This window comes from Pseudomonas cyclaminis (genome assembly GCF_015163715.1).
In the GTDB taxonomy this organism is placed as follows: Bacteria; Pseudomonadota; Gammaproteobacteria; order Pseudomonadales; family Pseudomonadaceae; genus Aquipseudomonas; species Aquipseudomonas cyclaminis.
The window spans coordinates 1-42,882 of record NZ_JADDUM010000039.1 but is presented as its reverse complement, the minus strand read 5'-3'; the positions used below and the strand labels follow the sequence as shown (position 1 = coordinate 42,882).

Here is a 42,882-nt window from a genome sequence, read left to right as displayed (position 1 = left end):
CTCGCTTGCGCTCGGCAGCTGCTACGGCCCAAAACTTGGGGGTTGCCCGGTGAGCGTCAAGACGGTATCTACGGCCCGGAGCTTGCGGTTGCCCACCAGGCGCTGTTCACCCCTGTCGATACGGCAGCGCTGCCCTTGCCTCTTCGGCGTACGCCAGGATCCCCACCCGTTCACGTTCCAGGAAGTCCTCCACGGCATTCTTCAGTCCCGGATGGCGCAAGTAGTGCCAGGAATGGGTGATCACCGGCTCAAACCCGCGAATCAATTTATGCTCGCCCTGGGCGCCGGCGTCGAAGCGTTGCAGGCCTTGGGCGATGGCGTAGTCCATGCCCTGGTAGAAACAGGTTTCGAAATGCAGGCGGTCGAATTCCGCCAGGCAACCCCAGTAGCGGCCGTAGAAACTGTCACCACCGATCAGGCTGAACGCCATGGCCACCGGCCGCGTGCCTTGCTTGGCCAGCACCACGCGGATCGCCTCAGGCATGCGTTCGGCCAGCAGGCTGAAAAACGCGCGGGTCAGGTAGGGTGATTGGCGGCGTACCGCGTAGGTGTTGGCGTAGCACGCGTAGACGAAATCCCACTGCGCTTCGCTCAGTTCATGGCCTTGCAGCCACTCGAAATCGATGCCCTGCCCCGCCACTTGCTCACGCTCCTTGCGCATCTGCTTGCGCTTGCGTGAACTCAGGGCGTCGAGGAAGTCCTGGAAATCGCGGTAGCCACGGTTCTGCCAATGAAACTGGCAGCCCAGCCGTTGCATCCAGCCCGGTTGCCGGGCCAAGGCCTCATCGGCCAAGGCGTCGGTGAAGTTGATATGCGCACTGGAAAGCCCTTCTATTTCCAGGTAGCCCGGCAGGCTGTTGAGCAATTCAAAACCATCTTCGGCATTGGCCGCCAACAGGCGCGGGCCACTGACCGGGCTGAACGGTACGGCCGTCAGCAACTTGGGGTAATACTCGATACCCGCCCGCTCGCAGGCATCGGCCCAACCATGATCGAACACGTACTCGCCGTAGGAATGCCACTTGCGATAACCGGGCAGTGCCGCCACCAGCCGATCACCTTCCCAGTGCAGCAAATGCTCAGGCTGCCAGCCCGAGTGCGGGCCAACGCTGCCGCTGTCCTCCAGCGCGCTCAGGAACGCGTGCCGCACGAACGGTTGGGCCTGCGGCACCAAGGCGTCCCAGGTCTGCGGGGCTATTTCGGACAAGCTTTGCAGGCGTTGCAGCGGCATCGGCATCCTCACTACGTCAGGGCGTAAAAGCCTCGCGAGTATCGCTTATCGCCGCCCCCAGCACACCCTCAAATCGCCGGACAAGGCTCTAAACCAATAGTTCCGATGCCCACGCATTTGTCACGCAGATGACATCACTTAGCCACTGTTGCGTCATAAACCACCGCGATACTGACGCCTGTTTTTAGAGCGTCTGGTTCTACCAGGCGGCTATTTTTCCGTCCGTCATCGGTCGGTCGTGTCCTGGATGGTTTGCCATCCCTCCTCACTTTCGGAGATTGATATGCGTCTTGCTTCCACTAAAACTGCGGCGGCCCTGTGCGGCGGCCTGTTACTGGCCCTGAGCGTTCCGGCCAGCGCTGCAGTCGACGCTAAATTGCTCGACATGCTCAAGGCCAACGGCCAGATCACCGCTTCGCAGTACACCGAACTGCAGAACGAGTTGGCCAAAGACCAGAAAGAACAGCAGATCGCCCGGCAAGCTCAACAAGAGACCAACGAACAGATCGCGGCCACCGCGAAGAAAACCAACGAGCTGAGCAGCTTCGACCAGAAGCTGGCGTGGGCCGCCAAGACTCAGTTCAAGGGTGATGTACGTTTCCGCCATGAGACCGTCAAGATTGATGGCACCCCTAACAATGGCGGCAAGGACAAGGACCGTGAGCGCATCCGTGCGCGTCTGGGCGCCTACACCGAAATCAACCCACAAGTGGACACCGGTATCCGTATTGCGACCGGCAGCAGCGATGACGCCCGCTCCACCAACCAGGACCTGGATGGCTACTTCAACAAGAAGTCGATCTGGCTGGACCTGGGCTACATCGACTACCACCCGGACCAGATCAAAAACCTGCACGTGATCGGCGGCAAGATGCTGCAACCGTGGGTAAGCATGGGCGACGTGATCTGGGATAGCGATATCAACCCGGAAGGCCTGGCCCTGACCTACAAATACCCACTGGGTAGCAGCGCCGAGCTGTTCGGCAGCCTGGGTAACTACAACCTCAAAGACAACGTCAATGGCGACGGCGTGCAATTTCGCAATGACCTGCGCATGACCGCCGGCCAGTTGGGCTCACGTTTCGCCCTGACCGACAACCTGAAGCTGACCCTGGGCGGCAGTGTGTATGCGTTCCAGAACGACGAAGACAGCCGCTGCCCGACCGCCGGCTCCACCGCTTGCCTGACCCCTGCCGAAACGGTCGCCAACACCACCGCAGGCAATGCCAGCGAGTACCGTCTGTACGAAGGCTTCAGCCAAGTGGATATCGGCGGCCTGGCCGTACCGCTATCGTTCTACGGCCAGTACGTGCAAAACACAAAAGCCACGGATAAAGACCAGGACACCGCCTGGCTGCTGGGTGCCAAGTCCAAGGTATTTGGCCTGAACCTGGACTACAACTACCGCGACGTACAGCGCTACGCAGTGGTTGGCGCCCTTACCGACTCGGACTTCGCCGGCGGCTTCACCGGTGCACGGGGTCACAAGTTCAAGGTCGGTTACGACATCGACAAGAACTTCGCCATCGGCGCGACGTACTTCCTGACCAAGGCGGATTACGCCAGCGTCGCGGGTTACCGCGATGCCAATGCCAATACCCTGCAGTTGGACGCAGAAGCCAAGTTCTAAGAAAGCAGCTGTAAGCGGCAAGTGGTGAGCTTCAAGTAGAAGCGCATCACTTGCCGCTTTTTACTTGAAGCTAGCAGCTCGTGACTCGCAACTGCCTCACTCCCCCTTGAGCCGCTCGGCAGCCAGCCGCTGCGCCAGGGCATCCACATCCTTCACCGGCTCATCCGGCATGATCTTCAGCGTCGCCTGCATCAGGCGCATCTGACGGATAAACCGGCGGCAGTTCGGGCAGAACATCAAGTGATGACGCACCAGCAGGCGCTCGCGAAAGGTCAATTGCCCATCGAGATAGTCACTGGAACGTGCCACTTGTTCTTTACAGGTCAACATTCGCCCGTTTCCTCAAAATGCTCCACCGTGGCGAAGACTTTAAGCCGCGCTCGATGCAACAGCACACGGACATTGGAGAGAGAGAGTGTCAGGAGATTACAAATCTCCTCCAACTCCAGGCCCTGGCGTTCACGCAGCACCAGCACGCTGCTTTGCAACTCCGACAAACTCAGCAACGTATGCTCCAGGCATTTGCGCAGCTCATCCTCGGTCAGCAAGGCTTCCGGGGTGTCCTGATGCCAGGCAAACGGGGCGACCGCCCAGTGGCCGTCGTCGGGGGTAAAGCGGTCATCACCGATGGTGCCGTGGGGCGAAGGCAGATCGTCGAGCAACACCTCGCGACGATTTTGCTTGTAGCGCCCCTTGGCGGCGTTGGCGGTGATGGTCAGCAGCCAGGTCTTGAGGCTGGAGCGCCCTTCAAACCTGGCGACGTTGCGGACCACCGACAGCCAGGCGTCCTGCACCACCTCATCGGCATGGCGCTGGCCGACGATCGCATAGGCCACCGCACGCATGGCGCTCTGGTAGGTGGTGACCAATTCCTTATAGGCCTGCTGCTCGCCCTTGAGCAGCCGTTCAAGCAGGTGCGTGTCGTCCGCTGCTGCCATTTAGACCTCGATTGTCTTAGCGCTTGCGCAGGATCACGCTACCGATCGAATAGCCTGCGCCAAACGAACTGAGTACCGCGACGGAACCCTTGGGCAGATCATCCTGGTACGTGTGGAATGCAATCACCGAACCCGCGGAGCTGGTATTGGCGTAAGTATCGAGGATCACCGGGGCTTCTTCCACCGTGGCTTCGCGGCCGAGCAGTTTCTTCACAATCAGGTGGTTCATGCTCAGGTTGGCCTGGTGCAGCCAGAAGCGTTTCACATCGGCCACGTTCAAGTGGTTTTCTTCCAGGTGCACGCCGATCAGCTCGGCTACCATCGGGCACACGTCGCGAAAGACTTTGCGGCCTTCCTGCACGAACAGTTTGTCGGGGGCGCCAATGCCCTCTTCTGCTGCACGGTTGAGGAAGCCGAAGTTGTTGCGGATGGTGTTGGAGAACTTGGTCAACAGCTTGGTGCTTACCACGTCGAACTGGTGCTCGGACGTTGCCAGGTCGGCACGCTCCAGCACCACAGCAGTAGCGGCATCACCGAAGATGAAGTGACTGTCGCGGTCGCGGAAGTTCAGGTGGCCGGTGCAGACTTCCGGGTTGACCATCAGGATCGCCCGGGCCTGGCCCAGTTGGATGCTGTTGGCGGCGTTCTGGATGCCGAAGGTGGCTGAAGAGCACGCCACGTTCATGTCGAAACCAAACCCGGCGATACCGAGGGCTTCCTGGACTTCGATGGCGATGGCCGGGTAGGCGCGCTGCAGGTTGGAGCACGCGACGATCACGCCGTCGATGTCGGCGGCGGTCCTGCCGGCGCGCTTCAAGGCTTGTTCAGCGGCGCCGACGGCCATCTGGCAGAGCACCGACCATTCGTCGTTGCTGCGCTCAGGCAGGCGTGGGGCCATGCGCTGCGGGTCCAGAATGCCGTCTTTGTCCATCACGAAGCGGCTCTTGATGCCGGAGGCCTTTTCGATAAAGGCCGCGCTGGACTCAGTCAGCGCCTGCACCTCGCCGCGCTCGATGGCAGCGGCGTTGTCAGCATTGAACTGCTGCACGTAGGTATTGAAAGACTGCACCAGCTCTTCGTTGGAGATGCTGTTGGCAGGGGTGTAAAGGCCAGTGCCGCTGATGACGACGTTATGCACGGTCGTTCCTCTAAATCTGTCAGGCAGAAGATATTGGTACCGTCGTACCAAACTTTAAGTAGTTTTATTCCGCCCAGCGGACATCAAACTGGCATCGCTTTATTCCATCGCGCCGCAGTACTTCACGACGATCCCGGCATTTATGGGCGCGAAGTTTGCCACAAAGCCGGGGATTTGGCGTCACTTCCCAGATAAACGCCGTTTAAATGTGAGACCGGGATCAGGCCTCGACCAGCGTCCACTGCTTGCTCAAGCGCTTGTCGGAAATCGGCACCTTGGTGCCCAACTGCTGGGCAAACAACGACACCCGATACTCCTCCAGCCACCAGCGATAGAGCTCCAGTTGAGGATCGCGCTTGCCTTCCTGGGCGTGTTTGTTCAGGCGGTTCTGGTACTGCGCCCACAGCCCACTGAGTTCGCTGCTCCACACCCGGTCTTTTTGCACCTGGCTCGGCAGTTTTTCAAGACGCAACTCGATGGCCTTGAGGTAACGCGGCAGTTCCTTGAACCACTGCGCCGGGGTTTCCCGCACAAAACCCGGATACACCAGGTTACTCAGTTGCTGCTTGATGTCATTCAAGGCCACGGCCTGGGCCAGGTCGATCTTGCCTTTGAAGCGCTTTTGCAAGCCGTGCCAGAGCTTCAGCACGTCCAAGGTCAAGCGCGCCTGGCGCTCGGCGTGCTCGGTCCAACTGCTGCGCTTGCGTTCGGCCAAGGCGGCCAAGCCCGCGCCATCACGCGGCAGGCTGGCTTCACCTTCCAGCACGCAGGTGTCGAGGCTGGCCAGCAGGATGTCTTCCACCAAGGCGTCGATGCGCCCCAATTCGCGGTACATCAGCCCCAACTCGGTAAGACCGGGTAACTTGCCGCGCAGGAATTTTGCCGGTTCCGCCAGTTGCTGCATCAGCAGGCGCTGCAAGGCGCGGCGATGCTGGAACTCAGCCTCGGCGGCGGTGGAGAAACGGCCTTCCTTGACCGTACCGTTTTCTTCCACCAGCGCCGGATACACCGTCATCGACAGCCGGCGATCTTCTGTTGGGTCTTCTCGGCCACGGCGGCGAACACCTTGGCTTCCACCGGCTGCTGGCTTTTCGCTGTTTGCGGCACGGCCAACGCAGCCTGGCTGGCTTCGGCAAAACGTGCGGTCAGCTCGGCCAGGTCGCGACCTTCGCCGAGGAACTTGCCTTGGCCGTCGACCACTTCCAGGTTCATCTTCAGGTGGTTCTCCACCTGTTGCGCGGACTCGGCCCACGCCTCATCGCTGACCCGCGCGCCCGTCATGCGCAACAGTTCGCGCCCCAGCGCCTGGGGCAGCGAGCCCTGGCCAAATTCGATGCGTTGCAGCGCGGCCTTGACGAAGTCCGGCACCGGCACGAAGTTCTTGCGCAGCGCCTTCGGCAGGTTGCGCACCAGGGCGATGCACTTGGCTTCGATCACCCCCGGCACCAGCCACTCCAGGCGCTCCGGCGGCAAGGCCGGCAGCAGCGGCGCGGGTACGCGCAGGGTCACGCCATCACGCGGGTGGTTGGGTTCGAAGTGGTAACTCAGGGCCAGTTCCAGGTCACCCAGGTGCAGGGTGTCCGGGTAATGGGCGGCAGTGACTTCACTGGCCTCGCGGGCGAGCACGTCTTCTTCGCGCATGATCAGCAGCTGCGGGTCTTTCTGGCTGTTGATCTTGTACCAGCTGTCGAAGGTCGCGGTCTGGTGGATCTCCGCTGGCAGGCGTGCGTCGTAAAAAGCGTACAGCGTTTCTTCGTCGGCCAGGATGTCGCGACGGCGCGCCTTGGCCTCCAGTTCGTCGAGTTGTTCCAGCAGTTGCTGGTTGGCCGTGAGGCACTTGGCCCGGGACTGAATCTCACCGCGCACCAGGCCCTCGCGGATAAACAGCTCGCGGGACACCACCGGGTCAATCGGCCCGTAATGCACCGGCCGGCGCCCGACCACAATCAGCCCGAACAGGGTGATCTGCTCAAACGCCACCACTTGGCCGCGCTTTTTCTCCCAGTGCGGTTCGAAGTGGTTTTTCTTGATCAAGTGCCCGGCCAGCGGCTCGATCCAATCAGCGTCGATCTTGGCGACCATGCGCGCATACAGCTTGGTGGTTTCCACCAGCTCGGCCGTCATCAGCCATTGCGGACGCTTCTTGCCGATGCCAGATGACGGATGAATCCAGAAACGCCGCTGGCGCGCACCCAGGTAATCGCCGTCTTCGGTCTTCTGGCCGATCTGGCTGAGCAGGCCGGAAAGCACCGCTTTGTGCAGTTTCGGGAAATCCGCCGGCTCTTTGTTGATGGTCAACTGCATGTCGCGACAGATCAGGCTCAACTGGCGATGGGAATCGCGCCACTCGCGCAGGCGCAGGTAGTTAAGGAAGTTCTTGCGGCACCAGTTGCGCAGCGGGCTGGCGGTCAGTTCCTGGCGCTGCTCTTCAAAGCCACGCCACAGATTGACCAGCCCGGCGAAGTCCGAGTCCGGATCTTTCCACTGGGCATGGGCCTGGTCGGCGGCCTGTTGGCGCTCCGGCGGACGCTCACGCGGGTCTTGGATCGACATGGCGCTGGCGACGATCAGCACTTCCTGCAAGCTGCCAAGTTTGGCGGCCTCCAGCAACATGCGGCCCATGCGCGGGTCCACCGGCAGACGCGCCAACTGGCGGCCCAAGGGCGTCAGTTGACTGTTGCGGTCCACGGCCGACAGCTCTTGCAGCAGATTGAAGCCGTCGCTGATCGCCTTGCCGTCCGGCGGCTCGATAAACGGGAAGTCGGTGATTTCACCCAGGCGCAGGTGCAGCATCTGCAGGATCACGGCGGCGAGGTTGGTGCGCAGGATCTCCGGGTCGGTAAACTCCGGGCGCCCGATAAAGTCCTCTTCGCTGAACAGCCGGATGCAAATGCCCGGCTCAACCCGCCCGCACCGGCCTTTACGCTGGTTGGCACTGGCCTGGGAAATGGCCTCGATCGGCAGGCGCTGCACCTTGGCGCGGTAGCTGTAGCGGCTGATGCGCGCGGTGCCGCTGTCGATCACATAACGAATACCCGGCACGGTCAGCGAGGTTTCCGCGACGTTGGTCGCCAGCACCACGCGCCGGCCCGGGTGGGACTGGAAAATCCGTTGTTGCTCGGCCGGTGACAGGCGGGCGTATAGCGGCAGGATTTCGGTGTGCTTGAGCTGGGCCTTGCGCAGCATCTCGGCGGCGTCGCGAATTTCGCGCTCGCCGGGCAAAAACACCAGCACATCGCCGGGGCTGCGTCGCTCGCTGCGCTCGTAGGCCGCGATTTCATCGAGGGTGGCGAGGATCGCCTGGTCGACGGTCAGGTCGTCCTCGACGCGGTTGCCCTCTTCGTCCTGCTCCAGGGTCAGCGGGCGGTACCAAGTGTCCACCGGGAACGTGCGGCCCGAGACCTCGACAATCGGCGCATCGTCGAAGTGCTTGGAAAAGCGCTCCAGGTCGATGGTCGCCGAGGTGATGATGACTTTGAGGTCGGGGCGACGTGGCAGCAGGGTTTTCAGGTAACCGAGCAGGAAGTCGATGTTCAGGCTGCGTTCGTGGGCTTCGTCGACGATGATCGTGTCGTAGCGTTCCAGGTAACGGTCGTTCTGGGTTTCCGCCAGCAGGATGCCGTCGGTCATCAGCTTGATCAGGGTGTTGGAATCGCTTTGGTCTTCAAACCGCACCTGATAGCCGACCAACGCGCCCAAAGGCGTGGCCAGTTCTTCGGCAACCCGACTGGCCACGCTGCGCGCCGCGATACGGCGTGGCTGGGTGTGGCCGATCAATCCGTACTGGCCGCGCCCGATTTCCAGGCAGATCTTGGGCAACTGGGTGGTTTTGCCCGAGCCGGTTTCGCCGGCAATGATCAGTACCTGATGCTTGTTCAGCGCGTCTTTGATCTCGTCGCGCTTGGCGGCAATCGGCAGGCTGTCGTCGTAGCGAATCACCGGCAGGCTGGCGCGCCGAGCGGTGACCTGGGCGCAGGACGCCTGCATGCGCGTGACCCACTGCGCCAGTTTTTCCTCGTCGGGCTTTTTGCGCAGCTCAAGCAACTGCCGCCGCAAGCGGTGGCGGTCGGCGAGCATGGCGTGATCGAGGTTCTTGAGCAGTTGGTCGATAGCGGGCGCTTGGTCAGTCATCAGGGCGGCAAGGGTCTTTTGGGTGAGGCAGGTGAGGCCTGCGCAGCGTAAGTCATCAGAGAGGACGGGGATTGTCGCAGATTTCCACACGTCTGGAGACGGTCAGTCATTCATGACAGCGCTGACCTACCGCCGAAGACGATATTTACTACAACAATGGGTGGATCATTCTGCCTTTATAGCAGCAGAAGTCCGATGGGAGGGAGAGCGTGTGAACGGTTCAATGAGACGTCCAGACACATCTGGCCAACCTCCATCTTTTAACGTGAACCGGAGCTTCCATGCAGATCAGGCCGTCCACGACGCAGTCGCCCAACCCACCCTCTTACGCTGAAGCAACGAACCCTCGGAACCCGCCGCCCTATGAGCACCCTCCGAGCTACGCACAAGCAACAGGCTCCCAGCCGTCGACCAGTAACAGCCGTACTCCCTCCGAGCGGGCCACCAGCCTGACGGCAAATCGAGTCCAAAACAGCGCGCCAAGCGCGCAGGCAATGCGCGGAATGGGCTTCATGGGCAGTTTGTAAAAGGCTGTCTGCGCAGAGACGTTTGCGACAAGGTCGTGAGGCTTCGCTTCACGGTTTAAAACCCAACGTCCGATTCGCCTGACGCAACGTGCAGGTTTCCACATGTATCCAGGCACACCTGACAATCAATCTACAGTTCCTTGAACGCGGAGATTTTATGCCTATCGATTCCAGCACCTCCACACCTCGCCTGCCGAGCTACGAAGAGTCCATGCGGGCCCAGCCGCGCGCCTCGGAAACACTGCCACCGCCGCGCTATGAGTTCCCGCCATCCTATACGGAACGAGCAGGCACGACGCAAAACAACCAGCCTGACAGCCAATCGAATCGCGAGCTTCCACTCTACGAGCGACGCTAATCGAGGAAGGAGCTTTATGAGCAACCCATAACCGGTTCACTGAGCTTGCTGTTGGTTCCATTCGCCCCTTCCATGGGGACCGCCAGCTTAAATTTGAATCGCTATTTATATATCGATATTACTACTCGGAGTTTTTATGCCTATAGATCGTATGTCTTCTTCTCGCGTGGGTGGTTATGGTCATTCCTTTGCGGAAAAGCACCAACGCACTCCCGAACAAGCACCACAGGGTGCATCGGCTTCTTCTAACTCATGGAAAACAATCGAGACCCTTAAAAAGCTTCCCACAGACTTCCCTACGTCTACCATCAAGCAAAGTTTCCTGGATAGGCCTATAGGCTTGTTACAAAGAAAAATAGAACTGGAAAGCAAGGGCGGCTCGACCAAAAATATCGATCAATCCTATAAAGATTCCATGAATAAATTGTACGACGCAACTTCGAGCGCGCAGAGCAAGGCCCCCAACGAGACAGACAGGAACCGAGCGAGCAATTGGAGTGACGTTATCATAGGAACCAACAAAGACACGCCCTACATGAGTAAGCGGTAAACCAACGTCGACCAGTACTTGCATCAACGTGTAAATGACCGCCCTTTAAACTACTGATTCACGATGAGTTAGCGTTTCAAGAAACTCCGCCCCACCTGCGCCGGTAAGACAATACATCGATGAACTTACCGGCGCGGATCACACCCTGCCGAACTTTCAAGTATGCGCGGTTGTATAACTCACCCTGTATTTCCCGAGCGGCCCGCGCCAACCGATTATTCCCTTGACTCCAAGGTTTTCTTATACCGATTGACTATCCCTACTGAGCAATGCGACAGCTCGGGACCTGCGCGACTCCAACTGCTCGCCCTTTATGAGTCACTGCGCTCCTTGCGCCGATACGGAAACACATCAATCACCTTCCCCTCCCGAATCGCCTCTTGCAGTCCCTTCCAATAGTCGGCGTTGTACAACTCACCGTGCAGTTCATCAAACAACCTGCGCTGGCCGGCATCGGCAAACAGGAACGGCGGGAATTCCTCCGGGAATACGTCCAGCGGACCGATGGAGTACCAGGGCTCGGAGGCCATTTCATCTTCGGGCGTGCGCGGCTCGGGGATGTGGCGAAAATTGGCCTCGGTGAGAAAGCAGATTTCGTCGTAGTCGTAAAACACCACGCGACCATGACGGGTAACACCGAAGTTCTTCAGCAGCATGTCGCCGGGAAAGATATTCGCCGCCGCCAGTTGTTTGATCGCCAGTCCATAGTCTTCCAGGGCTTCGCGCACCTGGGCCGGGTTGGCGTTTTCCAGGTAGAGGTTGAGCGGAGTCATGCGCCGTTCGGTCCAGCAGTGGCGAATGAGCACCGTGTCGCCTTCCACTTCGACCGTGCCGGCGGCCACTTCCAGTAACTCGGCCAGGCACTCGGGCTCGAACTTGCTCAAGGGGAAGCGGAAGTCGGCGAACTCCTGGGTATCGGCCATGCGCCCGACGCGGTCGACGCTTTTAACCAGGCGGTATTTCTCGATCACCGTGGCGCGGTTGACGTTTTTCGACGGCGAGAAGCGGTCCTTGATGATCTTGAACACGGTGTTGAAGCCCGGCAGGGTAAACACGCTCATGACCATGCCGCGCACGCCGGGGGCCATGATGAACTGGTCGTCGGTGGTGGTCAGGTGATTGATCAGCGCACGGTAGAACTCCGACTTACCGTGCTTATAGAAGCCGATGGAGGTGTAGAGCTCGGCGATATGCTTGCCCGGCAGGATGCGCTTGAGAAAACCGATGAATTCCGCCGGCACTGGCACGTCGACCATGAAGTAGGAACGGGTAAACGAAAAGATGATCGACACCTCGGCTTCGTCGGTGATCAGCGCATCGATCTGGATGCCCTGCCCTTCGCGGTGCAGCAATGGGATCACCAGGGGCCATTGTTCGTCACGGGTATAGAGGCGCCCTACCAGATAGGCGCCTTTGTTGCGGTAGAGCACCGAGGAAAACAGCTCGACCTTGAGGTCCGGGTCCTTGCAGACCCAGTCGGGCAGGTTTTCCCGCAGTTGCGCTTCGAGGCGCTGCAGGTCGGCGTTCAGGTCGGCATAGGGCTCGCTGAAACGGTAGTCGGCAAACATCTGCGCGAGCATCTCACCGATGTTGCCGGCGGGCAGGTAGATGCGGGTCTGCGCGGCCCGCGCCTTACGCAGGCTTGGTCGGGTGGTGTGGATAAACATGCAGCCGTCGCTGATCAGGTCGTGGCTGAACAGGCCGCAGAAGATCGAGTTGTACCAGGTCTCGGACAGCTCATCATCGAAACGCAGGTCGATCAGGCTGATGTAGGCGCTTTTCACCAAAGGCCACAGGTCGATATCCAATAAGTCCACGTCATCAAAGCGGGCGTGCAGGCCCGTGATCACCTCAAACACCTTCTCTTCATAGAGGTTGATCCGCGCCGCCGAGGCGGCCTGGCCTTGTTGCCATTGGGCCTTCTCGAACCGCTCGCGGGCGCCATCGGTGATCTGGCGAAAGTGCTCACGGTAATCGTCGAAGCCGTCGAGGATCGTGCGGGCAATCGCGAGGGCGGGCGTGGGTTGCGACATGCGGGAAACCTCGAGCGGGCATCGGGAAGCCTTGAGCTTAGCCAGTGTACGTAAGCAGGAGAAGGGTGATTTTTTGCGCAGCGTTGTACCCCTTCGCTGACTTTGTACATTTGTTTTCAATTTATTTAATTCGACCATACGGTCAATAAAAACACTGTGTTGTCGCCTTGCGTTCGCCCAATAGCCGCTAACGGCGGGGCTTGGCACCCCGGCAGCAAAAATAGCAGGCCCGATTCCATTCCTGATTCCGCCCCAAGGATTGGATCCAACTAAGGGAAACCCCGATTACCACAGTGATAGCACTTTGATATATAGCGCGCCCTCTCCCACCCTAACAAGGTCAAAAGACCGATCCGGGAGCAGGTTCTAATTGCCCAAGGAGCGTTGAGATGTCATTGAGGAACATGAGGATCGGTCTGCGTGCCAGTCTGAGTTTTGGAGTGTTGGCCAGCTTGCTGGTGATTGTCGGGCTGTTCGGCCTGGGGCAGATGGCCAAGCTGCGCGAAAGCGCGCTGGTCATCGAACAGTCGTGGATGCCGAGCATCGAGAATATCCACGACAGCGCCGCGTTAGCGGCCAGCATCCGCCTGGAGGCCCTGCGCCTGGTGACCACCGACGAGTCGCGGGTGCGTGAAAACAGCAGAAACCTGATCACCCGCCAGCGCAGCGACCTGCAAACCCTGCTGGACCATCACGAAACCCTGCTGACCAACGACGAAGAGCGCGAGATGCTCAAGCAGGTGAAAACCGACGTGGCCGGTTACCTGGCGATCGTCGGCCAGATGGTTGATTTGATCGACAAAGATCAGCAGCAAGACGCCATTGACCTGCTCAACAACCGTCTCGCCCCACAAGGCACGCTGCTCACCCAGAGTCTGGAAAAGCTGATCGTCTTCAACCAGAACGGCGTCGAAGCCGCCGCCGATTCCGCTGCACAAATGTATTCGAGCGCGCAGTGGGTGGTCGGCCTGATCATTGTGATTGCACTGATCGCCACCTTGCTGCTGGCCTGGCTGCTGACCCGCAGCATCACCGCGCCGCTCAGCCAGGCGCTGACCGTGGCGCGCACCATCGCCGCCGGCGACTTGAGCCAGTCGATCAAGGTGCAAGGCCATGACGAGCCGGCCCAATTGCTTACCGCCCTGGCCACCATGCAGACACAATTGCAGACCACCATCCGTGGCATCAGCGAGTCGGCGCAGCAATTGGCGTCGGCCGCCGAAGAAATGAGTTCGGTGATGGAACAGAGCACCCGTGGCCTGCAAGCGCAAAACGATGAAATCGAACAAGCCGCCACCGCCGTCACCCAGATGAGCGCGGCCGTGGACGAAGTGGCGGGCAATGCGGTGTCCAGCGCCGAAGCGTCCCAGGCTTCGGATGAAGATAGCAAGCACGGCCACTACCAGATCAGCGAAACCATCAGTTCGATCCAGAACCTGGTGGACGAGGTGCTCGGCGCCTCGAACAAGGCCGAAGGCCTGGCGGTACAGGCCCAGGACATCAGCAAGGTGCTGGAAGTGATCCGTGGCATCGCCGGGCAAACCAACCTGCTGGCTCTCAACGCGGCGATTGAAGCAGCGCGTGCCGGCGAGGCCGGGCGCGGTTTTGCGGTGGTCGCCGATGAGGTGCGTTCCCTCGCGCAGCGTACCCAGGACTCCACCGAAGAAATCGAGCAGATGATCAGCGCAATCCAGCAAGGCACCCAAAACACCGTCGAAGCGCTGAACAGCAGCGCCGATCACGCCGGCCAGACCCTGCAACGGGCCAACAGCGCGGGCAGTGCCCTGGAGAAAATCACCGCAGCCATTTCACAAATCAGCCAGCGCAACCTGGTGATCGCCAGCGCCGCCGAGCAGCAAGCGCTGGTTGCCCGTGAAGTGGACCGCAGCCTGGTGAATATCCGCGACCTGTCCACCCAGACCGCCGCCGGTGCAACCCAAACCTCGGCCGCCAGCCAGGAACTGTCGCGCCTGGCCGTGGACCTGAATGGGCTGGTGACGCGGTTTGTTCTGTAATCAGTGAAAGCGGCGTGCAACACTCGCCGCCTTATTGATGTAGGAATATTCCGTGAGACCTGTCGACACCCTTTACCTGCTGGGACTGGCTGCCATCTGGGGCGCGAGCTTTCTGTTCATGCGCATCATCGCGCCGGAAATCGGCCCCATCCCGACCGCATTTTTTCGCGTATCCATAGCCGCCGCCGGCTTGCTGGTGATGCTGGCGGTGATGCGAGTGCGCTGGGATTTCCAGGGCAAGTTCAAGACGGTGCTGTTGCTGGGTGTGATCAACTCCGGCATCCCGGCGACCATGTATTCCGTGGCCGCCCAAGTGCTGCCGGCCGGTTACTCGGCGATCTTCAACGCCACCACGCCGTTGATGGGCGTGTTGATCGGCGGGCTGTTCTTCAGCGAACGCCTGACCCCGTCGAAAATCGCCGGGGTCAGCCTGGGCCTGCTTGGCGTAGGTGTGCTCACTCGCGCCGGGCCGGTGGCCTTTGACCTTGAGTTGTTGATGGGCGCCGTGGCCTGCCTGCTGGCCACCACCTGTTATGGGTTTGCCGGTTTCCTCGCACGGCGCTGGCTGGACCAGCGGGGTGGGTTGGACAGTCGCCTGTCGGCCTTGGGCAGCATGCTCGGTGCGACGTTTTTCCTGCTGCCGTTGTTTGCCTACAGCGCGATCAGCCATCCGCCTGCAAGCTGGGGCGGCTGGCAGGTGTGGGTGTCGTTGCTGGGGTTGGGATTGGGGTGTACGGCGTTTGCGTACGTGCTGTATTTCCGTTTGCTTACCGCCATTGGGCCGGTGAGATCGATGACGACCACCTTTCTGATCCCGCCGTTTGGGGTGCTATGGGGCGCGTTGCTGCTGAACGAGCCGCTGTCGATGGCGCATGTGTATGGCGGGGTGTTGATCGCGGGGGCACTGTGGCTGGTGCTGCGACCGGGGAAGCTGGCCAAGGCGCTATAGACAGGTTTCATATGGGCACGTTGGGGTGGCCGCTTTAATCGTCGGTCGTTTTTCCAAGCACGGCGATTGCCACGCACTTTGGATTCAACCTACTTCACGTCGGATTATTTAGCTGGCAGAGCCAAGTTAATCAAGGGAGATCAAGTATCACCCCCCCTAACTTGAGTTTCCTTTCAAGGCTCAACTCCGCAAAAATTCTATATAAATCGTATTGTCCACTGGTAAATTCAGAACAACCAATTCGCCGTATTACAAATAAGCCCGAACTTGTAACACGCTGTCAAACTTTAACATCGGAAGCATTTTCCTCCCCCGTAGTCCAGCAAACACCCACACTCAAGGCGTGCCGTAACGCCACGGCGCTGGCCCTGCCCTTTGGCCGGCCCACGCCCTTTGCGCCTCAATATTGTCTGCCGACACATCTTTGTGATTTTTTGTAACAATTTAGTGGCATGACGGGTCGCGCGGTTAGAAAAAACCGCAAGGCCACACCCGAAAAATAAATTTTTCGTTTAAAATCATAGCATTATGAATTAAATCATCAGAAATCCTCGTAATCTGAGACCTTACCGGCATACCGTCCTCGTACGAAAATGTAAACGCCTCTGTCAGGTTTTTTCTTACTGCCTGATCAGATTCAAGGTGCTACCGTTCCCGCTGCTGTACCCCTGAGGAGCGCCTCCCAGAGGGGTTGAGACGAAACGTCTGATCGAAATTTCGGAGTCACAACGGCCACGGATCGCGCTAAATGAAACTGCTATTCCCGTATATATTCTTCGTCACCTAGAACTTTCGCTCCCCGCTTGCGAGGTTCGATCATTCTGTTTTTTAATATTTCGACATAGTTACTTAATTAGCACCTTACCGGAGCATTTAAATGACCAAGCCCAATCGATGCACCGGCAAATGGTAATAAAGTGATCAAAGCCCCAATTAAAACCCTGTCTATTTTCGGAACTCGGCCCGAAGCAATTAAAATGGCGCCGCTGGTCATTCAACTGAAAAATGACGACCGATTCGAGTCCAGGGTTTGTGTCACCGCACAGCATCGGGAGATGCTCGACCAGGTGCTCGACCTGTTCGACCTGCCCCCCGAGTACGACCTGAACATTATGAGGGCCGGCCAAGACCTGACCGGCGTGACGACGGCGATCCTGCAAGGGCTCAAGCCGGTGCTGGAGGCGTTCAAGCCAGACATCATCCTGGTCCACGGCGATACCGCAACGACCTTCTCCGCCAGCCTTGCCGCTTACTATCAGCAAATCCCCATTGCCCACGTCGAAGCGGGTTTGCGCACCAACAATCTCTACTCGCCCTGGCCCGAAGAAGGCAACCGACGCCTGACGGGCAGCCTTGCCACTGTGCATTTCGCCCCGACGCAAACGTCTCGGCAGAACCTGCTTAGAGAAGGGGTGAGCGACGCGGCCATCCACGTCACGGGCAATACCGTGATCGACGCGCTGCTCAGCGTCGTGCAGAAACTCGACGACCCCGCCTCACACCTGCAAGCGCAGTTCGACGCGCAATTTTCCTTCTTGCCCAAGGAGAATCGCATGGTGCTGATCACGGGCCATCGTCGCGAGAACTTCGGTGATGGCTTCGAGCGCATCTGCCAGGCATTGGCCAACGCTGCCCGCGAATTCCCATCGGTGGAATTCGTCTACCCGGTGCACTTGAACCCCAATGTTCGCGAACCGGTGCAACGTCTGCTCGCGGACATCAGCAATGTGCACCTGATCGAGCCGCAGGACTATTTGCCATTCGTCTACCTCATGACCCGCTCCTACCTGATCCTCACTGACTCCGGTGGTATCCAGGAAGAAGCGCCGGCCCTGGGCAAGCCTGTCCTGGTGATGCGCGACACCACCGAACGCCCCGAGGCCGTCGAAGCCGGGACCGTGAAACTGGTCGGCACCGACGTTGAATCAATCCACCGCAACCTGAGCCTTTTGCTCAGCGACAACGCGGCTTATCAAACCATGAGCTTTGCCCACAACCCTTACGGCACAGGCAAGGCCTGCGAGCTGATTCGTGAAGCATTGATCGCATTGCACAGTGAAAAAGACAGGGACGCAGTATGAATTTTCCAAGAGTTTCGGTCATTGGCCTGGGGTACATCGGGCTGCCCACTGCGGCCATCTTTGCCTCCCGTAAAAAGCAAGTCATCGGGGTCGATGTCAACCAGCAAGCCGTCGACATCATCAACCGGGGTGAAATCCATATCGTTGAACCGGAACTGGACATGCTGGTGCACGCGGCCGTCACCGAAGGCTACCTGCGTGCGACCACCGTCCCTGAGCAGGCAGACGCCTTTCTGATTGCCGTACCGACGCCCTTCAAGGAAGACCACCAGCCGGACCTCAGCTACATCCAGTCGGCCAGCCAGGCCATTGCCGGTGTATTGAAGAAGAACGACTTGGTGATCCTTGAGTCAACATCGCCAGTCGGCGCGACAGAGCAGATGGCTGCCTGGCTCGCCGAAGCCCGTCCGGATCTGACGTTCCCCGCCACCCACGGCGAGCAGTCAGACATCCGCATTGCCCACTGCCCTGAACGTGTCCTGCCCGGCCACGTGCTGCGCGAACTAGTTGATAACGACCGGATCATCGGCGGCATGACCCCGGCGTGTTCGGCCGCTGCCGTGCGCCTGTACGGGGCGTTTGTCGAAGGTGAATGCATCATCACCGACACCCGCACGGCCGAGATGTGCAAACTCACCGAAAACAGCTTTCGTGATGTGAATATCGCGTTCGCCAACGAGCTTTCGATGATTTGCGCCGAACTCAAGATCAACCCCTGGGAACTGATCCGTCTCGCCAACCGTCACCCTCGGGTCAACATCCTGCAGCCAGGCCCTGGCGTCGGTGGGCACTGCATCGCCGTCGACCCTTGGTTCATCGTGAGCAAGACACCTTACCTGGCGAACCTGATCCGCTGCGCCCGTGAAGTGAATGATCGCAAGCCGCTGTGGGTCATTCAGCAGGTGAAGGCTGCGCTGACGCAGTTCCTGCTCGACAACCTCGACATGACCGCTCGCCAGGTGCGCATTGCCTGCTACGGGCTCGCGTTCAAGCCCGACATCGATGACCTGCGTGAAAGCCCGTCACTGAGCATCGCTCAGGTGCTGGGCGAGGAACTGGGCGTGGAATTGATGCTGGTCGAACCGAACATCGAATCCCTGCCGGCCTCGCTGGCGTGGCATCAACTGGTGGACACCGCCCACGCCCAGGACAGCGCCAACATCCACGTATTGCTGGTCAAGCATCGTGAGTTCAAGTCGATGGGTGCATTGCGCAACGACGCCGTTGTGATCGATGCCGCCGGCGTGTTTGCGGCCAGATAAGAGTATTGATGATGAATAGCGTCCAACTTCCAACGACAACGCAAGCCCCTGCGCCACTGGCAGATATTCATGACCGTGTAATGGAGGCGTATTACGGGAAGTTGGGCGAACACTTCATGCGTGAAACCCAGTCGCGGATTCACTGGATCTGCGCCCAGGTATCCGGGCGCCGAGTGCTGGATGTAGGTTGCTCCCAAGGCATCGTCCCCCTGTTGCTGGCCCGCGAGGGTTGCGAGGTCACCGGCGTCGACACCAGCCCGCAAGCCATCGAGGAAGCCAAGCGCTACTTGGCGAACGAGCCTGCGCACGTGCAGGAAAAAATCTGCTACGTGAACGCTGACTTCCTGTCGCTGAACACCCAGGACTCCGAGCCTGACACCATTGTGATCAGTGAAGTACTGGAACACCTGGTACGCCCTGAACCGTTCGTTGAGAAAGCCGCGTCCCTGCTCAAGCCGGATGGCTGCCTAATCATCACCGTGCCCTTTGGCGTCAACGACTTCATCGACCACAAGCACACGTTCTATCTGCTCGAACCCCTGCGCCTGCTCAGCAAGCACCTGCATGTCACGCAGGTAAAAGTGCTGGGTAAATGGCTCGGTGTGGTTGCCACCAAACCCCACCCGGCAACAGCGCCAGCCCCGCTCAGCCTGGACCTCGAACTGATCGCCACCCTCGAAAAAGCTTTCGAGGCCATCGAGCGCAACCTGCAGAACAGCCTGACCAGCACCAGTAAAAACCTGACAGACGCCAACACCAAGTACCGCGCCGCCACCGAGCAGATCGCTCAGCTCAAGCCCGAAGCGGCGAAAGTCAAGTCGCTGGAACACACCATCAGTGTTCAGAGCACCGAGTTGGCCAAACAGGTCGAGCTTCAGTCGAGACTGGAAGAAGCCAACAATAAATACCGGGCTGCCACAGAGCACAACCAACAACTCAAGACACGACTGAGCGAGCTTGAGGCGCTGAAGCTGTCTCAGCACGAGCAGTATCAGTCCGAGCTCACGGACATGCGCGGTTGGCACGCCGAAGCGCAAACCCGCTTGAACGTGCTCAACGATGAAGTTCAAGCGCTCACCGAGCAAAACCTGCGGCTGCAGGAGCAACTCGCTGAAGAACGCGCGGCGCGTCATCTGGCGGAAACCGAACGCTTGAATACAGCCCACCAGGCCGAAGAACAGCGTCACGCCCATGAGGCGCTCCAGGTCAATCTGGAAAAAGACATCGACAGCCTGTTGCTGCAAATCGACGGGCTCCACGCCCAGTACGAGCAAGAAACGCTTGAGTTGAATGAAGAACTCAAAAGCAGCCGCGCGCACAGTGCCGAACTGTCGGACGCCCTCGAACAGGAGCGCGCCTCTCGCCCTCTGCTGGAAAGCGATCTGCAACTCAAGGCCGCACACCTCGACGAGCGCGAACAAACCCTGAACCTGGTACAGCATGAGTTGGCCGCGTGTAAAAGTTGGCTGGAAGACGCCAATAAAAAATACCGTGACGCGACCGGCGCGCAGATTCCACATCTGAAATCCGAACTGAACAAACTCCGTGAGCAATCAGGCGAGCAACGACGCCGGATCGAAGCGCTTACTGACGAACTGCGCAGCTCGCAAGCCAAGCGACACCACGCAGAGCAGCGGCTGATCAAGACCCGCTCCAGCATGACCTACCAATTGGGCTACCAATTGAAGTCGGGCGCCGGTTCATTCGGCGGCATGATCCGCCTGCCGGGCAACCTGCTCAACCTGTACCGGCAAGCCAACAAAAGTCGCAAAAGCACGCCTGTTCTGAGCATTGGCGTTGAAGCGCCCGTCGCGGCACTGCCGCCTCCGCCAGCCGCGGAATCCGTGCTGTTGCCCGTCCTGCTCGACGACGCCAACCACCTGCGCAGCAGCCTGCTCAACGGCGCCCAGGGCTCAATCAGTGCCTTGAAAGTCGCCTGTGTGATGGACGAATTCACCTTCGGTTCCTATCGCAACGAATGCAACCTGCTGCCCCTGACGCCGCACGACTGGCTGGCGGAGCTGCAACAGTTCCAGCCAGAGTTGCTCTTCATTGAGTCGGCCTGGCGCGGCAAGGACGATTTGTGGGGCAGCAAAATCGGGCATAACGGCCAGGAACTGCAAGACATCCTGAAGTGGTGCAATGAGCACAACGTGCCGACGGTGTTCTGGAACAAGGAAGACCCGGTCCACTTCGAAACCTTCCTCTCCACCGCCAAGCAGTTCGACTTCGTGTTCACCACAGACATCGACTGCATCCACCGCTACAAAGGCGCGCTGGGTCACGAGCGGGTCTACTTGCTGCCCTTCGCCTGCCAGCCGGCCGTGCACAACCCGGTCGAGTTGTATGAGCGCAAAGATGCGTTCTGCTTTGCCGGTGCGTATTACGCGCGCTACCCCGAGCGCACCCGCGACCTGGCGAGCTTTGTCAGCGAACTGCCGCGTCTGCGCCCCCTGGATATCTTCGACCGCAATTTCGGCAAGGACGACAAGAACTACCAGTTCCCTGGCGAATACCAACCCTACATTGTCGGCACCCTGAGCTTCGACCAGATCGACCTGGCCTACAAAGGCTATCGCTATGCGATCAACCTCAACTCGATCAAACAGTCGCAGTCGATGTTCGCTCGTCGCGTCTTCGAATTGCTCGGTTCCAACACCGTCACCGTCAGCAACTTCTCCCGTGGCGTGCGCTTGCTCTTTGGTGACCTGGTCATCACCACCGACAGCGGCCCGGAAATGCTGCGTCGACTGAACCTGCATACCAGTGATGAGCGTTACAGCGACAAACTGCGCCTGGCGGCCCTGCGCAAGGTCATGCAAGAGCACACCTACGCGCACCGCCTGAACTACGTGATCAGCAAAGTGACCGGCGAACAGGCGGCAGACACCCTGCCCCGCCTCTGCATCGTCGCCAAGGCCGAGAACGCTACGCAACTGGCGGCCTTGAACCAGCACTGCCTGCGCCAGCGTCACCCGGACTTCACGCTGCACGTGGTGGCCGATGAGCAGGTGCAGCGCACCGCACCGGCCTGCGACCCGCGTCTGCATTTCATCACCCCGGCACAGGCAGCAACCGTCACGCTGCAAACGCTGGCACCGAATGCCGCGTGGGTGGGGACGATGGTTGCCGAGGATTACTACGGCCCTAACTACCTGCTCGACCTGGCCCTGGCGACACGCTACAGCCAGGCACAAGTGATCGGTAAAACCGCGCATTTTGTCCAGGCGGCAGACGGCATCCACCTGACCAACCCTGGCCAGGCCTATCGCCGCCCGGCACACATTGCCGTGCGGGCCAGCCTGATTCACGCCGGCCTGATTGCCGATCAGCGCGTCAACGACTGGCTGGCCAACGCGCCATCCCTGGAATACGCACACGAGCAATGCCTGGCCATTGACGCCTTCAACTACTGCAAGCAGGCAGCCGGCGCCGACGTGTCAGCCGTCGTGGACGACCTGGCGCTGGACACTGGGATCAGCATCGACGAGCTTCAACGTCGCGCCGAAGCCATTGCGCCGCTGGAAGCCAGCCACACGTCACCGGAAATCTGCGGCAGCCAACTGGCCGCGCTGTTTGAGCCGATGCGCAGCAAGCACCTCACGGAAACCGTTGAAGGCCGTGAGTGGCAAATTTCGTCCACGCTTGAAGATGGCAAACACGAGTACCACTACGCCAAGCAGGAACTGACGATTGATGTGCTGGGCGGCGGTGACAAGGTCAAGCTTTACCTGGACGCAACGCCGGGCCTGAATATCCAATGGGTAGTGCTGTTCCTGGATGCGCAAAAGCAGCGCATCAGCCACGTGATGCAACACGCCAACCGCAACCACACCTTTGACGTACCGCCTGAAGCGGCGTTCGTTCGCCTGGGCGTGCGTGCCTACGCCAACGGCAGCACGCATATCAAAGCGCTGGTGCTGGGCCATCGGGACTTGCAGCCCAGCGACATGCTGGGCAAATCCGAGCACTTGCTGATCACCAACCACTACCCGGCCTATGACGACCTGTACCGCAACGGCTTTGTCCACACACGCGTTGCGGCCTACAAAGAACAAGGCGTCAACGTCGACGTGTTCCGCCTGCGCAACAGCGAGTCGGTGAGTTACCACGAATTCGAAAACATCGACGTGGTCACCGGCTCCCAGGCAACCCTGGCAAAAATCCTCGAATCCGGCGCCTACCGTTCGGTGCTGGTGCACTTCCTCGACGCTGGCATGTGGGAAGTGCTGCGCAAGCACCTCGACCACATCACATTGACCGTGTGGGTCCACGGCGCCGAAATCCAGCCTTGGTGGCGTCGCGAATACAACTTCAACACCGAAGAGCAACTCGCACTGGGCAAACTCGACAGCGACAAGCGCATGAGCTTCTGGCGTGAACTGCTGCAACCGATGCCGGCCAATCTGAAACTGGTGTTTGTCTCGCGCTACTTTGCCGAAGAAGTGATGGAAGACCTAGGCTTCCGCCTGCCGGAAAGCCAATACGAGATCATTCATAACCCGATCAATACCGAGCTGTTTTCCTATGAGGAAAAGCCGGTTGAGCAGCGTAAGAAGATCCTGTCGATTCGGCCGTATGCGTCGCGTACGTATGCCAACGACTTGAGCGTCAAGGCTATTCAGTTGTTGGCGCAGAAGCCTTGGTTCAAGGAGTTGGACATCCTCATGGTGGGCGACGGCCCGCTGTTTGACGAGACTCTGGCGCCGTTGCGCCACTACCCCAACGTGCGAATTCAACGAGGCTATCTGCCCCAGGCTCAAATTGCCAAGTTGCACAAGGAGTTCGGGATTTTCCTGTGCCCAAGCCGAATGGACACCCAAGGTGTTTCGCGCGACGAGGCAATGGCCTCGGGCCTGGTGCCCGTGACCAGTGCCGTGGGTGCAATCGCCGAGTTTGTCGATGCTGACTGCGGGTACCTGTGTGAGCCGGAGTCGTTCACCGGTTTGAGCGACGCCATAGAGTCGCTGTTTCTCGATCCAACGCTTTTCGCTCAACAGTCCGTCAACGCCAGGCGGCGTGTCGTACAGCAGAGCGAGAAAACGCATATTTCCACAGCCGAATTAGCGCTGTTCGGCAAAATGAGTCGTCATGAATAAGTCATTCAAGCATTACATTTTTACTAACTTCGGCATCGGCATCAAAGATGAGCTGTGGCTCATGTACCGCATGGAAATCCTGCTGAACACGGTTTTCCCCTCGTTGGCCAACCAAACCACCACCGATTTCGAATGGATTATTTTTGCTGACACGCAATTACCCGTCGTGCATTTGCACCGGTTGCAACAGGCCATTGCGCAGACCTTACTGAATGCGAGAATCATCCAGGTGGACGATTACTCGTTGGTCAGTAACGAGGTTTCGCGGCTGCTGAAAAACGAACAGGCGCCGACCGTTATTACCTCGCGTATTGACGACGATGACTGCATTCACACCAACGTCATGGCCCTTATTCAAGACGCTGCGCTGAATACAGCCGTGTCGGAGCAAGTGTTGGTCATATCGCTGAACAACGGCATCGAGTTTCTGCCCTCCGATAATTGTTTCCGTGAAGTGACTTACGACACGCTTGCGTTGGCCTTGACCCTGGTTGACCGCTCGCCTGGCGTCAAAGAAAAAAGCATCACGCAGTATGCGCACCACCTCGTCATCAAGACGCTGGAAAAACACAACATCCCGTCCGCCCACATTTCCTTGAAGAAGCCTTACCCGCTTTTTCTCTACACCAAGCATCCGCTCAGTGACTCCTATTTCTTTGGCGCACGCGCCAGGATCCTGGGGGATACGGCAAAAAGAACAGGGTTCGATCCGAAATTCTTCAGCGTTTATGGCCTGACCCAAGACAACTTGAATTACCTGGGCACCATGTTGCGCCAATCACCGATTGGCATGCCGCACAAGTACCTGGAGAAACTCGGCAACCTGAGAAACGAGATCAAGAAAACCCTGCGTGAGCCCACGGAGAACTCAGCCAGTGAACTTGAAGTTCTAACGGCCAAAAAAGAGCGATTCGAACGTCGCGCCGTGCGCCCTAACCCCGTAAATGGCTCGAGCGCAAAAATTCGCGTGGCGATCTTGGGTTCCTGCGTGACACGCGACCTGTTTGAGTTTCAGACGTCTGCGTTGGGTGACTTTGAAGTTTGCTTCTATATGGCCAGGTCTTCCGTCATCTCCTATATGGGCATGCCATGCACGGACACGCGGGTCAGGATCAACGGCGAAGGATTCGAAGACAAGCGTGCGGCCTATGACCTGGCCAAGAATCATTGGGCGGATCTCGAAAAAGCGCGCCCGGACATTATTCTTATAGACTTCATCGACGAGCGTATCGGCCTGATTCAGCACCATGGCTCCATCTTTTCCGCCAGCGGGCCAATGATCAAAGCCTTCGAACGAGCGGGTATCGAATTTGAAATCAAGCGCCCCTGGAGTGCCGAAGCAAAGGCGCTTAGAGAGTGGGCGCTTCCTGCCTTCCTGGAAAAAGTCGCGTCCATTTGCCCGAACATTTTCGTGCACAAGGCGGTATGGGCAAACAGCTACCGCGACACGGCCAATCAGGTTGAATCGTTTGATACGTCCGAGTTCGCAAAACTTATCGAACTGAATAACGAAATCATCAACAACATGCTGGCCCCCCTGGAAGACAGTTCAACGGCGGTGGAGCAGATTGGCGGCATGGAGTCCGGCCTGATGGCGGGCGGCGACCACAAGTGGGCCTTCTGCCCCTATCACTACACCAGCACCTACTACAAAACCGTGGCGAAACAGCTACTCGCCCGCATCATGAATTAATAAAGCCCCCATTTACACTGAGCATTCAACATGAAAAAAATTGCCATCATTCTTACTGCCTTGCTCAGCTTGGCGGGTTGCGGAAACGAAGATACTTCAACTTCACAGAGCGCCACGAACGCTGCGAGCAACAACACACTGACGCTGAGTGATGGCGAAAAAATTTCCCTCAGCGGCGAATTGGTCAAAACGCTTGCCAAGCCCAATGCAAAGGGCGCGTTGAAGTTGCACGAAATCAAGTTCGATTCGGGGGCTAAAGTTGCCGAGAACACTGTTTTCCATAAATTCTCAAAGTTGGGCTACACCCGAAAAGTCATTGAAAACAGTGATAAGGCGTTCAAGGTTCATTACTACAAACCTGGCCTCCCGGTCGTAGGCAGCATCTATCAGGAACAAACGACCGCCGCCGGTCAAACCAGCCAGCTCTCACTGTATTGGCAGTCAATCTGAAGAATACCGGTAGAAGCAGTGAGCCCCGCGGGGCTCCTGCAGATCGAGCACAAAGGTAATATTGGCTTATGACGTCCCCATTCAACCTACGATGATTAGACTTCAGAGAAGCATTAAATCTACTTTCGGGTGGTATTACTCGTTGGGTCGCAAGTTCTACGCCGTCACACCTGCGGCGACCCTCACCGTGCTTGCGGCGAACCTGTTCGCACAGATATTGCTGGTTCTTACATTCTTCCTGCCGATAAAAGTGCTGATCCTACTCGGGTCGGACACCGTTCCAAAATACTATCCGCTGTACCTGAAAAGCCTGCAAAAAACCCACCTTATCGTTGGGCTCAGCCTGCTCGCGCTGATCTGCTACCTGCTCTATCTGACCTGCGAATTCATCATTTCCCACCACGCGAAGAAAGGCGCGCAAACGCTGCTTAAAAACAGTGGAAAACTCACCCTGTTTGAAAATCAGCAGCAGGTGGCTTCCCAGGCTTACGCACGCTTTACCCGTGGCCTGTCGGCGGGCACTTTCGCCGCAGCTTCACTCGCCATATTGCTCTATATCTACCCGCTGCTTTTCTTTGCCACCCTTATCTACTGCACATTGGCATACTTGGGCCTCGTCAATCTCTACAACAACAAAACCTCGATCAGGCGGCTGCTTGACCAGCATCACGCGGTCACCTTGAATGCGCTGTGCTCAGTCGGTTTTCTATTCATTTTCGCCTGCATGATCGTTGATTTCCTGTACCTGTCGCCGCCCAAGATCTTCCCGGCCTTGATCTCGCTCCTGTTGATCAGACAAGGCATGTCCCGCTTCAACATCCTGCTGCAGGACATCATTGCGCTGCGCTCTCAGCACCGCCAGATCAACGCTTTGTTCTTCCACAACCAGCAACTCATAGTGGATAACGGCACCTACGCCGACAACATGACGGCACTGCTCGACAAGACCCAGCGCGACCTCTGGATGGCGACCGCAATCAGCTGTGTCACGTCTGCGGACCTCACGCTGGTCTCCACCCGCTGGCATCAGTTGGGTCGCGCGGACATCTACTCTTTTGAAGCAGAATTTGCGTCGACACACAGTGCCCAACCCGAAAAATACCTGTTCAAATTATTCGGAGAGAACAGCAAGTCACTGGCCGAGCAAGAACATACGCTGTTGAAAAACACCCCGGACGCCCCGGCCCCGCAGTTCGTCGGAAGAACCAAGGTGCAAAACCTGGACTGTCACGTCTTCAACTTTGATAACTATCGAAAGCTGTTGCATCGAGAAATCGGTAACGGCGTTGTCTCCATCAACGAACAACTGCTGTGCATTGAGCCAGCGGAATCGCTGGTCATGCGTTTCAGTCGTTCCCATCAATACCTCGAACAAAGACTTTCCCGCGACGTCATCAAGAACCTTCATATTATTTCCACACCGGAACAGGTGCCTGATATTGAACGGTTCAGTGAGCACTACGACGTTCTGATTGACGTGCTGGCTGCCTTGCCGAGGCAAATCATTTCTCAAGACACCACGTCAGACACGCTGCTCATTGACGACACGGGGACCACACACGTCAGTCACTGGGCCAGCTGGAAAATAGAGCCCGTCGGTTCAAATTGGCCTGTGGGGGAACACGCCAAACTCAAACATGCCATTGAGACTGCCAGGTTGAAGCGCCAAACCCTGGCCAATGTTCCCGCCGCCGCCATCGTGCTATGCGCATTCACTTACGCCTTTGAGCGCTTGTGCTACCGCTCGAACTTCAGCGACGCCATTGCCCTGCTACCCACCATGCTTGAGCAACTTGAGCTTCTTAAAACGTCCAGTCATGAACAGGAATAACCGCCAGTGACCCGCATCGCCATGATCGTCTGGAATGAATTCCGCAACGACGCACGTGTTTTAAAGGAAGCCCAGACGCTCCAGTCCGCCGGTCATCACGTGACGGTCTTTGCCTTGCACACACCCGGCGTCACGCAGGAGAAAGAGCGACTGGAAAACGGTACTCAGGTGGTCCGTGTCGCGCGCAGCCCGTTATGGAAGCTGCGCAAGGCCTGCACAGCAACGCCGGCAGCGGCGGCCTCGGCCAGCGGTGCAATCGGCCGCCTCAGCCCCACCCGACAAGTCCTGCGCATCGTTGCGCGGTTGTGGACCCACCTCGGCCTGCTGGCGCGGATAGCCTGGCATCGGCCGACGGTGGTGCATGCCCATGACGTCAATACCTTGCCCACGGCCTGGCTGGCGGCCAAGTTATGCGGGGCGAAGGTGGTGTATGACGCCCATGAAATCAGCACCAGCCGTGAAGGCTATAACAGCTTCCGTGGCCTGGTGGCCCGTGTGGAACGGACGTTGATGCCGAGGGTACAGGGCACGATCACCACGACCGACGCCCGCGCCAAGTTCTTTGCCCGCGCTTACGGGATCCCGCGTCCCGTGGTGCTGCAAAATCGTCCGCGCTTCACGGTCAGCCCTGCCACCGGGCGCATTCGCGAGGAACTGGGACTGACCCAGGCCTGGCCGGTGGTGATCTATCAAGGTGGGTTGCAGCAGGGCCGTGGCCTTGAACGCCTGGTTCGGATCGCCGCGACGGTGCCCGCGACTTATTTTGTGTTCGTCGGTGGCGGCCGCCTGGCCAAGCCCTTGAGCGAACTCAGCCAGGCGCTGGGCCTGACGGAACAGGTGCACTTTATCCCGACGGTTTCCCTGGCCGACTTGCCCAGCTATACGGCATCAGCGGACATCGGGGTTCAACCGATAGAAAATACCTGCATGAACCATTTCACCACCGACTCCAACAAGCTGTTCGAATACCTGATTGCCGGCCTGCCCGTGGTGGCGACCGACCTGCCGGAGATTCGACGCATTGTGCGGGCATACGGTATAGGGCTCTTGGTGCGCGACCGTGACGATGCCGCCTTGAGTGCCGCACTCAATCAACTGTCCAGCGACCCGCAGCTGCGCAAGGTGCTGGCGCAAAACGCGTCACAGGCCTCCGCTCAGCTCAATTGGGAGCAGCAGGAAGATCAGTTGTTGAACCTGTACCAAACCGTACTGGAGCGCGGGCACAGCGCCCCACGCCAATGACCCGACGCATCCTGCTCCTGAGCTTCTACTACCCGCCGGACCTGGCGGCAGGCTCGTTTCGCGTCGAAGCGCTGGCCAAGGCACTGCTGGCGCACAGTGGCGCCAACGTGCACATCGATGTGCTCACGACGCAGCCTAACCGCTACCACTCGTACAACACCCAGGCCGAGGATTTTCAGGCGGGCCCACGCTTGACGATCCGGCGCATTCGCCTGCCCCTTCACAAAAGCAGGATGGCCGATCAAGTCAGGGCGTTTACCGCCTATGCCCGTGGTGTGAACAACGCGGTCAAGGGTCAGGAGTACGACCTGATTGTCGCGTCTTCATCACGCCTGATGACCGCCGCGTTGGGCGCAGCCCTGTCATTCAGGAGTAAAACCCCGTTGTACCTGGATATCCGGGATATTTTCGTCGATACCTTGCCCGAGCTTTTCCCCGGTAAGTTTGGTCGGATGGTGACCCTGTTCTTCTCCTGGGTGGAGCGCTTCACGATCCACCAGGCCAGTCGGGTCAACCTGATTTCCCCGGGCTTCGAGGACTACTTTGTCGAGCGTTACCCAGGCCTGGCATTTTCGACGTATACCAATGGCGTCGATGACCTGTTCCTGCCGCCCTTGGGCAGCCCGCAAGTGCCCGCCCCCCACGCGAGCCGCCTTAAAATCCTGTACGCGGGCAACATAGGCGCAGGCCAGGGCCTTGAGCATATCCTGCCGGCGCTGGCGCAGAAGCTGGCGAGCAAGGCCCAGTTCTATGTCATCGGTGACGGTGGTAGCGCGGACAAACTGCGCAGCGCCCTGGCGCAGCAAAACATTACTAATGTTGAGCTGATCGCCCCGACCAAACGCTCCAACCTGATCGAGCATTACCGGCAGGCCGATATCCTTTTTCTGCATCTCAACACCTTCAAGTCCTTTCGGCGCGTGTTGCCCTCCAAACTGTTCGAGTACGCTGCCACCGGCAAGCCGATCCTGGCCGGGCTGGCCGGTTACGCCAAGCAGTTCACCACCGCCAAGATCACCAATGCCTGCGTGTTTGAACCCGGGGATATCGACGGCGCGTTGCAGGCCTTGGACCGATTGAGCCTGTCGACCGTCAACCGGACCGCGTTCAAGGAAAACTATTCCCGCAGCCTGATCCAGCACCACATGGCGCTGGATGTGCTGAGCACCCCGCGACGCATGAAAGCACCTGGCCGTATCCTGCAGCACTACCAAGAAATCAAGCGCTGGGCCTTTCTGCGCCTGGACTGGATGAGTTCACCCTGCCGATTCCCGGTCATCACCGAAGTGATGGCCGCCTCTCTGTTGGGCTAGACGAACACGGCCCTTGAACCTGCGGCTTTTTCACACGTTCTGTAAGAATAATCTTCAATATTTCGCTCTGCGTGCCGATACCCCCTGAAAGCCTTGCGGATTGAACAACCATGCGTAATAACCAACCCGTTACCCAGCGCGAACGTACCTTCCCCGCTCAGCAACGGTTGATCTCAACCACAGATGCCAAAGGCGTGATCACCTACTGCAACGACGCTTTCGTCGAGATCAGTGGGTTCACCCGTGAAGAACTGCTGCGCGCACCGCACAACCTGGTGCGTCACCCGGATGTGCCGGCGGCGGTGTTCGGGCATATGTGGACCACGCTCAAACAAGGCTTGCCATGGATGGGCATCGTTAAGAACCGCTGCAAGACGGGCGATCACTACTGGGTTAACGCCTATGTGACGCCGGTCTTCGAAGGCAACCAGGTGGTCGGCTACGAATCGGTGCGCATCAAGCCCACCGCCGAGCAGATCCGCCGGGCCGAAGCGCTCTACCAACGCATCAACCAGGGCAAGTCGGCCATTCCCCAGCGGGACAAATGGCTGCCGGTGTTGCAGGACTGGCTGCCGTTTATCCTGGTCAGCCAGTTGAGTTTCATGATCGGTGCGTCGCTCAATTCCCACTGGGGCTTTGCCCTGGCGGCAGGGTTGTCGGTGCCATTAGGCCTGCTGGGCCTGAGCTGGCAACAGCGCGGCCTCAAGCGCCTGCTGCGTTTGGCCGAGCAGACCACGTCCGACCCGTTGATCGCGCAGATGTACACCGACAGCCGTGGCGCCCAGGCGCGCCTGGAAATGTCGATCCTCAGCCAGGAAGCACGTCTGAAGACCTGTCTTACGCGCTTGCAGGACACGGCTGAGCACCTGAACGACCAGGCGGCGCAGTCCAACACCCTGGCGCACAACAGCTCCAGCGGCCTGGAACGCCAGCGCGTGGAAACCGAACAGGTGGCCACGGCGGTCAATCAGATGGCGGCGACCACCCAGGAAGTCGCCAGCCATGTGCAGCGCACGGCTGACGCCACCCAGGAAGCCAATCGCCTGACCGGTCGCGGCCGCGACATCGCCGGGGAAACCCGCGAGGCGATTCAGCGCCTGTCGGTTGCCGTGGGCGAAACGGGCGTGACCGTCACCCAGCTGGCCAAGGACAGCGACGAGATCGGCGGCGTTGTCGACGTGATCAAAGGCATTGCCGACCAGACCAACCTGTTGGCGTTGAACGCCGCCATCGAAGCGGCGCGTGCCGGCGAGATGGGCCGAGGGTTTGCCGTGGTGGCCGACGAAGTGCGCCAGTTGGCGCAGCGTACCGCCGAGTCGACCGGGCAGATCCATGCCCTGATCGCCAAGCTGCAACAAACTGCCGCCGCCGCCGTGCAAACCATGGACGCCGGGCATCGCCAGGCTGAAGAAGGTGTGGCGCGGGTGATGGAAGCGGATCAGGCGTTGGTGGGAATCAGCGAAGCGGTGGCGCACATCACTGACATGACTACGCAGATTGCAGCAGCGACTGAAGAGCAAAGTTCGGTGGCTGAAGAGATCAGCCGCAATATCAGTACGATTGCGTTGTTGGCGGACCAGACGTCGGAGCAGGCGCTGAACTCGGCGCAGTTGAGTGAAGAGCTGACGCATACGGCCAATACCCAGTACTCGCTGGTGGAGCGGTTTAACCGCTGATACCGCTATCGGGGGCAAGCCCCCTCCCACATTCGACCGAGTTCCAACTTTGGAATCTGGTCAAAATGTGGGAGGGGGCTTGCCCCCGATAGGGCCCTAAAGCCCACCCAAAAACCCAGCCACTGCCACCGCAGCAGCCTCCAAATGCTGCTCATGACTGAACCCCGACGCCTTCAACGGCTTCAAGTCATGATCCCCCGCCACCAGCCACATCACCTCGATGCTCGGTGACAGCACATACCCCTCCACCGCCGCCCGATTGCCCAATGCATCGCGCTCCCCCTGCACGATCAGCGTCGGCGTTTTCAACCCCGCCAAATGCTCGACCCGTGGTTTTTCCGGTTTGCCCACGGCATAGAACGGATAGCCCAGGCACACCAGCCCTTCTGCGCCCAGTTCATCGGCCAACAAACTGGCCATGCGCCCGCCCATGGACTTGCCGCCAATGGCCAGTTTCCCAGCGACATGACGTCGCACCTCGGCATACACCTCGCGCCAGGCTTCCAGCAGTTTCGGCGCCGGGTTCGGTGGGCGTTTGCCGCCGTCCAACCGGCGTTGAGCCATGTAGGGAAACTCGAAGCGCAACACGTTGACGCCATGCCCGGCAAGGCGTGCAGCCATATCGTTCATGAAGGATGAGTCCATCGGCGCGCCGGCGCCGTGGGCCAAGATCAGCGTCACCGGCGTACGCGCGATAGACCCTTTCGCCCCATCCCACAACCAGCCGCGCTCCCGCACACACTGCGCCCATTGATCCCCGTCAATACTGGCCTTGTGCTCTTTGCCCATGCTTGCCTCGCTATTTAGTCTGCCTATAACTCCAGCCCAAGTGCCGCACTTGCTTGGGTTGAACCGTGGATGGGGAACCATGAACACTACTTTAAGTACCGCCTATAACTACAAGGTGGTCCGCCAATTCGCCATTATGACGGTGGTGTGGGGCATCGTCGGCATGGGGCTCGGGGTTTTTCTCGCCGCCCAATTGGTTTGGCCCGCGCTCAACTTCGATTTGCCCTGGACCAGCTTTGGCCGTTTGCGCCCATTGCATACCAACGCGGTGATCTTCGCCTTTGGCGGCTGCGCCTTGTTTGCCAGCTCGTTCTATTCGGTGCAACGCACCTGCCAGACCCAACTGTTCGCGCCGAAAATCGCCGCGTTCTGCTTCTGGGGCTGGCAACTGGTCATCCTGCTGGCCGCGATCACCCTGCCGCTGGGCTACACCAGCTCCAAGGAATACGCCGAGCTGGAATGGCCGATCGACATCCTGATCACCATTGTCTGGGTGGCCTACGCCATCGTGTTCTTCGGCACGGTGATGAAGCGCAACACCAAGCACATCTACGTCGGTAACTGGTTCTTCGGTGCGTTCATCATCACCGTGGCGATACTGCATATCGTCAACAACCTGGAAATCCCGGTCAGCCTGACCAAGTCCTACAGCCTCTACGGCGGTGCGACGGATGCCATGGTGCAGTGGTGGTATGGGCACAACGCGGTAGGCTTTTTCCTCACCGCAGGCTTCTTGGGGATGATGTACTACTTCGTGCCCAAGCAGGCCGAGCGTCCGGTGTATTCGTACCGCCTGTCCATCGTGCACTTCTGGGCACTGATCACCCTGTACATCTGGGCCGGCCCGCACCACTTGCACTACACCGCGCTGCCGGACTGGGCACAGTCCCTGGGCATGGTGATGTCGCTGGTGCTGCTGGCACCGAGCTGGGGCGGCATGATCAACGGCATGATGACCCTGTCGGGCGCCTGGCATAAGCTGCGCAGCGACCCGATCCTGCGTTTTCTCGTGGTCTCCCTGGCGTTCTACGGCATGTCGACCTTCGAAGGCCCGATGATGGCGATCAAGACCGTCAACGCCCTCTCCCACTACACCGACTGGACCATCGGCCACGTACATGCCGGCGCTCTCGGTTGGGTGGCGATGATTTCCATCGGCGCGCTGTACCACATGATCCCGAAAATCTTCGGTCGCGAGCAGATGTACAGCCTCGGCCTGATCAACGCGCACTTCTGGCTGGCCACCATCGGCACCGTGCTCTACATCGCCTCGATGTGGGTCAACGGCATCGCCCAGGGCCTGATGTGGCGTGCGATCAACGAAGACGGCACCTTGACCTACTCCTTCGTCGAAACCCTGGTGGCCAGTCACCCGGGCTTCATCGTGCGGTTGGTGGGCGGTGCGGTGTTCCTCAGCGGCATGTTCCTGATGGCTTACAACACCTGGCGCACCGTGCGTTCGCCGCAGCCAGTCGAAGCCACTACCACTGCGCAGTTGGCCTGAGGAGTCTGTGATGAAACACGAAACGATTGAAAAGAACGTCGGCCTGCTGATGCTGCTCATGGTGCTCGCTGTGAGCATCGGCGGCCTGACCCAGATCGTCCCGCTGTTCTTCCAGGATGTGACCAACAAGCCGGTGGAAGGCATGAAACCCTACACCGCGCTGCAACTGGAAGGCCGCGACATCTACATCCGTGAAGGCTGTGTGCAGTGCCACTCGCAGATGATCCGCCCATTCCGCGCCGAAACCGAACGCTACGGCCACTACTCCGTGGCGGGCGAGAGCGTGTGGGACCACCCGTTCCTGTGGGGCTCCAAGCGCACCGGTCCGGACCTGGCCCGCGTCGGCGCCCGCTACTCGGACGACTGGCACCGCGCGCATTTGTACAACCCGCGCAACGTGGTGCCCGAGTCGAAAATGCCGGCCTACCCGTGGCTGGTCACGGCCCAGGTCGACAGCAGCCATACCGAGACCAAGTTGAAGGTGATGCGCACCCTCGGCGTGCCGTACACCGACGACGACATCACTGCCGCAGTGGCCAGCCTCAAGGGCAAGACCGAGATGGACGCGCTGGTTTCATACCTGCAAGTGCTCGGCACTGCCATCAAGAGCAAGAGGTGAACCATGGGATTTGAATTCGATGCGGGCACCATCCGCGGCCTTGGCACGCTGGTCGTCGCCATTGCCTTTATCGGCCTGTCGCTGTGGGTGTTCAACAACCGGCGCAATGAGGAGTTCGAGCAGGCGCGCCTGCTGCCCTTCGCCGATGAACCTTCTCCATCCGACGCTCAAGAAGCGCCTGCAACAAGGAGCAACCGGCCATGACCCTATTCTGGAGTACATGGATCTGCGTACTGACCCTCGGCAGCCTGATCGGCCTGACTTGGCTGTTGATCGGCACCCGCAAGGGCGAGACCAAAGGCAGCGTGGACCAGACCATGGGCCACGCCTTCGATGGCATCGAGGAATACGACAACCCGCTGCCCCAGTGGTGGTTCATGCTGTTCGCCGGCACGTTGGTGTTTGCGGTCGGCTACCTGATCCTCTACCCGGGCCTGGGCAATTGGAAAGGTGTGCTGCCGGGCTATGAAGACGGCTGGACGTCGGCCAAGGAATGGGACAAGGAAATGGCCAAGGCCGACACCAGGTTCGGGCCGATCTTCGCCAAATTCTCGGCCATGCCCGTGGAAGAAGTGGCCAAGGACCCGCAGGCGCTGAAGATGGGCGGTCGCCTGTTCGCCTCCAACTGCGCGGTGTGCCACGGCTCGGATGCCAAGGGCGCGTTCGGCTTCCCTAACCTGGCGGATAACATCTGGCGCTGGGGCGGTTCCGCTGAGGCGATCAAGACCACCATCCTGAACGGCCGCCACGCGGCGATGCCGGCCTGGGGTGAGATGCTGGGTGATGACGGCGTGAAGAACGTTGCCGCCTATGTCCGCCACGATTTGGCCAAGTTGCCACTGCCGGCCGACAGCACTGCCGACCTGGATGCGGGCAAAGCCGCGTTCAACACCACCTGCGTGGCGTGCCACGGGCCGGAAGGCCACGGCATGGACGTCATGGGGGCGCCGAACCTGACGCTGCCAGGCGGCTATATCTACGGCACCAGCCTGGCGCAGTTGCAGCAGACCATTCGCCATGGCCGCCAAGGCCAGATGCCGGCGCAGGAAGTGCTGCAAGGCAATGACAAGGTGCATCTGCTGGCGGCCTACGTGTACAGCCTGTCCCATCAATAGCAGCAGGACGTTTTAATCTGCAAGCTGCAAGAGAAGAGCTCCCAACTTGGATCTTGCAGCCGCTTTTTCTTGCGGCTTGCAACTTGCCGCTTATGACTGCCGCTCTGCGGCAGTTCGTCACACCCTTCCAAAGCACAACTTTCCCCCCTCGCCATTCGGGTCTACGCTTCCCCCACAGCGGACCGATTCTGGCGTACGCAACGGCTATCGTTGCGACCCCATAAATTTCCTGTCCACTCGATCAGCTTTCTATTTCTGATTTTGTCCTTACGCCAAACATGGAAAGGGCGCAGAATCTGGCGTGGAACGCATTGATCCAGGTCAGCCATTGCGTTGCAATGGCCCCTCGCTTTCTACATACTTGCGGCCGATTTTACCTATAAAAAAACCTAAACCGTGGAACCTTAGAATGAGCACAGCAATCAGTCCGACTGCTTATAACTATAAGGTAGTCCGCCAGTTCGCCATCATGACGGTGGTCTGGGGGATCCTTGGCATGGGGCTCGGGGTGTTCATCGCCTCGCAACTGGTTTGGCCGGAATTGAATTTCGACTTGCCATGGACGACCTTCGGTCGCCTGCGCCCGCTGCACACCAACCTGGTGATTTTCGCCTTCGGTGGATGTGCCTTGTTTGCCACCTCCTACTATGTCGTGCAGCGAACCTGCCAGACGCGACTGATCTCCGATGGCCTCGCCGCCTTCACCTTCTGGGGTTGGCAGGCGGTCATCGTCGGCGCCATCGTCAGCCTGCCACTGGGCTACACCACCACCAAGGAATACGCCGAGCTGGAATGGCCGATCGCCATTTTGCTGGCAATTGTCTGGGTGACCTATGGTGCGGTGTTCTTCGGCACCATCGTCAAGCGCAAGACCAAGCACATCTACGTGGGCAACTGGTTCTACGGTGCGTTCATCGTGGTCACGGCGATGCTGCACATCGTCAACCACGCGTCGTTGCCAGTCAGCCTGTTCAAGTCCTACTCGGCCTATGCCGGGGCGACGGATGCGATGATCCAGTGGTGGTACGGGCACAACGCCGTCGGATTTTTCCTGACCACGGGTTTTCTGGGGATGATGTACTACTTCGTGCCGAAACAGGCCGAACGTCCTATTTACTCGTACCGCTTGTCCATCGTGCACTTCTGGGCGCTGATCACCCTGTACATCTGGGCCGGTCCGCACCACTTGCACTACACCGCGCTGCCGGACTGGGCGCAGTCCCTGGGCATGGCGATGTCGATCATCCTGCTGGCGCCAAGCTGGGGCGGCATGATCAACGGCATGATGACCCTCTCGGGCGCCTGGCATAAATTGCGTACCGACCCGATCCTGCGTTTCCTCGTGGTCTCCCTGGCGTTCTACGGCATGTCGACCTTCGAAGGGCCGATGATGGCGATCAAGACCGTCAACTCGCTGTCCCACTACACCGACTGGACCATCGGCCACGTACACGCCGGCGCCCTCGGTTGGGTGGCGATGATCTCCATCGGCGCGCTGTACCACATGATCCCCAAACTGTTCGGCCGTGCGCAGATGCACAGCGTCGGGCTGATCAACACGCACTTCTGGCTGGCCACTATCGGCACTGTGCTCTATATCGCCTCGATGTGGGTCAACGGCATCACCCAAGGCCTGATGTGGCGTGCAATCAACGATGACGGCACCCTCACCTACTCCTTCGTCGAAGCGCTGCAAGCCAGCCATCCGGGCTACATCGTCCGCGCCCTGGGCGGTGCGTTCTTTGCCACCGGCATGCTGTTCATGGCCTACAACGTCTGGCGCACCGTGCGTGCCTCGGACCCGGCGCAAGCCGAAGCCGCCGCCCAGATCGCCGTTGTGGGAGCCCACTGATGAAGCATGAAGTAGTCGAGAAGAATATCGGCCTGCTGGCCTTCTTCATGGTCATCGCCGTGAGTATCGGCGGCCTGACCCAAATCGTTCCGCTGTTTTTCCAGGATGTGACCAACAAGCCGGTCGAAGGCATGAAGCCGCGCACCGCCCTTGAACTGGAAGGCCGCGACGTCTATATCGCCAACGGTTGTGTCGGCTGCCACTCGCAGATGATACGCCCGTTCCGCGCCGAAACCGAGCGCTACGGCCACTACTCGGTGGCCGGTGAAAGCGTGTGGGACCACCCGTTCCTGTGGGGCTCCAAGCGCACCGGCCCGGACCTGGCCCGCGTGGGCGGGCGTTATTCCGATGACTGGCAGCGTGCGCACTTGTACAACCCGCGCAACGTAGTGCCTGAATCGAAAATGCCGGCGTACCCGTTCCTCGTGGAAAACAAGCTCGACGGCAAGGACACCGCGAAGAAGATGGAAGTCTTGCGCACCCTGGGCGTGCCCTACACCGACGAAGACATCGCCGGTGCAGCCGCAGCCGTGAAGGGCAAGACCGAAATGGACGCATTGGTGGCCTACCTGCAAGGCCTTGGCACCATCATCAAAAGCAAACGGTGACCTACATGGATATCGGGATGATTCGTGGCCTGGGCACCGTTGTGGTGATGGTGGCCTTTATCGGCCTGGCGTTGTGGGTGTTCAGCCCCAAGCGCAAGTCGGAGTTTGAAGACGCGACCTTGCTGCCCTTTGCGGATGATCCCGAAGCCATCAAGCACGTCGAGCAAGCTTCTAGGAGTAACAAAGAATGACTACGTTCTGGAGTCTGTACGTCACAGTCCTCAGTCTGGGTACCATTTTCGCCCTGACCTGGCTGCTGCTGTCGACCCGCAAGGGCCAGCGCGCCGAGCAAACCGACGAGACCGTCGGCCACTCGTTCGATGGCATCGAGGAGTACGACAACCCGCTGCCCAAGTGGTGGTTCATGCTGTTCGTCGGCACCATCATCTTTGCCCTCGGCTACCTGGTGCTGTACCCCGGCCTGGGCAACTGGAAAGGCCTGCTGCCGGGCTACAACTACCTCGACAACGACAAGCAAACCCCGTTCGCCAACGGCCAGACCGGCTGGACCGGCGTGCACGAGTGGGAAAAGGAAATGGCCAGGTCGGACGCCAAGTTCGGGCCGATCTTCGCCAAGTTCGCGTCGATGCCGATTGAAGAAGTCGCCAAGGACCCGCAAGCCTTGAAGATGGGTGGCCGCCTGTTCGCCTCCAACTGCTCGGTGTGCCACGGTTCCGACGCCAAGGGTGCCTACGGCTTCCCCAACCTGACCGACGCCGACTGGCGTTGGGGTGGCGAGCCGGCGACCATCAAGGAAACCATCATGAAGGGCCGTCATGCCGTGATGCCGGGCTGGTTGCCGGTCATTCATGAAGAAGGCGTCAGCGACGTGGCCGCCTACGTGGTCACCCAACTCGACGGCCGCAAGCTGCCCGAAGGTGTGAAGGCCGACGTGGCCAACGGCGAAAAACTCTTCGCCGCCAACTGCGTGGCCTGCCACGGCCCGGCCGGCAAAGGCACCCCGGCAATGGGCGCGCCCGACCTGACCCACCCCGGCGCCTTCATCTACGGTTCGAGCTACGCCCAACTGCAGCAGACCATCCGTTTCGGCCGTCAGGGCCAGATGCCGGCGCAGGAGCAACTGCAAGGCAATGACAAGGTGCACTTGCTCGCGGCCTATGTTTACAGCTTGTCCCATGGAGACAAGAAGGCTGAGGAGCAGTAACACCTCAGGCAAAACCAGGCCCCGTACAGCGAACGCTGGCGGGGCTTTTTTATTTCTGACCACCTTGGACCAGGACCTGGGCGACCGTTGATAACCCCGAGTTGTCGTCCCTGACGCTTAAGTAGTAACGTGCCTACATTGCATCGAATAAAGGGGACTCCCCATGACCATCACCACTATTTCCAGCCGCGAATTTAATCAAGACACAAGCGGTGCCAAAAAAGCGGCCCGGCAAGGGCCGGTTTTTATCACCGATCGCGGCAAACCTGCCCATGTACTGCTAAGCATTGAGGACTACCAGAAATTGACAGGTCTCAATGCCGACATCGTGGACCTGCTGGTGATGCCGGAAGCGGCCGATATGGAATTCGAAACCGAACGTGCCGTGATCACTCATCGACCCGTGGACCTCTCTTGATGTATCTACTCGACACCAACGTAATCTCTGAACTTCGTAAACCCCAGGCGGATGCAAATGTCGTGGCCTGGGCAAAAAGTGTCATGGCGCCCCACCTGTTTATTTCAGCGATTACGTTGAAGGAATTGGAAACCGGAGTGCTGCGCATTGAGCGCCGCGACCCCACGCAAGGGAAGGTACTGCGCACATGGCTCAAGCGGCATGTGATGCCCGCGTTCGATGCCCGGATCCTGCCAATCGACGCAGCTGTCGCCTTACGCTGTGCGCGCCTGCATGTACCCGACCGCGCCAATGAAAGTGACGCGCTGATCGCTGCGACCGCCCTGGTCCATGGGCTCACGGTGGTCACGCGCAACGTCAGTGATTTCAAATCCAGCGGTGTCCCGCTGATTAATCCCTGGGACGAATGACCGTCCCACTCGCAAAAACCGACCATACTTGCCAAGTCAATTGATCCAGATCACGTACACCATCAATTGATTTCCCCCAACGCGACCAAAGGTCGCACCCTTTGCGCACTATCGGGGGCGTATCATTACGCCACTGCAACACCCCTAATTTGACCCCGGTTGGCACGTACTGGCCGAGGCAAATCTCCACCGCCGTGGGATGCAATGATGAGCGACCAAATACCGGTACATGACGTTACCCCGCCTGCCAAACACTCGACCACTACCGTCGATCTCTATGCCCCGCGTGAGAAAATCTACACCCGCGCGTTCACCGGCCTGTTCCGCAATTTGCGCATGCTCGGCGGCGCTGCGTTGTTCCTGCTCTACTTCGGCACGGTGTGGCTGAACTGGGGTGGCCACCAGGCCGTATGGTGGAACCTGCCGGAGCGTAAGTTCTTCATTTTTGGTGCGACCTTCTGGCCCCAGGACTTCATTCTGCTGTCGGGCATCCTGATCGTCGCCGCGTTCGGCCTGTTCTTCATCACGGTGTACGCCGGCCGCGTGTGGTGTGGTTATACCTGCCCGCAAAGTGTGTGGACGTGGATCTTCATGTGGTGCGAAAAAGTCACCGAAGGCGACCGTAACCAGCGCATCAAACTGGATAAAGCGCCAATGGGCGCCAACAAATTCCTGCGCAAATTCAGCAAGCACAGCCTGTGGCTGCTGATCGGCTTTGTCACCGGCATGACCTTCGTCGGCTACTTCTCGCCGATCCGCGAACTGGTGTTCGACTTCTTCACCGGCCAGGCCGATGGCTGGTCGTATTTCTGGGTCGGCTTCTTCACCCTCGCCACCTATGGCAACGCCGGCTGGCTGCGCGAACAGGTGTGCATCTACATGTGTCCGTACGCGCGTTTCCAGAGCGTGATGTTCGACAAGGACACCCTGATCGTCTCCTACGACCCACGCCGTGGCGAACTGCGTGGCCCGCGTAAAAAAGGGATCGACTACAAGGCCCAGGGGCTGGGCGACTGCATCGACTGCACAATGTGCGTGCAAGTGTGCCCCACCGGCATCGACATCCGCGACGGCCTGCAGATCGAGTGCATTGGCTGCGCCGCGTGCATCGACGCCTGCGACAACATCATGGACAAGATGGAGTACCCACGCGGCCTGATCAGCTACACCACCGAACACAACCTGTCCGGGCAGAAAACCCATAAGCTGCGCCCTCGCCTGATCGGTTACGCCTTGGTGTTGCTGGCGATGATCAGCCTGTTGGCCGCTGCGTTTTTCATGCGCTCACTGGTGGGCTTCGACGTGAGCAAGGACCGCGTGCTCTACCGCGAGAACGCCGAAGGCCGCATCGAAAACGTCTACAGCCTGAAGATCATGAACAAGGACCAGCGTGACCATACCTACGTGCTCGACGCCGCCGGCCTGCCGGATCTCAAGCTGCAAGGCCGTCGTGAGATCAAGGTGGCTGCCGGCGATATCGTCAGCATGCCGGTAGAGCTGTCGAGTGCGCCGGAACAACTGCCGTCGAGCACCAACGAGGTGAAATTCATCCTCACCGATGCCGATGACGCCAGCGTCCACATTGAAGCCAAGAGCCGATTCATCGGCCCACAAGTTCGATAAAGAGAGAACGGAACAATGCCCCTAGCCACTGCCGCAAGCCCTTGGTACAAGCACCTCTGGCCCTGGATCATCATCGGCATCCTCGCCTGCTCGGTGACCTTGACCTTGTCCATGGTGACCATCGCGGTGAACAACCCGGACAACCTGGTCAACGACAACTACTACGAGGCCGGCAAAGGCATCAACCGCTCCCTCGACCGCGAACGCCTGGCCCAGACCCTGCAACTGCGCGCCAAGCTGCACCTGGATGAACTGACCGGCGAGGTCGAGCTGAACCTCACCGGCTACAGCAACCCGAACACCCTGGAACTGAACCTGATCTCCCCGACCCAGCCGGAGAAGGACCGCAAGATCAACCTGACCCGCAGCGACAGCGAACCTGGCCGCTACATCGGCCAGGTCACCGACAAGGTCGAGGGCCGCCGCTTCGTGGAACTGCTCGGCGTGGAAGGCGACAAGACCTGGCGCCTGTTCGAAGAAGAAGAGGTCAGCCACGACAAAGACTTGCTGTTGGGGGATGAGCCGCTGCAGGGCGCCGAAGACCTGAAAAAATAAAGCCGCGCTTCGCGCATCGGGGGCAAGCCCCCTCCCACATTTTGAATGTATTCACAGATCAAAGGTGGGAGGGGGCT

The 42,882-nt window shown here is 59.3% G+C and carries 30 protein-coding genes and 2 pseudogenes; 25 read left to right on the top strand and 7 right to left on the bottom strand.

Annotated features, from left to right (window positions below; all coding sequences use genetic code 11):
- Nucleotides 1–106 precede the first annotated feature (106 nt).
- Nucleotides 107–1,231, bottom strand: a complete 1,125-nt coding sequence (locus IQK56_RS06805) for a GNAT family N-acetyltransferase (RefSeq protein ID WP_150762030.1) — start codon at nt 1,229–1,231, stop codon at nt 107–109.
- A gap of 283 nt (nt 1,232–1,514) precedes the next feature.
- Here IQK56_RS06805 and IQK56_RS06800 point away from each other — a divergent pair.
- Nucleotides 1,515–2,390 (top strand): annotated as a pseudogene (locus IQK56_RS06800) (putative porin); the annotation flags it as partial.
- A 567-nt stretch (nt 2,391–2,957) separates the two neighbouring features.
- Here the strand turns inward: IQK56_RS06800 and IQK56_RS06795 are convergent.
- From IQK56_RS06795 to hrpA, 4 genes and pseudogenes are all read right to left on the bottom strand, one after another.
- Nucleotides 2,958–3,191, bottom strand: a complete 234-nt coding sequence (locus IQK56_RS06795) for an anti-sigma factor family protein (protein ID WP_122305213.1) — start codon at nt 3,189–3,191, stop codon at nt 2,958–2,960.
- Nucleotides 3,185–3,799 (bottom strand): RNA polymerase sigma factor, encoded by a 615-nt coding sequence (locus IQK56_RS06790; RefSeq protein WP_122305212.1) that lies wholly within the window; start codon nt 3,797–3,799, stop codon nt 3,185–3,187. Before IQK56_RS06790 ends, IQK56_RS06795 begins: the two co-directional genes overlap by 7 nt.
- A 16-nt stretch (nt 3,800–3,815) precedes the next feature.
- A complete protein-coding gene (locus tag IQK56_RS06785) occupies nt 3,816–4,937 on the bottom strand; it encodes a beta-ketoacyl-ACP synthase III (protein WP_122305211.1) in 1,122 nt (373 codons plus the stop codon).
- 220 nt (nt 4,938–5,157) lie between these two features.
- Nucleotides 5,158–9,068 (bottom strand): annotated as a pseudogene (hrpA, locus tag IQK56_RS06780) (ATP-dependent RNA helicase HrpA).
- Nucleotides 9,069–10,089: 1,021 nt separating this feature from the next.
- Between hrpA and IQK56_RS06775 the strand changes: the two are divergent.
- Nucleotides 10,090–10,503, top strand: coding sequence for a hypothetical protein (locus IQK56_RS06775; RefSeq protein WP_150762029.1), 414 nt, complete (start codon nt 10,090–10,092; stop codon nt 10,501–10,503).
- Between the two features lie 311 nt (nt 10,504–10,814).
- Here IQK56_RS06775 and aceK read toward each other — a convergent pair whose 3' ends face one another.
- Nucleotides 10,815–12,536 (bottom strand): bifunctional isocitrate dehydrogenase kinase/phosphatase, encoded by a 1,722-nt coding sequence (aceK, locus tag IQK56_RS06770; protein WP_193862617.1) that lies wholly within the window; start codon nt 12,534–12,536, stop codon nt 10,815–10,817.
- 389 nt (nt 12,537–12,925) lie between these two features.
- Here aceK and IQK56_RS06765 point away from each other — a divergent pair, with 389 nt between their 5' ends.
- The 11 genes from IQK56_RS06765 (at nt 12,926) to IQK56_RS06715 (ending at nt 32,147) form a co-directional block, all read left to right on the top strand.
- Nucleotides 12,926–14,551, top strand: a complete 1,626-nt coding sequence (locus IQK56_RS06765; protein WP_193901606.1) for a methyl-accepting chemotaxis protein — start codon at nt 12,926–12,928, stop codon at nt 14,549–14,551.
- A gap of 52 nt (nt 14,552–14,603) precedes the next feature.
- Nucleotides 14,604–15,500 carry an EamA family transporter gene (locus tag IQK56_RS06760; RefSeq protein ID WP_193863753.1) on the top strand — a complete coding sequence of 299 codons (897 nt, stop codon included), beginning with the start codon at nt 14,604–14,606 and terminating at the stop codon, nt 15,498–15,500.
- 920 nt (nt 15,501–16,420) lie between these two features.
- Nucleotides 16,421–17,581, top strand: a complete 1,161-nt coding sequence (wecB, locus tag IQK56_RS06755) for a non-hydrolyzing UDP-N-acetylglucosamine 2-epimerase (RefSeq protein ID WP_341869491.1) — start codon at nt 16,421–16,423, stop codon at nt 17,579–17,581.
- On the top strand, nt 17,578–18,843 hold the full coding sequence (gene wecC / locus IQK56_RS06750; protein WP_193863754.1) for a UDP-N-acetyl-D-mannosamine dehydrogenase: 1,266 nt from the start codon (nt 17,578–17,580) through the stop codon (nt 18,841–18,843). Before wecB ends, wecC begins: the two co-directional genes overlap by 4 nt.
- Nucleotides 18,844–18,851: 8 nt before the next feature.
- On the top strand, nt 18,852–23,942 hold the full coding sequence (locus IQK56_RS06745; protein WP_246500167.1) for a methyltransferase domain-containing protein: 5,091 nt from the start codon (nt 18,852–18,854) through the stop codon (nt 23,940–23,942).
- On the top strand, nt 23,935–25,635 hold the full coding sequence (locus IQK56_RS06740; RefSeq protein WP_193863755.1) for a DUF6270 domain-containing protein: 1,701 nt from the start codon (nt 23,935–23,937) through the stop codon (nt 25,633–25,635). The genes IQK56_RS06745 and IQK56_RS06740 overlap by 8 nt, the downstream gene beginning before the upstream one ends.
- A gap of 30 nt (nt 25,636–25,665) precedes the next feature.
- Nucleotides 25,666–26,085: a hypothetical protein gene (locus tag IQK56_RS06735; RefSeq protein ID WP_193863756.1), complete on the top strand. Its 420-nt coding sequence runs from the start codon at nt 25,666–25,668 to the stop codon at nt 26,083–26,085.
- A 142-nt stretch (nt 26,086–26,227) separates the two neighbouring features.
- The gene (locus IQK56_RS06730) at nt 26,228–27,916 is read left to right on the top strand and encodes a hypothetical protein (RefSeq protein WP_193863757.1); all 1,689 of its coding nucleotides are present in this window, start codon (nt 26,228–26,230) and stop codon (nt 27,914–27,916) included.
- A gap of 6 nt (nt 27,917–27,922) precedes the next feature.
- On the top strand, nt 27,923–29,158 hold the full coding sequence (locus tag IQK56_RS06725) for a glycosyltransferase family 4 protein (protein WP_341869490.1): 1,236 nt from the start codon (nt 27,923–27,925) through the stop codon (nt 29,156–29,158).
- The gene (locus IQK56_RS06720; RefSeq protein WP_193863758.1) at nt 29,155–30,471 is read left to right on the top strand and encodes a glycosyltransferase family 4 protein; all 1,317 of its coding nucleotides are present in this window, start codon (nt 29,155–29,157) and stop codon (nt 30,469–30,471) included. The genes IQK56_RS06725 and IQK56_RS06720 overlap by 4 nt, the downstream gene beginning before the upstream one ends.
- 110 nt (nt 30,472–30,581) lie before the next feature.
- The gene (locus IQK56_RS06715; RefSeq protein ID WP_193863759.1) at nt 30,582–32,147 is read left to right on the top strand and encodes a methyl-accepting chemotaxis protein; all 1,566 of its coding nucleotides are present in this window, start codon (nt 30,582–30,584) and stop codon (nt 32,145–32,147) included.
- Between the two features lie 96 nt (nt 32,148–32,243).
- Here the strand turns inward: IQK56_RS06715 and IQK56_RS06710 are convergent, their stop codons facing one another.
- Nucleotides 32,244–32,936, bottom strand: a complete 693-nt coding sequence (locus IQK56_RS06710; protein WP_193864155.1) for an alpha/beta family hydrolase — start codon at nt 32,934–32,936, stop codon at nt 32,244–32,246.
- 79 nt (nt 32,937–33,015) lie between these two features.
- Between IQK56_RS06710 and ccoN (IQK56_RS06705) the strand changes: the two genes are divergently transcribed.
- From ccoN (IQK56_RS06705) to IQK56_RS06650, 12 genes are all read left to right on the top strand, one after another.
- A complete protein-coding gene (ccoN, locus tag IQK56_RS06705; RefSeq protein ID WP_099582656.1) occupies nt 33,016–34,440 on the top strand; it encodes a cytochrome-c oxidase, cbb3-type subunit I in 1,425 nt (474 codons plus the stop codon).
- 10 nt (nt 34,441–34,450) lie between these two features.
- Nucleotides 34,451–35,059 carry a cytochrome-c oxidase, cbb3-type subunit II gene (gene ccoO, locus IQK56_RS06700; protein ID WP_099582657.1) on the top strand — a complete coding sequence of 203 codons (609 nt, stop codon included), beginning with the start codon at nt 34,451–34,453 and terminating at the stop codon, nt 35,057–35,059.
- Between the two features lie 3 nt (nt 35,060–35,062).
- Nucleotides 35,063–35,263 carry a cbb3-type cytochrome oxidase subunit 3 gene (locus IQK56_RS06695; RefSeq protein WP_099582658.1) on the top strand — a complete coding sequence of 67 codons (201 nt, stop codon included), beginning with the start codon at nt 35,063–35,065 and terminating at the stop codon, nt 35,261–35,263.
- Nucleotides 35,260–36,174 carry a cytochrome-c oxidase, cbb3-type subunit III gene (ccoP, locus tag IQK56_RS06690; protein ID WP_150677086.1) on the top strand — a complete coding sequence of 305 codons (915 nt, stop codon included), beginning with the start codon at nt 35,260–35,262 and terminating at the stop codon, nt 36,172–36,174. The genes IQK56_RS06695 and ccoP (IQK56_RS06690) overlap by 4 nt, the downstream gene beginning before the upstream one ends.
- Nucleotides 36,175–36,583: 409 nt before the next feature.
- Entirely contained in the window at nt 36,584–38,026 is a 1,443-nt protein-coding gene (ccoN, locus tag IQK56_RS06685) for a cytochrome-c oxidase, cbb3-type subunit I (protein ID WP_112196428.1), read from the top strand.
- The gene (gene ccoO, locus IQK56_RS06680) at nt 38,026–38,634 is read left to right on the top strand and encodes a cytochrome-c oxidase, cbb3-type subunit II (RefSeq protein ID WP_003193167.1); all 609 of its coding nucleotides are present in this window, start codon (nt 38,026–38,028) and stop codon (nt 38,632–38,634) included. The genes ccoN (IQK56_RS06685) and ccoO (IQK56_RS06680) overlap by 1 nt, the downstream gene beginning before the upstream one ends.
- A gap of 5 nt (nt 38,635–38,639) precedes the next feature.
- Nucleotides 38,640–38,825, top strand: a complete 186-nt coding sequence (locus IQK56_RS06675) for a CcoQ/FixQ family Cbb3-type cytochrome c oxidase assembly chaperone (RefSeq protein WP_003175465.1) — start codon at nt 38,640–38,642, stop codon at nt 38,823–38,825.
- Entirely contained in the window at nt 38,822–39,799 is a 978-nt protein-coding gene (gene ccoP / locus IQK56_RS06670) for a cytochrome-c oxidase, cbb3-type subunit III (RefSeq protein WP_099582661.1), read from the top strand. The genes IQK56_RS06675 and ccoP (IQK56_RS06670) overlap by 4 nt, the downstream gene beginning before the upstream one ends.
- Before the next feature lie 163 nt (nt 39,800–39,962).
- The gene (locus tag IQK56_RS06665; protein ID WP_099582662.1) at nt 39,963–40,217 is read left to right on the top strand and encodes a type II toxin-antitoxin system Phd/YefM family antitoxin; all 255 of its coding nucleotides are present in this window, start codon (nt 39,963–39,965) and stop codon (nt 40,215–40,217) included.
- On the top strand, nt 40,217–40,627 hold the full coding sequence (locus IQK56_RS06660; protein ID WP_122307477.1) for a type II toxin-antitoxin system VapC family toxin: 411 nt from the start codon (nt 40,217–40,219) through the stop codon (nt 40,625–40,627). Before IQK56_RS06665 ends, IQK56_RS06660 begins: the two co-directional genes overlap by 1 nt.
- 207 nt (nt 40,628–40,834) lie before the next feature.
- Nucleotides 40,835–42,250, top strand: a complete 1,416-nt coding sequence (ccoG, locus tag IQK56_RS06655; RefSeq protein WP_150677083.1) for a cytochrome c oxidase accessory protein CcoG — start codon at nt 40,835–40,837, stop codon at nt 42,248–42,250.
- Between the two features lie 15 nt (nt 42,251–42,265).
- Nucleotides 42,266–42,805, top strand: a complete 540-nt coding sequence (locus tag IQK56_RS06650) for a FixH family protein (RefSeq protein ID WP_193864156.1) — start codon at nt 42,266–42,268, stop codon at nt 42,803–42,805.
- Nucleotides 42,806–42,882 lie beyond the last annotated feature (77 nt).

Coding starts and splice junctions, on each gene's coding strand:
- IQK56_RS06805 (WP_150762030.1), bottom strand. CDS start 1,231: ATGCCGCTGCAACGCCTGCAAAGCTTGTCCGAAATAGCCCCGCAGACC.
- IQK56_RS06795 (WP_122305213.1), bottom strand. CDS start 3,191: ATGTTGACCTGTAAAGAACAAGTGGCACGTTCCAGTGACTATCTCGAT.
- IQK56_RS06790 (WP_122305212.1), bottom strand. CDS start 3,799: ATGGCAGCAGCGGACGACACGCACCTGCTTGAACGGCTGCTCAAGGGC.
- IQK56_RS06775 (WP_150762029.1), top strand. CDS start 10,090: ATGCCTATAGATCGTATGTCTTCTTCTCGCGTGGGTGGTTATGGTCAT.
- aceK (WP_193862617.1), bottom strand. CDS start 12,536: ATGTCGCAACCCACGCCCGCCCTCGCGATTGCCCGCACGATCCTCGAC.
- IQK56_RS06765 (WP_193901606.1), top strand. CDS start 12,926: ATGTCATTGAGGAACATGAGGATCGGTCTGCGTGCCAGTCTGAGTTTT.
- wecC (WP_193863754.1), top strand. CDS start 17,578: ATGAATTTTCCAAGAGTTTCGGTCATTGGCCTGGGGTACATCGGGCTG.
- IQK56_RS06745 (WP_246500167.1), top strand. CDS start 18,852: ATGATGAATAGCGTCCAACTTCCAACGACAACGCAAGCCCCTGCGCCA.
- IQK56_RS06740 (WP_193863755.1), top strand. CDS start 23,935: ATGAATAAGTCATTCAAGCATTACATTTTTACTAACTTCGGCATCGGC.
- IQK56_RS06735 (WP_193863756.1), top strand. CDS start 25,666: ATGAAAAAAATTGCCATCATTCTTACTGCCTTGCTCAGCTTGGCGGGT.
- IQK56_RS06720 (WP_193863758.1), top strand. CDS start 29,155: ATGACCCGACGCATCCTGCTCCTGAGCTTCTACTACCCGCCGGACCTG.
- IQK56_RS06715 (WP_193863759.1), top strand. CDS start 30,582: ATGCGTAATAACCAACCCGTTACCCAGCGCGAACGTACCTTCCCCGCT.
- IQK56_RS06710 (WP_193864155.1), bottom strand. CDS start 32,936: ATGGGCAAAGAGCACAAGGCCAGTATTGACGGGGATCAATGGGCGCAG.
- ccoN (WP_099582656.1), top strand. CDS start 33,016: ATGAACACTACTTTAAGTACCGCCTATAACTACAAGGTGGTCCGCCAA.
- ccoO (WP_099582657.1), top strand. CDS start 34,451: ATGAAACACGAAACGATTGAAAAGAACGTCGGCCTGCTGATGCTGCTC.
- IQK56_RS06695 (WP_099582658.1), top strand. CDS start 35,063: ATGGGATTTGAATTCGATGCGGGCACCATCCGCGGCCTTGGCACGCTG.
- ccoP (WP_150677086.1), top strand. CDS start 35,260: ATGACCCTATTCTGGAGTACATGGATCTGCGTACTGACCCTCGGCAGC.
- ccoN (WP_112196428.1), top strand. CDS start 36,584: ATGAGCACAGCAATCAGTCCGACTGCTTATAACTATAAGGTAGTCCGC.
- ccoO (WP_003193167.1), top strand. CDS start 38,026: ATGAAGCATGAAGTAGTCGAGAAGAATATCGGCCTGCTGGCCTTCTTC.
- IQK56_RS06675 (WP_003175465.1), top strand. CDS start 38,640: ATGGATATCGGGATGATTCGTGGCCTGGGCACCGTTGTGGTGATGGTG.
- ccoP (WP_099582661.1), top strand. CDS start 38,822: ATGACTACGTTCTGGAGTCTGTACGTCACAGTCCTCAGTCTGGGTACC.
- IQK56_RS06665 (WP_099582662.1), top strand. CDS start 39,963: ATGACCATCACCACTATTTCCAGCCGCGAATTTAATCAAGACACAAGC.
- IQK56_RS06660 (WP_122307477.1), top strand. CDS start 40,217: ATGTATCTACTCGACACCAACGTAATCTCTGAACTTCGTAAACCCCAG.
- ccoG (WP_150677083.1), top strand. CDS start 40,835: ATGAGCGACCAAATACCGGTACATGACGTTACCCCGCCTGCCAAACAC.
- IQK56_RS06650 (WP_193864156.1), top strand. CDS start 42,266: ATGCCCCTAGCCACTGCCGCAAGCCCTTGGTACAAGCACCTCTGGCCC.